This window comes from Akkermansia sp. N21169, from assembly GCF_029854675.1.
GTDB lineage: Bacteria > Verrucomicrobiota > Verrucomicrobiia > Verrucomicrobiales > Akkermansiaceae > Akkermansia.
The window spans coordinates 230,686-288,356 of sequence record NZ_JARWNC010000040.1; the positions used below are offsets into that span (position 1 = coordinate 230,686).

Annotated in this window: 48 protein-coding genes (2 of these 48 only partly in view); 22 read left to right on the top strand and 26 right to left on the bottom strand. The window is 52.8% G+C overall.

The genetic code is table 11. The annotated features are described in order from the left end of the window. The 4 genes from QET40_RS10145 to QET40_RS10160 form a co-directional block, all read left to right on the top strand. Window positions 1–192, top strand: partial view of a beta-ketoacyl-ACP synthase III gene (locus QET40_RS10145; protein WP_280127051.1) — the 3' end only. Its footprint begins 825 nt before the window's first position; only the last 192 of its 1,017 coding nucleotides appear in the window; its start codon lies beyond the left edge, outside the window; its stop codon occupies window positions 190–192. Window positions 193–246: 54 nt separating this feature from the next. After that, on the top strand, window positions 247–1,380 hold the full coding sequence (locus QET40_RS10150; protein WP_280127052.1) for a sulfite reductase subunit alpha: 1,134 nt from the start codon (window positions 247–249) through the stop codon (window positions 1,378–1,380). Window positions 1,381–1,701: 321 nt separating this feature from the next. Continuing rightward, the gene (locus QET40_RS10155; RefSeq protein ID WP_280127053.1) at window positions 1,702–2,664 is read left to right on the top strand and encodes a hypothetical protein; all 963 of its coding nucleotides are present in this window, start codon (window positions 1,702–1,704) and stop codon (window positions 2,662–2,664) included. Between the two features lie 99 nt (window positions 2,665–2,763). Continuing rightward, window positions 2,764–3,912 carry an acyltransferase gene (locus tag QET40_RS10160; protein ID WP_280127054.1) on the top strand — a complete coding sequence of 383 codons (1,149 nt, stop codon included), beginning with the start codon at window positions 2,764–2,766 and terminating at the stop codon, window positions 3,910–3,912. 122 nt (window positions 3,913–4,034) lie between these two features. Here QET40_RS10160 and rho read toward each other — a convergent pair whose 3' ends face one another. Both rho and QET40_RS10170 read right to left on the bottom strand, forming a co-directional pair. Then, window positions 4,035–5,918, bottom strand: a complete 1,884-nt coding sequence (rho, locus tag QET40_RS10165) for a transcription termination factor Rho (protein ID WP_280127055.1) — start codon at window positions 5,916–5,918, stop codon at window positions 4,035–4,037. Between the two features lie 35 nt (window positions 5,919–5,953). After that, window positions 5,954–6,712 carry a YebC/PmpR family DNA-binding transcriptional regulator gene (locus tag QET40_RS10170; protein WP_280127056.1) on the bottom strand — a complete coding sequence of 253 codons (759 nt, stop codon included), beginning with the start codon at window positions 6,710–6,712 and terminating at the stop codon, window positions 5,954–5,956. A gap of 317 nt (window positions 6,713–7,029) precedes the next feature. On the opposite strand from QET40_RS10170, the gene leuB reads away from it, so the two are divergent. Both leuB and QET40_RS10180 read left to right on the top strand, forming a co-directional pair. Further along, on the top strand, window positions 7,030–8,142 hold the full coding sequence (leuB, locus tag QET40_RS10175; RefSeq protein WP_280127057.1) for a 3-isopropylmalate dehydrogenase: 1,113 nt from the start codon (window positions 7,030–7,032) through the stop codon (window positions 8,140–8,142). A 28-nt stretch (window positions 8,143–8,170) separates the two neighbouring features. Then, window positions 8,171–9,211 (top strand): FAD-dependent oxidoreductase, encoded by a 1,041-nt coding sequence (locus tag QET40_RS10180; protein ID WP_280127058.1) that lies wholly within the window; start codon window positions 8,171–8,173, stop codon window positions 9,209–9,211. 98 nt (window positions 9,212–9,309) lie between these two features. Here the strand turns inward: QET40_RS10180 and QET40_RS10185 are convergent, their stop codons facing one another. Together QET40_RS10185 and hisF are read right to left on the bottom strand one after the other, a co-directional pair. Then, window positions 9,310–11,274, bottom strand: a complete 1,965-nt coding sequence (locus tag QET40_RS10185; protein ID WP_345783074.1) for a family 20 glycosylhydrolase — start codon at window positions 11,272–11,274, stop codon at window positions 9,310–9,312. Between the two features lie 175 nt (window positions 11,275–11,449). After that, complete coding sequence (gene hisF / locus QET40_RS10190) at window positions 11,450–12,214, bottom strand: imidazole glycerol phosphate synthase subunit HisF (RefSeq protein ID WP_280127060.1); 765 nt, start codon at window positions 12,212–12,214, stop codon at window positions 11,450–11,452. A 98-nt stretch (window positions 12,215–12,312) separates the two neighbouring features. Between hisF and QET40_RS10195 the strand changes: the two genes are divergently transcribed. The 3 genes from QET40_RS10195 to QET40_RS10205 all read left to right on the top strand — a co-directional run bounded on the left by QET40_RS10195 (window position 12,313) and on the right by QET40_RS10205 (window position 15,791). Further along, window positions 12,313–14,079, top strand: coding sequence for a potassium transporter TrkG (locus tag QET40_RS10195; RefSeq protein ID WP_280127061.1), 1,767 nt, complete (start codon window positions 12,313–12,315; stop codon window positions 14,077–14,079). Window positions 14,080–14,090: 11 nt separating this feature from the next. Then, complete coding sequence (locus tag QET40_RS10200) at window positions 14,091–14,795, top strand: TrkA family potassium uptake protein (RefSeq protein ID WP_280127062.1); 705 nt, start codon at window positions 14,091–14,093, stop codon at window positions 14,793–14,795. Between the two features lie 360 nt (window positions 14,796–15,155). Then, complete coding sequence (locus QET40_RS10205; protein ID WP_280127063.1) at window positions 15,156–15,791, top strand: RNA-binding protein; 636 nt, start codon at window positions 15,156–15,158, stop codon at window positions 15,789–15,791. A gap of 137 nt (window positions 15,792–15,928) precedes the next feature. Here QET40_RS10205 and QET40_RS10210 read toward each other — a convergent pair whose 3' ends face one another. The 6 genes from QET40_RS10210 to panC all read right to left on the bottom strand — a co-directional run bounded on the left by QET40_RS10210 (window position 15,929) and on the right by panC (window position 22,137). Beyond that, on the bottom strand, window positions 15,929–17,449 hold the full coding sequence (locus QET40_RS10210) for a beta-N-acetylhexosaminidase (protein ID WP_280127064.1): 1,521 nt from the start codon (window positions 17,447–17,449) through the stop codon (window positions 15,929–15,931). Next, window positions 17,449–18,477 (bottom strand): biotin/lipoyl-containing protein, encoded by a 1,029-nt coding sequence (locus QET40_RS10215; protein WP_280127065.1) that lies wholly within the window; start codon window positions 18,475–18,477, stop codon window positions 17,449–17,451. Before QET40_RS10215 ends, QET40_RS10210 begins: the two co-directional genes overlap by 1 nt. Before the next feature lie 192 nt (window positions 18,478–18,669). Continuing rightward, on the bottom strand, window positions 18,670–19,818 hold the full coding sequence (gene nagA, locus QET40_RS10220) for an N-acetylglucosamine-6-phosphate deacetylase (RefSeq protein WP_280127066.1): 1,149 nt from the start codon (window positions 19,816–19,818) through the stop codon (window positions 18,670–18,672). Window positions 19,819–19,865: 47 nt separating this feature from the next. Continuing rightward, complete coding sequence (locus QET40_RS10225; RefSeq protein ID WP_280127067.1) at window positions 19,866–20,483, bottom strand: peptidylprolyl isomerase; 618 nt, start codon at window positions 20,481–20,483, stop codon at window positions 19,866–19,868. A gap of 115 nt (window positions 20,484–20,598) precedes the next feature. Further along, a complete protein-coding gene (locus QET40_RS10230) occupies window positions 20,599–21,258 on the bottom strand; it encodes an ABC transporter ATP-binding protein (RefSeq protein ID WP_280127068.1) in 660 nt (219 codons plus the stop codon). A gap of 30 nt (window positions 21,259–21,288) precedes the next feature. Next, a complete protein-coding gene (panC, locus tag QET40_RS10235; RefSeq protein WP_280127069.1) occupies window positions 21,289–22,137 on the bottom strand; it encodes a pantoate--beta-alanine ligase in 849 nt (282 codons plus the stop codon). A 115-nt stretch (window positions 22,138–22,252) separates the two neighbouring features. Here panC and QET40_RS10240 point away from each other — a divergent pair, with 115 nt between their 5' ends. The 3 genes from QET40_RS10240 (at window position 22,253) to QET40_RS10250 (ending at window position 24,587) form a co-directional block, all read left to right on the top strand. Beyond that, entirely contained in the window at window positions 22,253–22,900 is a 648-nt protein-coding gene (locus tag QET40_RS10240; RefSeq protein WP_280127070.1) for an OmpH family outer membrane protein, read from the top strand. Between the two features lie 33 nt (window positions 22,901–22,933). After that, window positions 22,934–23,968: a UDP-3-O-(3-hydroxymyristoyl)glucosamine N-acyltransferase gene (gene lpxD / locus QET40_RS10245; protein ID WP_280127071.1), complete on the top strand. Its 1,035-nt coding sequence runs from the start codon at window positions 22,934–22,936 to the stop codon at window positions 23,966–23,968. 61 nt (window positions 23,969–24,029) lie between these two features. Then, a complete protein-coding gene (locus QET40_RS10250) occupies window positions 24,030–24,587 on the top strand; it encodes an NUDIX domain-containing protein (RefSeq protein ID WP_280127072.1) in 558 nt (185 codons plus the stop codon). A 186-nt stretch (window positions 24,588–24,773) separates the two neighbouring features. Here QET40_RS10250 and QET40_RS10255 read toward each other — a convergent pair whose 3' ends face one another. The 15 genes from QET40_RS10255 to QET40_RS10325 all read right to left on the bottom strand — a co-directional run bounded on the left by QET40_RS10255 (window position 24,774) and on the right by QET40_RS10325 (window position 45,306). Beyond that, complete coding sequence (locus QET40_RS10255; protein ID WP_280127073.1) at window positions 24,774–25,682, bottom strand: hypothetical protein; 909 nt, start codon at window positions 25,680–25,682, stop codon at window positions 24,774–24,776. 130 nt (window positions 25,683–25,812) lie between these two features. Next, window positions 25,813–26,946 carry a Rid family hydrolase gene (locus QET40_RS10260; protein WP_280127074.1) on the bottom strand — a complete coding sequence of 378 codons (1,134 nt, stop codon included), beginning with the start codon at window positions 26,944–26,946 and terminating at the stop codon, window positions 25,813–25,815. A 31-nt stretch (window positions 26,947–26,977) separates the two neighbouring features. Then, window positions 26,978–28,801, bottom strand: a complete 1,824-nt coding sequence (locus QET40_RS10265; protein ID WP_280127075.1) for a c-type cytochrome — start codon at window positions 28,799–28,801, stop codon at window positions 26,978–26,980. A gap of 9 nt (window positions 28,802–28,810) precedes the next feature. After that, complete coding sequence (locus QET40_RS10270; RefSeq protein WP_280127076.1) at window positions 28,811–29,740, bottom strand: hypothetical protein; 930 nt, start codon at window positions 29,738–29,740, stop codon at window positions 28,811–28,813. A 24-nt stretch (window positions 29,741–29,764) separates the two neighbouring features. Further along, entirely contained in the window at window positions 29,765–33,325 is a 3,561-nt protein-coding gene (locus tag QET40_RS10275; RefSeq protein WP_280127077.1) for an SUMF1/EgtB/PvdO family nonheme iron enzyme, read from the bottom strand. Between the two features lie 158 nt (window positions 33,326–33,483). Further along, the gene (locus tag QET40_RS10280) at window positions 33,484–34,938 is read right to left on the bottom strand and encodes a catalase (RefSeq protein WP_280127078.1); all 1,455 of its coding nucleotides are present in this window, start codon (window positions 34,936–34,938) and stop codon (window positions 33,484–33,486) included. Between the two features lie 163 nt (window positions 34,939–35,101). Next, window positions 35,102–35,911 carry a DUF4328 domain-containing protein gene (locus tag QET40_RS10285; protein ID WP_280127079.1) on the bottom strand — a complete coding sequence of 270 codons (810 nt, stop codon included), beginning with the start codon at window positions 35,909–35,911 and terminating at the stop codon, window positions 35,102–35,104. Between the two features lie 145 nt (window positions 35,912–36,056). Further along, the gene (locus QET40_RS10290; protein ID WP_280127080.1) at window positions 36,057–36,872 is read right to left on the bottom strand and encodes a class II aldolase/adducin family protein; all 816 of its coding nucleotides are present in this window, start codon (window positions 36,870–36,872) and stop codon (window positions 36,057–36,059) included. 261 nt (window positions 36,873–37,133) lie between these two features. Continuing rightward, on the bottom strand, window positions 37,134–38,018 hold the full coding sequence (lsrF, locus tag QET40_RS10295) for a 3-hydroxy-5-phosphonooxypentane-2,4-dione thiolase (RefSeq protein WP_280127081.1): 885 nt from the start codon (window positions 38,016–38,018) through the stop codon (window positions 37,134–37,136). 38 nt (window positions 38,019–38,056) lie between these two features. Then, on the bottom strand, window positions 38,057–38,674 hold the full coding sequence (locus QET40_RS10300) for a DAK2 domain-containing protein (protein WP_280127082.1): 618 nt from the start codon (window positions 38,672–38,674) through the stop codon (window positions 38,057–38,059). Window positions 38,675–38,740: 66 nt separating this feature from the next. Beyond that, a complete protein-coding gene (locus QET40_RS10305) occupies window positions 38,741–39,757 on the bottom strand; it encodes a dihydroxyacetone kinase subunit DhaK (RefSeq protein ID WP_345783069.1) in 1,017 nt (338 codons plus the stop codon). A gap of 26 nt (window positions 39,758–39,783) precedes the next feature. Continuing rightward, the gene (locus QET40_RS10310) at window positions 39,784–40,104 is read right to left on the bottom strand and encodes a hypothetical protein (protein WP_280127084.1); all 321 of its coding nucleotides are present in this window, start codon (window positions 40,102–40,104) and stop codon (window positions 39,784–39,786) included. A 33-nt stretch (window positions 40,105–40,137) separates the two neighbouring features. Next, window positions 40,138–40,848, bottom strand: coding sequence for a hypothetical protein (locus tag QET40_RS10315; protein WP_280127085.1), 711 nt, complete (start codon window positions 40,846–40,848; stop codon window positions 40,138–40,140). A 117-nt stretch (window positions 40,849–40,965) separates the two neighbouring features. Further along, window positions 40,966–43,518, bottom strand: coding sequence for an alpha-N-acetylglucosaminidase (locus QET40_RS10320; RefSeq protein ID WP_280127086.1), 2,553 nt, complete (start codon window positions 43,516–43,518; stop codon window positions 40,966–40,968). Window positions 43,519–43,608: 90 nt separating this feature from the next. After that, window positions 43,609–45,306, bottom strand: coding sequence for a cation:proton antiporter (locus QET40_RS10325; RefSeq protein ID WP_280127087.1), 1,698 nt, complete (start codon window positions 45,304–45,306; stop codon window positions 43,609–43,611). A 228-nt stretch (window positions 45,307–45,534) separates the two neighbouring features. Between QET40_RS10325 and QET40_RS10330 the strand changes: the two genes are divergently transcribed. From QET40_RS10330 to rdgB, 10 genes are all read left to right on the top strand, one after another. Then, window positions 45,535–47,094, top strand: a complete 1,560-nt coding sequence (locus tag QET40_RS10330) for an HD domain-containing protein (protein WP_280127088.1) — start codon at window positions 45,535–45,537, stop codon at window positions 47,092–47,094. A gap of 48 nt (window positions 47,095–47,142) precedes the next feature. Next, window positions 47,143–49,245, top strand: coding sequence for a polyphosphate kinase 1 (ppk1, locus tag QET40_RS10335; RefSeq protein ID WP_280127089.1), 2,103 nt, complete (start codon window positions 47,143–47,145; stop codon window positions 49,243–49,245). Window positions 49,246–49,475: 230 nt separating this feature from the next. Beyond that, window positions 49,476–50,165 carry a zinc metallopeptidase gene (locus tag QET40_RS10340; protein ID WP_345783075.1) on the top strand — a complete coding sequence of 230 codons (690 nt, stop codon included), beginning with the start codon at window positions 49,476–49,478 and terminating at the stop codon, window positions 50,163–50,165. A gap of 262 nt (window positions 50,166–50,427) precedes the next feature. Continuing rightward, entirely contained in the window at window positions 50,428–50,910 is a 483-nt protein-coding gene (locus QET40_RS10345) for a hypothetical protein (protein WP_280127091.1), read from the top strand. Window positions 50,911–51,135: 225 nt separating this feature from the next. Further along, window positions 51,136–52,137, top strand: coding sequence for a thiamine pyrophosphate-dependent dehydrogenase E1 component subunit alpha (locus QET40_RS10350; RefSeq protein WP_280127092.1), 1,002 nt, complete (start codon window positions 51,136–51,138; stop codon window positions 52,135–52,137). Between the two features lie 24 nt (window positions 52,138–52,161). Continuing rightward, window positions 52,162–53,133, top strand: coding sequence for a transketolase C-terminal domain-containing protein (locus QET40_RS10355; protein WP_280127093.1), 972 nt, complete (start codon window positions 52,162–52,164; stop codon window positions 53,131–53,133). A gap of 23 nt (window positions 53,134–53,156) precedes the next feature. Then, window positions 53,157–54,422 (top strand): dihydrolipoamide acetyltransferase family protein, encoded by a 1,266-nt coding sequence (locus QET40_RS10360; RefSeq protein ID WP_280127094.1) that lies wholly within the window; start codon window positions 53,157–53,159, stop codon window positions 54,420–54,422. A gap of 8 nt (window positions 54,423–54,430) precedes the next feature. Further along, complete coding sequence (gene lpxI / locus QET40_RS10365; protein ID WP_280127095.1) at window positions 54,431–55,261, top strand: UDP-2,3-diacylglucosamine diphosphatase LpxI; 831 nt, start codon at window positions 54,431–54,433, stop codon at window positions 55,259–55,261. 36 nt (window positions 55,262–55,297) lie between these two features. Further along, the gene (locus QET40_RS10370; RefSeq protein WP_280127096.1) at window positions 55,298–56,056 is read left to right on the top strand and encodes an exodeoxyribonuclease III; all 759 of its coding nucleotides are present in this window, start codon (window positions 55,298–55,300) and stop codon (window positions 56,054–56,056) included. A 27-nt stretch (window positions 56,057–56,083) separates the two neighbouring features. Further along, complete coding sequence (rdgB, locus tag QET40_RS10375; RefSeq protein WP_280127097.1) at window positions 56,084–56,686, top strand: RdgB/HAM1 family non-canonical purine NTP pyrophosphatase; 603 nt, start codon at window positions 56,084–56,086, stop codon at window positions 56,684–56,686. Window positions 56,687–56,737: 51 nt separating this feature from the next. Here rdgB and QET40_RS10380 read toward each other — a convergent pair whose 3' ends face one another. Continuing rightward, window positions 56,738–57,671 carry the 3' portion of an ArsB/NhaD family transporter gene (locus tag QET40_RS10380; RefSeq protein ID WP_280127098.1) on the bottom strand. The gene runs 353 nt beyond the window's last position, so 934 of the gene's 1,287 nt are visible here — the last part of the coding sequence; its start codon lies beyond the right edge, outside the window; its stop codon occupies window positions 56,738–56,740.

The following is a 57,671-nucleotide window of genomic DNA, read 5'->3' on the forward strand; positions in this document are numbered from 1 at the left end:
GCCCAAAGGCTCCGCATTCCTCAGGAAAGGGTGTTTGTCAACCTTCAGAAATACGGCAATACGTCTGCCGCCGCCTGTGCGATTGCCTTGGATGAGGCGCATCGCGAAGGACGTTTCAAGAAGGGGGATCACATTATTATCGTGACCTTTGGCGCGGGGTTGACTTGGGCTGCTGCGGCGATTCGCTGGTAATATATCTCTTTTTTTGTTTCTCTCTCTTTACAGTATCTATTATTGTTCCCACATATGACTACCGAACCTTACGGAAAGAAGAATCCGTTCCCGGCTCCCGTCCTTGCTGTCAAACATATCACGGGTGAAGGCAGCCCTAAGGAAACCATCCATATTGAATATGACTTGACCGGCTCCGGGCTGGAATACGTGACGGGCGATGCTTTGGGCGTGATCCCCACGAATGATCCCGAGTTGGTTGATGCCCTGATTGCCCGGCTTGGTCTTTGCCCCGGCTGCGAGGTGTCGATGCCCGACGGAGGGGCTGCTTCTCTCCGCGATGCTCTTGTTTCCGGCTACGACATTACGAATCTTAACAAATCTTTGCTTGGCAAATGGGCCGCAGTTGCCGGCAATGCCGATTTACAGGCGTTGGTCGACTCTGCTGACAAGGAGAAAATTGCCGACTATTGCTGGGGTCGTGACGTGTTGGATCTGGCATCCGATTACCCGGTTTCTTTTGAAGACGGATCAGCTCTGGTTGCCTGTCTGAAGAAGCTGATGCCCCGGTTGTATTCGATTGCTTCCAGTCCGAATGCTCATCCCGGCCAGGTGCATCTGTGCGTGGGCGCGGTGCGCTATACGACGCATGGTCGCAAGCGTGGCGGTGTGTGTTCTACTTTTATGGCGGATCGCGTGCATCCGGGCGATACGGCTCGCGTGTTTGTGCACAGCAACAAGAATTTCCGTCTGCCGGAGGATCTTTCCAAGCCGGTTGTTATGGTGGGGCCTGGAACGGGTATTGCGCCTTTCCGTGCCTTTTTGGAGGAACGGGTCGTATCCGGAGCAACGGGCGGCAACTGGTTTTTCTTCGGAAACCCGTATAAGGCGACGGATTTCTGCTATGAAGACGAATTGACGGCACTGGTGGAAGCCGGCAAGCTCAAGCTTTCGGTGGCATGGTCCCGCGACCAGGCTGAGAAGGTGTATGTCCAGCATTTGATGGAACGCGAAGGGGAAACCCTCTGGAAGTGGCTAGAAGACGGAGCCTGTTTCTACGTTTGCGGCGATGCTTCCCGCATGGCGAAGGATGTGGACGCCGCCCTTGTCAAGGTGGTGGAAGTATGGGGCCGAAAGTCTCCGGAGGAGGCTGTTGCCTATGTTGATGCCATGCGCAAGGAAAAGCGTTATCAGCGCGATGTGTATTAATCGTTAAGTCTGCGTTTTTTTGCAGGATTGACTATTGAATTTCAGGGTAGCCGATTGCATGGAGCGTCGGTTACCCTGTTTTTTGGGGGGAGGAGGGAGAAGAGGTGTGGTTGGTTTGCCGTAGTTTGGTAATTAATTGTCATATTCGGGGTATGGAGGCAATGATTTTCCGCTATGGATGAAAAGGTGATTGTTCTTCGGGGAGGAAAAGCCTATATACTGAGTAGAATGTATTTCCGTATAGTTTCATTTTTCCTTTTGGCTGCGGCCATTTTTTCAGGAATTTGTTTTTCGGATGAGCTCCCCGAGCGCATCCGTGGCATGGATGCCAAGTACCGGGAGCGGATACGGACTGTCTGTGCTCCGCTTATTGCTTCGCATGTGACTGAGATGAAGGGATTACAGATGAAATGCATAGAGATGTCCGACTTTGAGACTGCCAAGGCTATTCAGGCATATTGCGAGGCATTGAAGAACAATCCCGAACCAGCGGCGGGAGAGGAGGGCGGAGTTTCTCCCATGTCTTATTTTATGAAAGGGGCCTGGGTTTCTCCCAATCTCTGGTCACATTATATCCATCCTCAGTTGTATATGTATGCTCATGATTCCAAGAAACGTTGGACGAAGACGCTTGGCAAGGTGAATATGAACTTGTCCAATCCGGAGGTTCTTGTTCTGGAGGGCGGGGAGAGAGTTTGGGCTTTTGTCGATCCGACAACGCTTGTCCAATATACGGCGTCGAACAAGGCGGTGGATCTCATGCTTTTCAAGATGGCCGAGAGCACGCAGGGATCAACATTGGCGGATCAGTTCCAAAAAGCCCGAGCGATGTACAAAACCCGCTATGTCCGAGCATGCAATGCCGACACGGTCAAATATGTAAACTACTTGGGCAAGGTTCTTCGGGATGTTTTGGAGGCAGGAGAAATTGATACGGCCGAGAAGTTGAGACGGTACATTAATACTCTTTCCTCCGGAGGACTTGTTTCTGATGCACATTCTTCCGTTGGCGCCGATCTTGCCGGTGTCTGGCAGGAGGAAGGAGGCAAGCACTGGATGTATTCCTTGAAAAACAAGAAGCAGTTGGAAACATGGGATCCCGGTAATATCAGAGTCCGCAAGTTCCTTTCCTACCGTTCATCGTCTCCGAGTGGACATGTCCATACATTTGCAGGTGATGGGGACGAGTCGGTTTACATGGTACGTGTGGGAGAGCGGCTTTACGCCTTGTCACCTACCAATAAGTCCAGATATCCTATCCTGAAAAAAGTGGCGGTGCCATAAAGTTTTGTTCCCGTCTGTGGATGAATATTGATAGATTGGCACAGGAGATTTCGTATAGAGAAAGAAGTCTCCTGTGGTTCTATATACCTTTGACCATTTATGAATAATACCCCTCTCCCGCAATCCCATGGCTCTCACGTGGCATGGGTTGATGTTCTGCGTATCTTTGCCTGTTTCCTTGTTGTGCTGGCTCATTGCTGTGATCCTTTTGTCGGCAATGCCTCCAATGATATGTTTGATTTTCAATGTGGAGCCTTTTGGGGCAGCATGGTTAGACCGTGCGTTCCTCTTTTTGCGATGATCTCGGGGGTTCTCCTGTTCCCGATAACCGGCGATACGGCGACGTTCTACTCCAAACGCTTGAAGAGGATACTGATTCCGCTGGTGGTCTGGTCATTGGCTCTGCCGCTGATGTACTATGGCTATTTTTCCACCGGTATTCAGACGAGCAATCCCAATATCGACATGTCCACTTACACCTGGCAAGCGACGTTATCGAAGTTGTACACGTTCATCTTTAACTTCAATTATGATACAACGCCTCTGTGGTACCTTTACATGCTTGCGGGCATCTACCTGTTTATGCCGATTATCGGAGGTTGGTTGAACCAAGCGAGCCGCAAGGACATTCAATTGTTCCTGAAGCTTTGGGTGTGTAGCATGTGCCTTCCCTATGTTCAGATGCTGGCTCCGTTCCTGGGCTATGAGGGAAACTTCGGCAACATGGGAATTTTGGGGGTGTGTGACTGGAACCCATACGGTACATTCTATTACTTCTCCGGTTTCATGGGCTACATGGTTCTTGCCCATTATTTGGTCAAATATCCTTTGAAATGGAGTTGGACGAAGACTTTGTCCGTAGCCGGATCTTTGTTTCTGGCAGGCTATGCCATTACGCTTTTCGGTTTTTTGGAAATCCAGAAGAATTTCCCCGGAGATGCTGCGAAATTGGAGATCTGCTGGTACTTTTCAGGCATCAATGTTTTCATGATGACTTACGCTATGTTTATCGTCGTGCAAAAGATCAGGATATCTCCCAATCCGTTCCTGACTAAAGTGGCGGCTCTGACATTCGGTATTTATTTGTGCCACTTCGTGCTGGTACAGTGTTCCTATGACCTGCTGATCGGGATTCCCCTGGCTGCCTATGTGAAGATTCCGCTGATTGCCGGTGTGGCTTTTGCTATCTCTCTGGCGTTGGTCTGGGTGTTGAGCCTGACTCGTTTGACTCGCAAGAGTATTATGTGAGAGAGACTTTGGCGTCGTCCGCCGGGTGATCTTGCTGGATCTTTACCGGAGGTTCTTTTTAACGAAAATCGCCATCCCGACACGGTGGTCGAGATGGCGATAAAGAACTTGAGTAAGTTTTTTTAAGCCCTTTGCTTGAGATCGATGAGCATCTGTGTGTTGCTGGGGTACTTCCTCAGGAAAAAGAGGAAACGCTCCATTGCTTCAACCGGCTTGTGTCCAGCCAGGGCACGACGGATCAGATGGATTTTGTACAACCAGTTTTCCGGCAGGATGAGTTCCTCCCGGCGCGTGCCGGACTTTAGTATATCTACAGCGGGATAGATGTACTGCTCCGCGATGCGGCGGTTGAGAACGAGTTCCATGTTGCCCGTCCCTTTGAATTCCTGAAAGATCAGATCGTCCATACGACTGTTCGTTTCGATCAGGGCAGTGGCGATTATTGTTAGAGAACCTGCCTGCCGCGTATTGCGAGCGGCAGCGAAAAGGCGGCGCGGCATTTCAAGGGCACGGGCATCGATCCCGCCGGACATCGTCCGACCACTGCCTTTATCGGCATTATTGTAGGCTCGTGCCAAGCGGGTGATGGAATCCATCAGGAGGAAGACATGTTCTCCGGCTTCGACGAGGCGTTTGGCTCGTTCGATACAAAGTTCGGCCAGACGACAGTGATCGCGGACTTTGCCGTCGTTCGAGGATGCATAGACTTCGGCTCCCTGGATGTTGCGCTGGAATTCGGTGACTTCTTCCGGTCTTTCGTCAACCAGAAGGATCATTAAATGCATCGAGTCCCGGTAATTCTCGCGGATAGCTTCCGCCATATGTTGGAGGAAAGTCGTTTTCCCGGTGCGGGGCGGGGCGACGATCAGTCCGCGCTGGCCGCGACCGACTGGGGCCATCAGGTCGAGTGTCCGGGTGGTATAGCGCTCGGGCGTCGTTTCAAAGATGATGCGTTTGTTGGGATTGACTGCTTTGAGTTCGTCAAAATGGGGCAGGAGGCGGGCTTCTTCCCAGTTTTTACCGTTGACAGAGGTGATTTCCGTGAGTTGGATGCCTTTGGGATGGCGACGGGCAATCCCGTGAAGCCAGACGGCATGGCGGAGGCCATGGGTGCGTATAATTTCGTTGGAGACATACACGGCATCCCTTGCCTGCTCGAACCCCGTTTCCTGAGTACGGAGGAACCCAAATCCTTTGGGCGTGATTTCCAGCAAACCGTCGACTTCTTCCGGAGGGCCGTATTCGATGGGCTGACGGGGGGATAACTGTTCGCGGTTGTCGTCGTTGTTGTTGTTCTTGCGGGTACGGGCGTCACGCAGATTTTCACGGACGGAGGGGCGATCACCCTGCTGGTAATTGCGGTTGTTGTCGCGGCGTCCTCTTTTGTTGTTATTGTTGTTCCGGAATTTGTTATTGCGGTTGAAGCCCTGCCCCTGCTGTTTAGGAAAGCCATCTCGATCCTGGCGGCTGTTTTCCTGCGATTCTTCTTGTTCCCGGGCTACGGTTGCGTCCTTCGTTTGTTCGTTGGATGGCTGTTTAGGTTCCGGGGATGCATCTTCGGACACGGATGAGGCAGTTTGATCCGGTTGTTCGGGGATTTCTACCGTTACGGTTTTTTTCCGGACGACGCGTTTCCGGACGGATTTGACCGGGACTTCTCCTTCTCCCGCCGGAATTTCATGAACCGGGGCAGGGAGAAGATCCGCAGTTGTTTGAGCCTGATCTCCTTCCTTGGAGGCTTTAACGGTACGTTTGCGGCGGTCGACTGCCTTGGGTTTGGGGGGAACAGTTGGCTCTTCGGCGGCTGAAGCTGTTTCCAAGGCAAGGGAATCCGTAGCCTTTACTGTTGTTGCAGAGGCCTGTTTTTCCGTATCGGCCGTTTTTTTACGACCGGTTGTTTTGCGCGGGACGGATGCCGGAGTTGCCGATTTGCGGACAACCCTCTTTTTAGGGGCGGGAATGGGTTCGGAACCTTCAGCCGTCCCTTCAGGGAGAGTATCAGACATGAAAAAATGTGGGGGGAAATGGGGAAGTCCCCGTTTTAAGCGTCGAGTTGCTCAAGGAGTTCTTCAGCAATGTCAAAATTGGAGAAGACATTAAGCGTATCGTCATAATCGTCCAGAAGTTCGAAAAGTCTGGTTGCTTTTTTGGCGACTTCCAGATCCGTGATGACTGTGACGTTCTGAGGAACGTAGATGAGCTTCATGGATGTCAACATGTGACCGGCAGCGCGCAGGGCTGAGGCCACATTGCCAAGTTCCGTGGGAGGAGTGGTGAAAACCCATTCGTTGTCGTTCTCGCCGGGTTCCACATCATCGGCACCTGCGTCCATGGCAAGTTCCATTGAAGAATCTTCGTCCAAAGTTTCGGAGAGGAGACGGACTTCTCCCTTGCGGTCGAACTGGTAGGCGACCGAGCCGGGAGTGGCGATGGAACCGCCGTTTTTGGTGAAGATCGTGCGGATTTCCGAATTGGAACGGTTGGTGTTGTCCGTGGCAATTTCAATGAGAAGAGCTGTGCCGTTCGGGCCATAGCCTTCGTAGGTGATTTCCTGGATTGCGGCTCCCCCCATATCTCCGGCACCTTTTTTAATGGCGCGCTCGATGTTTTCCTTGGGAGTGGATACCGACTTGGCTCCGTCGATTGCGGCCCGCAAACGCGGGTTCATATCCGGGTCGCTGCCTCCCTGTTTAACGGCAAGCGTAATTTCATGGGCGTAGCGAGCGAAGATTTTCCCCTTTTTAGCGTCGGCGGCAGCCTTCGTATATTTGATCTTGGACCATTTATTATGTCCGGACATAGTATTGAATAGGTTTGTTTGAGAACGGGCGGGATACGTGAAGGGCCGAAAGGCTCGTTTCCGTTGCATGGGGTCGTGAACAATGGCTCGTGCCCCAGAAGCTGCGCCGGTCATCCTACATCGAACATGTGCCGAAGAGTAAGCATTCGCAAGATAACCGTAAAACCTCTTCCGTTCCCGCCGGAACATGGTTCAGCATAGACATTTGCGCTAAGATGGCAACATTTTTTCCAGTCTGTGACAAAGTGAACATTATTTCCAGGATTATGATTCACGGACTTGACCTTCTGTCCTGCTGCTAGCAATCTGGTCGGCGTATGAACGATCACAAGCACCATATTGCCGTGCTGGCTGGCGATGGCATTGGCCCGGAAGTCATGGCTGAAGCTCTGAAAGTCCTTGCGGCGGCGAGTTCCCGTTACGGTTTTTCCGTGAGTTATGAAGAACATTTTGTCGGAGGTGCCGGCATCGACAATTGCGGTAAGGCCCTTCCGGATGAAACGGTGGCAGCCTGTGAACAAGCGGATGCCATCCTGTTTGGTTCCGTCGGTGGCCCTAAATGGGAACATCTTCCCCCCAACGAGCAACCGGAACGCGGCGCTTTGCTTCCTCTCCGCAAGCATTTCGGCTTGTACGCCAACTTGCGTCCCGGTGTATGCCTGCCGGAATTGACGCATGCCTCTCCGATTAAGAACGAGATTATTCCCCATGGATTCGATATACTCTGCGTCCGCGAACTGACTGGCGGCCTCTATTTCGGCACTCCTCGTTTTCGTGAAGCGGAAGGCGACGATGAAGTGGCTGTGGATACGCTCCGGTACCGCAAAAGCGAAGTGATTCGTATTGCCAAAGTCGCCTTTGAAGCTGCCCGTGGTCGTTCGAAAAAAGTGACGAGTGTGGACAAGGCGAATGTGTTGACCAGCTCCCTGTTGTGGCGTGATGCAATTCTTGAAGTGGCAAAAGACTACCCTGATATTGTCCTGAACCACATGTATGTAGACAATGCGGCCATGCAACTGGTGAAGAACCCATCCCAGTTCGATGTGTTGGTTACGGAAAACATGTTCGGAGACATTCTCTCCGATGAAATGGCTATCATCTGCGGTTCCCTCGGTATGTTGCCGAGTGCCAGCCTTTGCCAGGGACGTGGAGAAGAAGGACGGTTCTTCGGCCTCTACGAGCCTTCCGGAGGTTCTGCTCCCGACATTGCTGGTCAGGGCATTGCCAACCCGATCGCCCAGATTCTTTCCCTGTCCATGTTGCTGCGTTATTCTTTGGGTGAGACCGAAGCAGCCGATGCCATCGACAAAGCCGTGCGTTCGGTGATTTCCGCCGGATATCGTACGGGCGATCTCGCGACAGGAGCTCCGGGGGAAATCCGCGTCAATACGTCCGGCATGGGCGATGCCGTCGTTGCGGCTCTTGCCTGATCCTTTCATGATGATTCCGTCTACTTCCATGAATGTTCTAATTATCGGTCAAGGCATTGCCGGCACCTGTCTTGCATGGGAATTGCAGAGACGAGGCGTGAACTTCATGGTAGTAGACAAGCCCTTGGGCGAGACGGCCTCCCGCGTGGCTGCCGGTCTTGTCAATCCGATGACGGGTAGAGCTTTTCGTCCGGGCTGGAGGCAGGCTGAGTGTTTGTCTGCCGCTGCCGGATTTTATCCTGAAACGGAACGAGAACTTCACGGATCATGGTGGCAGAAGACCCCTATTTTCCGGGAATTGGAAACGGAGGATCAGCTTGAAATCTGGAAAGAACGCCAGATGGACGAAGCTTCATCCGCTTATGCCGGTCCCTTGTTTCCGTGGCCGGAAGGTTGGAATGGCAAGGGTAGCGCGGCTTATACGCGCGGCGCTGCTGTTCTCCATGTGGAAGGATTTGTGAATGCAGCTCGTGCCTTGTGGGTTTCCGAAGGCAGATTGAAGGAAGGTGTGGTAACGCCAGAATCTGTCGTGTCGGATGGCGATGCGTGGCTGTGGGATGGAGGCAGATATACCCATGTCGTCTGGTGTACGGGCTGGGAGGCCGGACTTCACCCAGCCATGGCTCCGTTGAAGGGCAGACCGTCCAAGGGGACGATTCTCGATTTGGCACTGCCTGAACTGGAGTGGAAATCGGGTATTCTGCATTTTGGTCATTGGCTGGTACACAGGGACGGTATCTGGCGTTTCGGTGCCACCTATGCGTGGTCTTGGGATGATCCGGGCGTTCCGGAGGCTCCAGCCATACAAGAGCTAATGCTCAGTATCGTTCGCAGATACAAAGGCAGCGATCTTGGCTATTTGAGGGCTCGGGCCGCCGTCCGTCCGATTATCCGCCGCAGCCAGCCGGTTGCCGGCCCTATCCCGGGATTGGCCGGGCAATACGTGTTCTCGGGGCTGGGCAGCAAGGGTGTGACGACTGCGCCGTGGACAGCTGCGGCACTGGCCGCTTTTTTGCACGAAGGGACGGAAATTCCCTCGGATTTATCTCCTTCCTCATTTTGGAAGTAAGGTTCCCTCTGTTCCTCCTCTTCTAGGAAAGTTTTCCCGGAAACCGGCGTAGCTGGACTAATCGACGGCTCCCGGGACAAGCGGAAATCCTGAATGATTCACGGAACGGTAACTGTAAGATTTTTGATCTCGCCCTTGAAGTTTCCTGTTTTCTCAAGCGGGAAGACGAGGGTGCGAACACAGGCGATCGCCTTGTCTTTGCCTCCGCGTGGAACACGGATGATGTCGAGAGATTCCTTCAATTGTCCGTTTACATACAATTTGGTGCTCCGGCTATCTCCTTCGATACCCAGTTGGACCTCCTTGTCCAGAGGTACCGTATAGTCAAAGGTGTACAGATAACCGTCGCGCTCGAAACCGAGTTTTCCTTCCTTCGGGTCACTGAGGTAAACCATGGCATTCGGGGACTGGAAGAGGATGGTTCCCTTGGGATTGTCTGCCGCTTTCAATGTGAAGTCTACGCGATATCCATAACCGATTTCCTTCATCCCGGTGCTTTCCCCGGAAGCGAGGGTTTCTTTTTGCAGGATGATACCCTTGCCGTTTCTGACTCGGCCCATGATATTGACACCGGGGGCTTCGCTGAGATTTTGGCGGAGTGATTCGAATTGTTCAAAGGGTCGCAGTCCTCTTCCTCCCGTCCACATCTTGACGGCAAGCGTTTGCATGGCGGGGAAGACGCGGTGGTGGACATCCTTTTCGGAAATGCCGTTGCCGACGTGGTCGTTCCACACGGCGAACATGCCGCCTTTGATTTTCGGATCGCCTTCTTCGAATTTCGCGTTTCCGATTTGATTGGGTTCCCAGGAATTATACAGATGCTTCGTATTGAGATAATTGTAATAGTATCCTGCTTCCGGGACAATGTAGAGCAGGCCATCCGGGATGCTGACAAGGTCGTATCCCTGTTTTACCATGTTTTTAGGCTGGGCATAGTTGTTGTGCCATGCGTACATGAGAACATTGTCCGCTTTGACCGGAGTATCTCCTTTGGCATGGGTCAGAGCACCCCAGATTGCTGCCTGTTTGCCGTAGCTTTCCACGAGGCGAATGTAGTGGTCGGTGAAAGAACGGAACTTTTCAACGACTTCCTTTTTGGCGTTGGAGTATTCATCCGTGCCGATATGAACCTGTTTGCCGCGGAAGACGGGGTTGGGGCCGGAGAGATACTCTTTGAATAATCCGTCCATAAACGTGTAAGTCTCCGGGTTGAAAAGATCCAGGTGATCCATGCCATATTCCTTGCTGCCTATTTCGGGTTTGTAGTGCGAAAAGGCCAGAGAATGGGCGGGAACGTCGATTTCGGGAATGATGTTGACGCCTCTGCTTTCCGCTTGCTTCTGGAGATTGATGAATTCCGCCTTGGTGTAAGAACCGTCCTTGGCCGTCAGGCCTGGATAGGTATCGCATTCCAGCCGGAAAGCGGCATAGGTCTTATCCCAGTCTTCGTCGAAAAAAACCTTGAATCCATTGTCATTCAGATGAATATGGAATGTATTCATCTTGTAGTAAGCCATGAACTTGACGTAGTCTTGAAGGAAGTTGATCGTGAAGAATTTGCGCCCGCAGTCCAACATGAATCCCCGGATCGGGTATTGCGGGTAGTCCAGAGTTCTGCCCTTGGGCAATTGAAGTTCGGGGGATTGTTCAAGAAGCTGGAGCATGGTGCGCGTTGCCCAGTATACTCCCTTCGGATCATTGCCGATGACGTTGACGGTTTCATCGATATCAAGAGAATACGCTTCTTCGTTTTTGTTCGGCAGTTCCCCTAGGGAGAGAATGATATCTCCGGGATTCGGCTGGCCGATGCGCACGGGGATCTCCCGTCCGAACATGGTTTTGATATCCGCAGCAAATTCATGAGCAACAGGCATGAGCTTATCCTTAACGACACTGGGGATGACAATTGCCGTTCCTCCGGTGAATTGCCATATGCCCTCGTCTCCGACCCACTCTCTGAGTTCGGGAATGACAAACGGTTTCTCATTCGGCTGGGCAAATGCCAGAACGGGCCCCAGCAGGGACAGAGAGGATAAAATGAAGAGTTTCTTGATCACGGACAGGAATACGTACTCTCTGCGATGAATCTTTCTCCATTGTAACGGGAAGACGTGCTTGAAAGAAAAGATTGGAAAAAACCAACGTATCCGATGCCTTTGGAGGAAACAAACAGGAAGCTCTCGGCGGCGGTGTAATTCATCCGGACCGAAACCTGTTTGCCCGGATGTTTCCGTTGGCTTAGCAGAGGGGACGTACGGGGATGCCCTTCGTTGTGAAATAGGCCTTGGCTTCCGGTACCGTATGTTCGCCGAAATGGAAGATTGAGGCTGCCAGGACAGCATCGGCCTTGCCTTCCGTGAGGACATCGACCATGTGATCCAGGTTGCCGGCACCTCCGCTGGCGATGACCGGTATGCCGACAGCTTCGCTGACGGCTCGCGTCAGGGCAATATCGTAACCCGCTTTGGCTCCATCGGCATCCATGCTGGTCAGCAGGATTTCCCCGGCGCCCCGACGTTCTGCTTCGAGTGCCCATTCCACGGCATCCAGGCCGACGAAGTTGCGCCCGCCGTGGGTGTACACTCCCCATTTGCCGGAGGCCAGGCGTTTGGCGTCAATAGCGACGACGATACACTGGTTGCCGAACGCCGTAGCCCCTTCATTGATGAGATCTGGACGATTAATGGCTGCCGTATTCAGAGAAACTTTGTCGGCTCCGGCCAAAAGCATTTCTCGCATGTCCTCAACCTTCCGAATGCCGCCGCCGACAGTCAGGGGCATGAAACAGCAGTCCGCCGTTCTGCGAACAACATCGACCATCGTTGCTCGTCCGTCGGATGAGGCTGTGATGTCGAGAAAGACGAGTTCATCCGCTTCCTGCCTGTCATAGGCCATAGCACATTCGACAGGATCACCGGCGTCGCGGAGATTGATGAAATTGGTACCTTTGACGACACGACCGTTCGTGACGTCCAGACAGGGAATGATACGTTTTGCCAGCACGAAGACCATGTAGCCACTATTTTGCCGTGAGGGGAAGCTCAAATTGCGCTTGTTAGCGCCGAAACAAAGGGTAAACTGTGCATCTGCCTCCTTTCGTCATGGACACAGCACGGAAACGATACAACCTGTTCAGCCGAACCTCCCTCGTCGGGCTGGCATTGATGGTTGCCTGCGTTTTGTGGGAATTGGGCTGGCCTTTGGAGACGGCTCAGTACGAGAACATCGTCATGGCCCTGAATCTGGCGACAATCGCCCACTTGGTGGGAATTATCGGGGCTTACGTTTATTGCGAGGAAAAAAGAAGACCTCCGCTGCGCCTCCTCATTTTTCAAATCATCGGTTGTTTGGTGATCTTCGGTCTTTTGGTGAGAGAGGATACTCTTTCTCCTGAAAAAATTAAACAGGGAGAAGTTATCCGTCTGGTCGCGACGATTGGCTTGGTGCTCATCCCCTCCCTCGTTTCTCTGACGCATGTCTTTCAATGGCTGATCAAGCGACAGGGCAAGCCGGTGATGCCTCCGGCTCTGCAATTCGTCGTCTCTCTCATTTGTGCGGTCCTTGCCGGGAGTGGCCTGTTGATGTTGCCTAATGCCACTCATGGAGATATCCCCTATCTGGACGCTTTGTTTACCAGTGCCAGTGCCGTATGCGTGACGGGGCTTTCATCTGTGAATTTTGCCGAACAATTTACACTGACGGGCCAAATTTTCGTCCTGTGTCTCATTCAGATTGGCGGTCTGGGCGTCATGACGTTCGCCTATTTTATTGCCATGATCGCCGGGCAGGGTGTTTCTCTCAGGGATCGCGTTCTCCTGCGAAATATCTTTGACGAAAGCAATTTGAATGCTGCTGTCCTATCTGTCCGTCACATTGTTATCAGTACTCTGTTCCTGGAAACGACCGGAGCTCTCTTTCTCTATTTCACATGGAAAACCCAGGGGGTGGATCCGGGATCAAGCCCTCTTTGGTGGCATGCCATGTTCCATGCGGTTTCCGCTTTCTGCAACGCCGGATTTTCAACTTTCCCGGGAGGACTCGGTGCTCCCGGACTTGTCGCGTGCCGCTTGGGCCAGTTGGTGATCCTGTGCCTGATCACCATGGGGGGACTCGGCTTTCCCTTGTACCAGGAGGCTTGGTATCATTTCAAACGATGGTTGCAGGAACGCAAGAGTACGGCTCGCATGCGTAAAATCCCATGGTCTCCGTACAGCAAACTTGTTCTTTGTACCACCTCGATCATCGTTTTTATCGGTACTTTATCCCTGTTTCTGGTCAATACGGATTTGGGAAGGGAAATGACATGGACGGAGCGTCTTTGGGTTTGCCTGTTCGATAGCATTTCATCCCGTACCGCAGGTTTTGCCATTACCAACATGGAGTTCTACATGCCGGCGGGTTGCCTGATTATTTGCGCACTCATGATTATCGGCGGTAGCCCTGGAGGGACCGCCGGGGGAATCAGGACAACGACGGTTGCCGTAGTTGCCGGGGAAGTGTTTCGCGTCGTCAAAGGGCGTAAGTACGTTCAGTTTTTCCGGAGGCGAATCGACCAGTCCGTGATCGAACGATGCCTGTGTACCATTGCCGTGTGCGGTGCATGGGTCGGCGCTTCGACCGTTCTGGCATGCTCGTTCCAACCGGAGGGAGTTGCTCCTCTGGATATGTTCTTCGAAGTATGCAGCGCATTTTCTACATCGGGTTTGTCGATGGGGGCGACATCGTCCTTGTATGACATTCCCAAATGTATCGTTATTATTAACATGATCGTTGGCAGGGCAGGATTATTCCTGTTTCTTGTGGCTCTGGCCGGCACTCCCGAACCCAAGCATTTCCACTATCCCGCCGTTAAAATACCTCTTACCTGAATTAATCCCCTATGAAATACACTGTTATCGGACTTGGCCAGTTTGGCCGGAATCTCTGCCTCGAACTTGCTGCCCGAAAAATGGATGTTGTAGCTGTAGGCAATACGGAAGAATGTCTGGAAGATGTCCAGGACCAAGTGACCTATGCCATTATTTCGGACTATACAAACCCCAATTCTCTCAAGGAATTGGAGTTTGACGACGATTCCGTGGCTATTGTTTCCATTGGAGACAGCTTCGAGGAGAATCTTTTGGTTGTTTCTTACCTTCAGCAAATGGGTGTCAAGCAGATCTATGCCCGCGCCCTCAGCGATGTTCACGAGCACATCCTCAAACAGATGAACGCCAAATTCATCAATCTGGCGCAAGTGACAGCCCGGCAGTTCGCAAGTCAGCTTCAGTCCCCTCAATTCCTCAGTGCAACGCCTCTGGACGAGTCTCATGCCATCGTCGAAATGGCTGTTCCTGAAAATTGGATCGGCCGCAAGTTGCGCGATGTCGAACTCAGAACCCGCTTCAAACTGAACTTGTTGACTATTCGTCGCGGTGATGTGCCGGAGGATCGTGAAGGAGTCATGGCCATGCCGCGCAACCCCGTTATCGGAACGCCCGATCCCGACCTCGAGTTCAAGCCCGATGACATCCTGATTCTCTTCGGGCGCGAAGATAGCCTGACCCGTTTTGCCGAGTATATTACCGAAGAACAGGAAAAATAGTATCGGTAGCGCATCTTTCTGGGGGAGATCTGTTTTCTTGAGTAGGAACGAAATCCCCTGAAATGCTACACCGGGAGGGAAGGGAGCTAGCACGAAATGGTGGTTCGCGCACCAATGACGATATGTCGGCTTGCCCTTGGCGGCAAAACGTGAGAAAGAAAATTGTCCTTATACCAGACTGCCTGTTGACACAACTCTCACTCTTCCTTCGGGAAGGCTCTGCCGCAGGGATTTCGCGCGGCTGGGCGTTTTTGGGTTGAATGCATTCGGAAATGGGCAAGGACGCAGCTCTGCATCCGTGGATGGAATCGATAAGCCCGGATGCCAGTTACCGCATCATACATATAATAACAGTACCATATGTCTCAACATTATACATCAGGACGCCAGGGTCATGGGCCCCAGCGCCGCAACAACAGACAGGGTAGATACCATGGAGGCGGGGACCGCAAAGGCGGATTCAGGCCCAACCGCAGCAATGCTCCCAAACCGGTCAAACTTACCTTCTGGCAGAAAATTCTGAAATTTGTCGGTCTTTACAAACCGCCGTTCCAGAAGAAAAAAGACACACCTTCCAGATTCGTCGAAGGTAAAACCGGAAGGACGAATATTCGCATTGCCCGTTCCCGCGAAAGCAGGACTCCCATCTCCCGCCAGCCCGTTAGCGTACCCCGCCTCTACGTTGGCAACCTCTCCTATGAAGCTACGGAATCCGATTTGGAGGATCTTTTCAAGGGGATTGGCGCCGTTCGCAGCGTGGAAGTGATTTACAATCCCCGGACGCATAAGTCCAAAGGTTACGCATTCGTGGAGATGCAGTTCATGGACGATGCCGTTCGTGCCGTTACCGTTCTGCATGACCAGCCTTTCATGGGGCGCCTCCTTACGGTAAGCGCTGCCAATGAACGTCAGGAACAGGCCAGGGATGACCAACAAACCGGCCAACCTGACTTGCAGGAAACCGGCGTAGGCGAATCCCGCCAGGATGAGGCCTGATTTTCCAATTTCCACCTGGAAGATTGCAGGAAAGCCGCCCGTAACAAGGCGGCTTTCTTATTGCTGTTGAATACTGAAAAAATGTCCTGGAACAAATCCGGAATCGACGAATTGAGAGAAGGGCTGGGGGAAATGGATTATTTTTTGGCAGGGCGCTCCAAGGAGATGTTCCACTTCTTTTGCATGATATTCCGATGTTGGTCCAGCTTGCCTTGGAAACGTTCCCACGAACGAACGTCGGCTGGTGACCATCCGGCTTCGCTTAGTGCCAATGCACGGGGGTAAGCCATGTAAAACGCCTTGTTGATATCGGGGATGCACTCTCCCCACATGGTAGCTTCTACGCCGACGATATGTGCAGCGTCTTCCTCCGTAAGCCCGCGTCCCGGATCCAGCTTGTAGGTTTGTTCCAGGGTTGTGGTAGGCATCCATCCTCCGGCTGGTTCTTTTTTGGGCCAGTCTCCGGGGAGTTGGGGATAGTCGAGATAGCAGTGTTCTCCAGGAGAAAAGATGAGCTTTAAGCCTTCCTTTCGCGTCCGGGCAACCGTGTCGGGCGTCAATCCCAATCTCCAAGTGTAAACCGTCGATCCTTTCGGATAAGAGGCGATAGGTTGCTCGTACCAGAAAAGAGGTTCCTTGCCGGCTTTGTTCACGATATCCGTCAGCCGGGAAAAAAACTGGATCATTTCCTGACGGGCTGCTGTTTTCATCGCGTTGTTATCTCCGTCTTTTGGCTCAGCAATCCCGGCAGCCTTGCGCCATGCAGCGCATTTCGGACACTTCATCCAGTTGTCCTCCGGAGCTTCGTCACCACCCAGATGAATGTAGCGGGAGGGGAAAATATCCTTGAGTTCCTTGATGACGGCTGTGTAGAATCTCCAAATATCGGGATTGCCGGGACAAACCAGTTCCTTCGTTACTCCATTCGAGGTAAACACCTTCAAATTCGGATTCGGAAAACAGATGAATTCCGGGTATGCGGCGGCAAGGGCTACATTGTGCCCCGGAGCATCTACTTCGGGGATGATCTCCACATTCTTTGCTGCGGCGTACCTGACCAAATCCTTGAGTTCCTGCTTTGTGTACATGCCCCCATGCGGCTTGCCGTCGCCATTGGTCTCCTCGCGGTGCGAGGCAATAGTTTTCAACCTGGGATACCCGGGTACGGGCAATCTCCAGCCTTGGTCGTCCGTAAGGTGCAGATGCAGCCTATTGAACTTGTAATAGGCCATGACATCAATGAACTTTCTGATGTCGGATACGGGGATGAAATGGCGGGCGGGATCCAGCATTAGGCCGCGCCAGGGATAGCGGGGACTGTCCTTGATCGTACCGCAGGGGATTCCTTTGTCTCCGAATTGGGAGATCAACTGATCCAGCGTACTGTGTCCATACAGTCTTCCGGCGGGAGTGCTTGATTTGACAAAGGCTTCCCGGGGAGTGATGATGAGTTCGTATGCTTCGGGATCAAGGCTTTTGTCGATAACGTTCTTGATTGGGAACGGTTTTTTGAGGAGGCCGTCGTCTGTGATGATTTCCCTGGGCTCCGGAATAATATATGCGGGACGTTCCGTAAAATCGGGAGCAGCCGATGCTGTAATTCCCTGCCCGAAAGCGAGAGAGAACAAGGCGGTAAGGGCAGGGAAGAAGGGACTCATCAGAAGAGCAGAAGTACAGGATTTTCCATGAGAGTCTTGAATTCCGAAGCAATACCTGCGGCTTCACTCTGGTCGAGCAGAGTTGAATTGATGTATAACGTTACCGGGAGAAGTAACTTGTTGACTGGCTTGCCCGCTTCAAATCCGGTCTTGGGCCGTGTTCCTCCCAATGCAATGAAAGCTTCCGGATGGGATGCCAGTTTTTCCCGCAAATTCGGCACGGGCAGGCCGGCATCGGCCAGGATGATGGACGGAGTTGTCGATGAAGCAGGAGAAGGTTCCCCGGCTTCCGCTCCGATGCGGGCACGGGCGATGTGGTAAATGGTCTTGTTTGCTGCCTCGGATACGGGGATCTCGCGGTTTCCCTTGTCCATAACCATGACCAGATCAATTGCTCCATCCGGGCGGCTTTGACGTGACAGGCAAGCTCGCACGGATGCACGGGCAACGTAGTCGAACAGGGAATAGCGGCATCCCATCAGTTTTTCACACTGGACGGCGATGGGCATACTGATGGCAGCCAGCTGTGACATGTCCGCCGGGAAGGAATAGGCATAATAACCGTCCATACGGACGACGACAGAGGAAACGCGCATTTTGACGGAGGCCTTTTTCATGATAGGCATGGTGTCCTTTTTGCTGGCCTCTGCCGCATCGTGAAGGTCGCAAGACATGATTTTGCCGTGGGGACCGGATCCTATTATTCCGGAACAGTCGAGATTGAGTTTACGGACTATGGCTGTCGCCAGCGGGCTCATCCTGGGAGTAATGGAGGGGGGAGATACCAAGTCATCCTCTTCAAGCATGGCCAGTTGCTGACCGTCAGTGACCTTGCTCCCTTCTTCGACACTCAGCTGGGTCAGGACGCCACTGTCGGATACGAGAAGTTCCATATCGGCGTATTCTGTCTGCAAGTCGGCGATGTGGTCTCCGGCTGCGACACTGTCTCCGACACGTTTCAGCCACCGCGATACGGTAGCTTCCATAATCGTGTCGGATAAACGAGGCATTTCAATTTTGATCGACATAACGTGAATCCTTACGGTTTTATACTGCCACAAACCTCCTCCGATATTCAACGCTTCTTCTCCGAAAAGTTTATTTCGTTCTCGGAACTTTTGCCTGATATTTCCTCAAATTCAGAAAAAATCCCGGAGCAAGAGAGTCCTCCTGCTCCGGGATCAAGACGATTGCCGGCGATTCCGGTCATCGTGTGTTTTTTAGGCACTGAATTTTTCTTCGCCATCGATGAAGACTTTGGCTGTGCTGAAATCGTCGTTCAGCAACACCATGTCTGCGTGGAATCCGGGAGCAATTTTGCCGAGACCTTCCAGGCCGAGGGATTGGGCCTGGTTCCAAGAGGTCGCTTTGACCAGTTCGCTTAGGGGCAGTCCTGTCAATTCATGCACATTACGCAGGCCGTAGGCGTATTTCAACGTACTGCCGGCGAGATTGCCGGATTCCTGAAGGCGGGCGACTCCGTCCTTGACGATGATAGGAAGACCTCCGAGATCTCCGGGGCCGTCGGGCATCCATGAACAGGCGAGGGAATCGGTAATCATGAGCATTTGATCCGGCTTCTTGTTGGAGAACACGGTCGACAACATATCCCCGCAGAGATGGATTTTGTCACAAATGATTTCGATTTTGATTTCTTCATCCAGAAAACCGGAGCCGACCAGGCCGATTTCCCGGTGGTGCATCGGCGACATTTGGTTGCAGAAGTGAGTCAAGTGCACCAGTCCCGCAGATTTGGCAGCTTTAAAATCAGCATGGGTTGCCGCGCTGTGACCAGCGGAACAGCGAATGCCCTTGGCCGTGGCCTTGGCGATGAACTCAACGCCGCCGGGCATTTCAGGAGCTAGAGAGATAAGAAGCACGGGGGCGATGGAATTCAGATGTTCCACTTCTTCGATGCTTGCCTGGCGCACATAAGCCGGATTTTGAGCGCCACAGCACTTCGGGTTGATGAACGGACCTTCGAGATGAACTCCGGGCGTTTTGGCGAACTCCTGCGTTTTCCGGTATTCCGCTACTGTTTTGCATACATCTTCCAACACCTTCGGCGGCAATGTCAGCGTTGTCGGCAGCCAACTGGTGACGCCTTCTTTCATCTTGCACTCGGCAATGACTTTCAGACCGTCCAAGTCGGCGTCGCACGTATCGTGACCGCCTGCGCCGTGGCTGTGGATATCAATGAAGCCGGGAAGAAGCATTTTGCCTTCGGCATCAATGACCTTGTCGGCTACGGGAAGTTCCGTTCCGGGTTGCAGAATACGGACGATTCGACCGTTTTCCGTTTCAACCGAGGCACCGGCAATGTCGATACCCGGAGAAATGATGCGGGCGTTTTTGATCAATGTTTTCATAATATGTTTGTTGTACGGTTGAGTATGTTACGTTTTGTTGAAAATTCTTATGGTTTCTGTTGTACCGGTGAGTCAAGGGCTTTGTTCCAAGCGCGAACCCGTTCGGCTTCTTTTTTCAGAACAGGTTCCGGAGAATCGACAATGGTGACGGACTTGATTTTATCGCCTTTCCGGATGGCATTGACGACATCCTGTCCGGCCAATACCCGGCCGAAGACCGTATGTTTGCCGTCCAGATGAGGCGTGGCGCGGTGAGTGATGAAAAATTGAGAACCGTTGCTGTTTGGTTGTCCGGTATTGGCCATCGATAGAATGCCGGGCCCATTGTGAGTCAGTCCTTCTACAATTTCGTTCTCGAATGAATAGTTGGGTGTGCCGTATCCTGTTCCCGACGGATCCCCCGTCTGGATCATAAAGTTGGGAATCACACGGTGGAACGTTACTCCATTATAGTATCCGCGTTTCGCAAGATTAAGGAAATTGGCGGCGGTGACCGGCGTCTTCGAGGCATACACCACGAGGTGGATCTGACCCTGCGTCGTATTGAGGATAACCCGGACGTCCTTGAGTTCCTGGGTATCTGTACCGTTTCCTTCTGTTGAGGCAAACGACAGACAGATCATCAAGGCGGCTAGAGCCGTCATTATGGCGATGAACTTTTTCATAGTCATACTCTGTTAGCATGGAATTCCCCGGGGAGCCAGAGTAAATCTTCACATGAAGACAGATCGGTGCGGGCTTATGACGCGATGGTCGAACAAGAGGGGAATTGCTGGATTTTTATTCGGAGAGGATTTGCCCGTCAGTGATGGTAATAATGCGGTCTCCCCGTTGGGCGATGTGGTGGTCGTGGGTGACGATGACCAGGGTTTTGCCGTCTTCGGAAGCAAGATTGAAGAGGAGGTTTAGGACTTCGTCGCCATTACGGGAATCGAGATTACCCGTTGGTTCATCCGCAAAGATGATGGATGGATTGTTGGCGAGGGCGCGGGCGATAGCCACACGTTGTTGTTCTCCGCCGCTGAGTTCTCCGGGCAGGTGATCAAGCCGGTCTCCGAGGCCGACGCGTTCCATCAGGGATTCGACATAGGCGGCATTTTGTTTTCCGCTGATGGAGGACGAGAGACAGGCGTTCTCCATGGCGGTCAGCTCCGGCATCAGCAGATAGTTTTGGAAGATGAACCCCATGTGCTTGTTGCGGAACCTTGAACGGGCCGTAGTGGGAAGCGCGTAGATATCCTGTCCGGCAATGACAACCTGTCCGGCCTGGGGTGTTTCCAGTCCGGCCAGGGTGTACATGAGGGTTGTTTTTCCTGCGCCGCTTGGACCGCAGAGGAAGACTTTTTCCCCTTGGGAGATGTCGATGTCCAGTCCATGGAGGACTTCAATCGTCTTTTTGCCGATTGTATAGCTACGGTGAAGGTTCCTGGCGGTGATCACGTCGGGAGAATAGCGGGGAGAAGATGAGAATTAAAGCTCAATGTTGTCAATGAGGCGGACATCTCCGAAGAAAACGGCCAATGCCATGAGGGCGGGAGAGCTATGGTCGTTATTGTCGAGGGATTGCATGGTTTCTGCGTGGACGATTTCGATGTAGTCCACTTGAGTGTTGGGAACGGATGCAATTGTTTCCAAGGCATTGCGGCGGATGGTATCGAGGGATTCCCCTGCGGAGTATTCGTTACGGGCCTGGAGGAGGAGCTTGCGGAGAACCGGTGCTGCCTTTTTCTGATCGGGCGTTAGGCGGGCATTGCGGGAAGAGAATGCTAGTCCGTTGTCGGCACGGACGATTTCCACACCGTGGATAGTAACCGGAATATCGAGGTCGCGTACCATGCGGCGGATGATAGCCAGTTGCTGGAAGTCCTTTTTACCGAAGATGGCATCCGTTGGTTGGACAATATTGAAGAGTTTGGCGACGACGGTACAGACCCCGGTGAAGTGGCCGGGGCGGGAAGCTCCGCAGAGTTTAGTGGAGAGACTGTTTTCTTCAATGGCGATACTGCGGTCCGGGGAGTACATGATTTCCGGAGTTGGCGTGAAAACGTAATCGACTCCGGCATTTTGGCAAATGGCGAGATCACTGTCGAGAGTACGGGGATAGGTAGCCAGGTCGTTCGTATTGTCGAACTGGATTGGGTTGACGAAAATGCTGGCGACGACGATGCCTGTTTCTCCCGCCATTTTTCTGGCTTCCACGAGGAGATTCTTGTGCCCTTCATGGAGGGCGCCCATCGTAGGAACGAGAACGATTCTTTTTCCCTGTCGAACAGAGTTGAGCTGTTCACGCAATTCTTCCTTACTCGAATAGCTTTGCATGGGCTCAGGTTGCTTCCGTGATGACAAAAGTTCAATCACGAAATACGCCTGACTTGTATTGACGAATGTCCATGTACGTGTAAAATGCCCGACACGTCAAGATATACGAAAGATTATGAAATTTTTTAATACTACTCTGATTGCCGCCGCTGCCTTGGGAATGGTAAGTGCCGCCCACGCTGAATTGAAAGTTGCCACTGTTGATGTTCAGCAGGTCTTCAAAGATTACTATAAGACGCATGAAGCTCAGAAGGAAGTGAACAATGTCCGTAAGGAAATCGAAGCCGAAAACGCCACCCGCATGGAAAAGGTGAAGGCTATTGAAAAGGAACTGCAGGACATCAAAAAGCGAGGAGAAGATCCTTCCCTGAGTGATAAGGCCAAACAGAGTTTGGGCGAGCAATTTCAGTTGAAGCAGAACGAAGGTATTGCTCTGGAGAAAGCCCGTCGTGAATTCGTGGAACGCAAGAGTCGTTCCCTCAACGAAACCGTACAACTCAAAATGTCGGCTATTATTGAAGAAATCAACAAGGTTGCTACCGACAAGGCAACGTCCGGCAAGTTCGATCTTGTGCTCGACAAGAGTGCTGTGAGCGCAGCTCAGACGAAGGTTTTCCTTTACACCAATCCTTCCATGGACATTACCGCCGAGGTGAAAAAGGAACTCAACGCTTCTGCTCCTGCCGGCTTTGATCCGGAAAAGGACTCTGTGGACATTCAGGTGCCCGCTGCTGCCGCTCCAGCTCCGGCTCCCGCCAAGTAAAAAGTATTTGTTTAGCCCCCGGCTACGTGAATCATGAAACTTGATCTTGACTCATTGGTGACATTAACGGGGGGAACTGTCCTTTCAGGCGATCCCGGTGTTCTGATTACCGGGGTCGCTTCTTTGAAGGAAGCCTGCCGTGAGGAGGCTTCCTTCCTTGGAAACGAGAAATACTTTCACGATTTTCTGGAGACGAAGGCCGGACTTGTACTCGTGCCGCCGTCCCTGCCGAAGTATCCGGAAGGGGTTGTCCTCGTCGAAGTGGAAAACCCCTCCCTGGCTTTCAACTCGCTTGTTAATTACTTTCAGGCGAGTTCCTACCGTTTTACCCCGGGTATTCATCCGACGGCCGTGGTGGATTCCTCCGCTCAGTTGGATCCCGATATGGTGAGAATCGGTCCTCATGTCACCATTGGTGCGCATGTCGTGATTGGCAAAGGCTCTGATATCGGTCCGGGATGTGTGATTGGAGATGGTGCTGTTTTAGGTGAAAATTGCCGATTGCATTCCAATGTGACTATTCGTGAACGCTGCCGTCTTGGTAACCGTGTTGTGATTCAGCCCGGAGCTGTGATCGGCTCGGACGGATTCGGTTTCCTGATGGGAGAGGATGGCCGTTACGTAGGCATTGACCAGGTTGGTATTGTGGAACTTGGAGACGATGTGGATGTCGGTGCCAATACGACAATAGATCGTGCCAGGTTTGGTCGTACGGTAATCGGGGAAGGAACCAAGATCGACAATCTTGTCCAGATCGGACATAATGTCCAGATTGGCAAACATTGCGTGATCGTGTCCCAATCCGGCATAGCGGGCAGCACGGTCTTCGGTGACTATTGTACGGTCGCCGCACAGGTAGGTATTACCGGACATTTAAAGATTGGCAACAAAGTTACGCTGGCTGCCAGGTCTGGTGTCATGAACGACCTTGAGGACAACAGTATTTATTGGGGAACTCCTGCCGTTCCCTTCAAGGATGCCAGCCGCCAGTATGCTGCTATCCGTAAATTGCCGGGGATGCTCAAGGAACTGAAGGCCTTGAAGAAAACATTCTTGAGCGAGGATTGATTCTCCTCTTCCCCAAGATGGAAATCCTTTTTATTCCGCATGAGACGGACTTCAGGAAACTATGGACACAGCTCATTTGTCATCTCTCCTGACGGGGTATTCATCGCCTTTCCCCGAAGAAAGTATTGCACGGTTGCGTATGCTCTCTCTTTTGGAAAAAGGGAAGGATGCCTGGAATCGTGCTCATTACGAACCGGGGCATTTTACGGCTAGTGCGTATGTGTTGAATCCGGTTGACTGGCGTGTGGCAATGGTGTTTCACAGGCATTTGAAGCGTTGGTTGCAACCGGGGGGGCATGCGGAGGATTCCGATGCAACGATTGAGGCTTCCGCCCGCCGGGAATTGCTGGAGGAGACTGGTTTGGATCCCCGCGGGAAGTGGGAACTGCTGGATTTGGATATTCACGTGATCCCTGCAAGACCCGGACAGCCGGCTCATGAGCATTTCGACTTGCGCTTCCTGTGCCTTCCTTCACAGGAAATCCTTCCTGAACTCTGTGCGGCGGATGATGCCGAGGCCGCTTGTTGGCAGCCGATGGAATTGTTGCGGAAAAGCGACGAAGTCGGAATGCGGCGCATTTACGTCAAATTGGCTGAGTTCATCGGATCTATCCATTAATGAGAGAAGAGTCATTTGAACTCCGGCCTATCTGTGATAGGGATGACTCATTTGCCTGACCAACATTGGACGGTCTTCATCGGAAATTATCGGAGGACTCTGAAAAGCCTTTAAGATAAATCAGCGAGGGCGCGACCAGGAAGGGCTGCCTTCGTTTCTGTTCCCGGAGGAAGATAGGGTATGTTTTTATTTGGCAATTCTGAGAATGCGTTTGTCAACCATGGAGGGAAGCCAGATGACAGCGTCTTTGATGATGAAGTCGGCTGGTCCGTTGGCTGGAACCGACGTGGCGTTTTGTAGGGTGCCTGGGTCAGTCATTGAAACTTTTTTGACGGCGCCGGGTTTGTTGTTGGCTTCCCAGTCGCTGAAGTAAAGGACACCGTCTTCTTTGGCAAGACCGTCATATTGTCCTGGTTGAGAGACGATAGTAGAGACATCACCTGTTTGCAGATTGACGGCTTTGATTTGTCCCTGGGGTTTCCCGTCGGCAGTAGCATATTCGGCGACATAGAGGATATCCCTGTCGCAGACGAGGCCATTGGGGCTGGAGAGGGGGCGTTTGGTCCTGAATTCGATATATTTGCCGGAGGCCGGGTCAACGGTAAAGAGTTTGTTGATATCGGTGGCCGAGGCATAGAGGATGCCGTTTTCTTCTGCCAAATCATTGAGAAAGACCATTTTTTCCCGGGATAAGTCAATGTTTTTAACCTGTTTGCCGGTTTTGATGTCGATGCCGACGATACGATCAATGTCAGTGACGTAGAGAATGTCTCCTTCAATGACAGCTCCCTTGGGGGCATCCAGTTTCACGTCGGGGAAAGCATTGGGAGAGATGATTTGGCCGGACTTATCGATCGTTGCAATGAATCCGTCGCCATCCTTGACCGTGGGAGTCATTTCCTTGCCGATGCATGCCGTATAGAAAATGCCATCTTTTTCAGCGACGCTTTCCGGGTGCCCTGGCAGTTCTGTTTGGCTTAAAATGCTTCCGGATCCCTGAGGGAGGGCAGGTGTCTCGGAGTATGAGGCTACCGGCACCATAAGCCCTAGGATCAGGCTCCATTTGGCTATAAAGGTCGGAGAATCTATCTTCATCGGTCTCAATGTTGCCTTACCTACATAAGGCCTTGGTAAAAATCCGTCAAGAAGTAAAAGAACCCATCTGGGCAGACTGCCTTGATGGGAACTTGTCCGTCCAGCTTTCGTAAGGTGACGACTTTTTACTTTAAATGAGAGGGTGAAAGGCGGAGGAACCTGCTGAGTTGACGGCGATGGCGTCGATTTCCACCAGCCATCCGGGACGGCAGACAGGGGCTTTGACTATGATGTGTGGGATTTGTCCGAGGGGAGACTTGTCCAGGATTTTACTGACGATTCCGGCGTCCGCCCAGTCGCGAAGGTAGACGGTTGCCTGTTTGAGATCTTCCAGTCTTCCTTGGTGGTTTGTCATGAGGGCTTGAATGTTTTCCAGTGTCCGGATGGTTTGGAGATTCACATCGCCGGGATGAACGATTTCGCCGGCGGCATCGATACTGGCAGTGCCCGAGATGAAGTAGCGGGAGCGGTCTCCGTAGATTATTCTGGTGCCGCGTTCGAAGGCGACATTGTACAAATGGGTAGGGGAAAGGTGATCCAACGCTTCCATGTATTCGACTTGCGTGGGAACATGACCGATTTGTCCCCAGCTGTCCATGTGAATGAGACGGGCCGGATGTTCGCTTTGACCTTCGATGCCGGTGCTGGCGATAAAATGGGTGTCTTTGGTCAACCCGTAGCGGGAGAATGTTTCGTTACGTCCGTTGACGAGTCCGGCGTAGTTGTTGTCCACATCGCGGCAGTAGATCCACGTACGGTGGATGAGGTCGGATACGGGGGTATGGAAGCGGGCGGCTACGGAGTCGAGCCAGGCGAATTCTTCATGGGTTTGGTCATGGCTTCCCTGGGAACGGAGAGAGGTTTTGCCTGTGAGCAACATAGTATAGTGCTGCCATTTGACCATGAGAAGCGAGCCTTGTTCATCCCGATAGATTTGTTTGTCGGAAGATCCATCGATATGCCATGCTTCCAAGGCTATTTTGGCTCCGTTGGCGGGCGCTTGTCCGATGCAAGTGACGTAGGACCGACGATTGCCGAGGAGTTGCTTGAGGAGGCTTGTTTGCCGGGTGGCATCACTCAAGTGGAAGCGGAGAAGGAGCTCGTTCTTATCGCCGCCGCAACGTTCATCGTATTCGGCAAGCAACCGTGCAGCTTCTTCTTCGAAACTCTCGCCGGGAGTGGCTGTCATGCAATAGAATCGTTCGTCCGTCGAAGCCGTACTTGTCCATGCTGAGGCAGAAGGCGCTGTGGATAGCGTACTCATGTTAGGAGAGGAAAGATGGCGGATAGATGATTCAGAGAGAACGAACATAATCGACGAGATCGTTAATTTGTTGTTCCGTCAGGTTGCTTGTCGTGCCGCGTATGTCTCCCTTGTTGTACTTGGTAATGACTTCCTTGATGGATGTGGTGCGACCGTCGTGCATGTAGGGGGCGGTGCGCCAGACTTCGACCAGGGAGGGGACGAGTACTTTTTTACCTTCGTCCAATCCTTTGGTGGTACCTGTTGCAACAAGTTGCTTGGTGGTGAAATACGGGTGGGGGTGGCACTGGATACATCCGGCGGATTTGAAGACGTCTTTGCCGCGCCTGGCGGAATCGGACAGAGAGCCTCTTTCAACGCCCGGCGCATGGCATTGGGCGCAGTTCTCCTTTTTAGTCTGTGCTTTGGAGGGCTTGTCTGCCAGCAGAAGAGGACTGGGTTGTTCCTTCATGTTGAGGAGGTATTCGTTGACACATTCCACATGGTCTTTGTCCGGGTTGATGAACTGGATGTGGATGAATCCGGAATTGACGGCTACTTCGGCGGATGCCCGGACCCCCAGGGACATGACGGGGCTTGTCCTGTGGGAAATGAACATACTACGCGTATTCTTCGGGTTGCCCATGCCATCGTTGAGCAAGTCCCAGTCGAGGCCGTCTACACAGGCGTCCGGGTGGCATGATGCACAGCTCTGCCATTCCTGGAAGCAAAGAGTGGCATCGTTGAAGTATTGTTCGCCGAGGCGTTCCCGGGATGTGTCTCCGGCATCGGGGAGTTTGACTTCGCGGGGTTCGGCGTATTCCTTCAAAGGCAGAGTGACGACATTGTCGGAGAAGTAACCGGCGGAGTAGAGATTGGTACCGTCCGTTGCCAGGGATCTGGGGCCGTTGAGGGGGAGACGGTGGCGGGTACGGATGCCGTTGAGGAAGCCGAGGCTTTCCGATGTTTTTTCTCCTTCTTTCAAACCGGCGATTTTTGAAACCAGGCCGGGGAAGTCGATGATACTGGCTTCATGGGTACCGGCGTGTGTGGTGATGAGTTTTTTCCCATCCGGGGTGAATTGAACTCCCCATGGATTGGCGGCTCCCTGGTTGGTGTCGTCCAGCAGGATGGCGTGGTGGTGTTCCGGCCGGGAGGTATCGAAAATGGTGACGGCATTGGTATTCATCCATCCGCGGTCCAGCTGGGTGGTGGGTACTTGGTAACGGCTGAGAATATGGGTGATGGCCAGGTATTTTCCATCGGGGCTCATTGCCATGCCGCGGACGCCCTGAGAACCGTTATCGAGGGGGAAATGGGTAACTTTATTACCTTCAAACCGGGTGAGCTCCGCTGCGGTGAAATCTCCGTCTGCCGGGCCTGCGGGAAGGTGGTTGGCGGCCCAGAGGGTTTTCCCGTCCGGTGAGATGGCAAGAGCTACTGGTTCGCGGGGGACGGTCAGGGTTTTGACGACTTCTTTTTTGTCGAGGTCGATAACGGAAATCGTACTGCTGAAGCGGTTGGGAACATACAAGGTTTTTTCGTGCTTGACCGGGGACATGGGGGTGTGACCGACGGCTATGTCCCCCAGAATTTTACCTTCTTTCAAATCAATGATGGCAACTTTGCCGGCCGGTCCTCCCATGGAGATATAGGCCGTGTCTCCATCCAGGCAGAATCCGTTGGGGGGAGCGGAGAGGGTAATCCCTTGCCGGATGGTGTTGGTGGAGGGATCAAGGAAGACCAGATTTTTAGAATCCCTGTTGGCGATGGCAATACCGCCCTTGTAGGGTTGCAGGGCGACAGGGGTGGCGGAACCGGCTCCGAAAGCTTGACTGATCAGAATGCCGGCGAGAAGAAGTGAAGACAGTTTCATGGTATGCTCCTATCGTACGGGTTGCTGGGTGAGAATGTTTTTATCCAATACTTGGACAGAGGAAATACGGGCGGCGATGGAAGGAGTACTTTTCCAGATAATTTTTTTGTCCGGGGTTACTTCCAAGACTGCCGGCCCTTTGGCTCCTCCGTGTCCCCCCCAGTTGGTGATGACAGTGTTGCCGTTGGGGAGACGTTGGAGTCCGGTGGCGAGGCCGATGGTTACGTCCGGAAGATCGTTTTTCCCGATTTCCCAGACGATATCGTTGGCAGGGTTGACTTCGATAATGCGGTGGGCGCTTCCTCCTGCAATGAGAGTGTTGCCGTTGGGGAGTCTGACGGCGGTAAATCCCCCTTCCGGGAATGTACGGATGACTTTGCCGGTGGCATCTACCTCCATGACTTTACCGTCCTGGATCTGCCTGGTGATGAGGTAGGTTCCAGTGGGCGTTTTACGGATCTGACGGAAGGTAGAATGTTTTCCGCCAAGATTTTTTAATTCGACGGATTTGACGATGTCGCCTGTCTTGCGGTCGATTTCCCGGATGAAGGAAATGCCGTCATGGCTTTCCCCGACCAGGATTTTTCCTCCGGGCAGGGGCTGGCAGGTGTGGATTTCTCCCTTTTTGCCATTGAGAAGGGGCGGTGACCATTCCCAGATAATTTTACCTCCTTTGCCTGAAGCAAAATCGGGTTGAATTTCCCGGATGAATCCCGCCTTGCTGGAATGGAGGATGTTGCCATTTTCCAGCATGACGGAGTCGGATACTTCATCCGGAATGGGCCAGTTCCATTTTTCGCGGCATTGATCGTCGACGATAGCGATTTTTCCGAATCCGCATCCGGACAGCAGGAATTGCCTGGCCGTTTCTTCCGCCCGGCAACTCCATGAGGAGAAACCGGCCAGTAGAAGAAGGATGCTGATGGTGCTACGTTTCACGGACTGGAACGGGTAGAATATTCCTTAGTCTTCGATGATAATGCGGAACCCGACGTTGTATACGGGACGCCAGCCGGGATAACCCCAGCGCCAGGATGATGTGGCGCGGCGCGGGCGTTCGTACCAGGAGCCTCCGCGGACGGCCCGGGGGGCGTGGATATCCTTGGTATCGTTGCGGCCATCTGCTTCGTTCCACGGGTACGGGCGGTATTCGGAGCGTGTCCATTCGGCGACGTTACCGATCATGTCGTAAAGTTTGAAGGCATTCGGCTTGTACGAGGCGACGGGAGCCAGGTGGAGGTTGCCGTCGTTGTATTTTTCATCTCGAGGTACAAAGTCCCAGAATCGATTTGGATTGCGAATGGGTTTCGGGTCTACGCCCTGGACGGCGAGTTGTTTAAGCGAGATGTCGCCCAGGTTGGCGTAGGAGGAGAAGTCCGCATCTTTGGAACCGAAATAGAATGGCGTTTGGGTTCCTCCGCGGGCGGCGTATTCCCACTGGGCTTCCGTCGGCAGGGTTACTTTTTTCCCGGTTTTCTGGGAGAGCCATTTGCAGAACTCCATGGCTTTTTCCCATGAGACGCGGATGACGGGGAACTTCTGGTTGGTGTCCATGTTGTATCCTGGGCGCACCTGGTCCTTGTAGTGCATATCGTACCATCCGTTTTCATAAGACGGGTCGAATTGGCGGTATTGCTCCAGGGTGATTTCCGTTTCCGCCATCCAGAATGGCTTGGAGATGGTGACCGGACCGGCGGGTTTTTCCGACGGAGTTTCGGTATCGCATCCCATGGTGAAGCTACCGGCCGGGATGCGGCGCAGTTTAATGGAGACGGAGTCCCCGAGGCTGATTGAAGTGGATTCCGGTTCGGCGATGGCTTGTGCCGGCGCTGCTTCGGCGGCAGGTGTAGCCTGGGGCATGTCCGGGATGATCGCAGGAGGATTGACTTCGCGCTTATACATGCTGTCTACCATGGTAACATAGTCTCGGACGGCCCCGGAGTAGAGCTTGTGAAGATCGTACCGGCGCTGCAGTAATTGTTCGTTGCGCTTGCCGGGCCAATCGCCACGGTAAGGGGTATTCATGTCCATCCAGGTGATCAGATGATCCCAGTCAGACTTGGTGAGGTTGACGCCGTGATGACCTTTCTTGAGTATCTGGTAGAGTTCCGACGTGTCGGCGAAGAATTCCGTGGCTTTCAGGCCGAGGTAATTGCCTTCCGGTCCGTTGCGTCGCACGTATGGGTGCAGTGACCAGTAGGAAACATTGCCCGGGGCCGGAGCTCCCTTGACGGGATCCAGCGTAGCAAAGTCGGGGATGCTGAGCTTATCGTGGGATTCCTTGTTGTGGCAGGAAATGCAGTTGCGATCCAGGATAGGCTGTATTTCGTTAAGGAAGGTAAACGTGCGCGTCGGCCCATACCATGGCGTGAGCGCTGCAGGTGCTTGTCGGGATGCCATAACCATGCCGCGCGGCGGAGCTTCGTTCTGCGTTTCATGGCATCCGATGCAACTGAGGGTTTCTCCGGGCATGGCCGAGAACCAGCTGCGCATCAATGCCAAGGCCCGCCCTTGTCCGTCCAGCACCTGCAATGTGACCGGCTGGTTGGCCGGAACGGTGAATAGGGCGGAACCGTCCGGGTTGACCGGGGCCGTACCGTACAGAACTTTGACGTCCCAGTTGCTTTCCATGCCCATGGCATAGTGGCTGCCGGTATTGCGCGGGCTGTATTCCGATGTGAAGACGCGGATGGTTTTACCTTCTCCTTTGGGAACTCCCTCCATGGCCCTCCCGCGATGAACGTCCGTGATATACACGTTGGCGGTTGTTTTAGTGGGATCTACACGGTCATGGATGATGGGAGGTTTTCTACGGGGCTTCAGAGGCGTCGGATCGGCATAGATGAAGTAGTCCGTAGCGGTCAAGGGGATGATGTTGTCATAAATATCACACCAGACGACATTCGTGACGGGATCTCCGTGCCCATTGGCGGCGACTGCGAGGTAGGAGGTACGGCTCAAGGGGTAGGGTTCGGCGAAGTAAGGGGTCTTGATATCGTTGACGAGCTGGTCTTTGATGACGTCTTTCACTTTTTTCCCGAAGCCGGGGATCTTCTGGATAGCCCCTTCGACTTCCGTGCGTCCCTGATTGACGTCGAAGACGACCATTTCACCCAGTTTTTTCACGCCGTGGTGTCCGCTGACGATACCAACGAACATGCCGGGATTGTCCGGGAGGGGGCGGGCATTGAACAAGCTGTTGGGCCAATAGGAGTTGGAACCGTAGTATTCCTTCTGGTCGCTGCCGTCCGGATTCATGTGCATCAGGACCCGGCTGAAGTAGTGAGCGCTTTCCGTATATTCCCATCGGAGGAACATGACTCGTCCGTCTGCCAGTACGCTGGGATACCAGTTGTTGTCCTGGTCGAAGGTGAGGCGTCGCGTCGAGTTGTTTTTTCTGTCCAGAAGGTGAAGGTTGCCGACATAGTCGCTGCCGGAGACACAGGGAACACCCTGCATGCCGGAAGTGTTGACGAAAAGGACACGTCCGTCCGGCAGGTAACAGGAGTTGTAACTGTCCGTATCATCCGGCATATGAGAGGTCAGGGATGTCGCTTCCCTGGACTTCAAATCCAGTTCGTAGACATCCCAGGGGCGTTTGTTGTCCTGCTTGTCGAAACGGTTTCCCGTGAACATGAGTTTGGAACCTGTGAAATCCAGTTCAAGATGCCCCATCCAGCGATCGTCCTTACGCAAGGTTGCCGCAGGACTGGGTGAGCCGGTTCCTTGGAAACCGACGATTTCGCTCATGTAGGTTTTGCCCGAATGAGGCATGCTGGTATCTCCCTGCCAGTTGGCGGGCCGGTCATCATTCCTGTTGCTGCGGCCTCCGTGCGGATTGTAGCGGCGGACGGTAAGCCAGTTTTTGATGAATTGGCTGTCGGGATTGGCTTCGATCAAGGCCTTACGGCGTAAGTCAACCAGCTGTTGCAGGGTTTTGGAATCGGCAAAACGGGCTTTTTTGACCCATTCGTCGATGTTGCCAAGCTTTTCCTGAAGGGCTTTCAACTCTGCCAGGAATTGTGGACCGTTCTTGTATGTGTCCGGGAAACGTTCCGAAAGCTGGTTGATAGCGCGTTCGATTGCGACCGTATCATAATTGGACGCGAGTTTTTGCAACCGGCGGAGTTGGATTGCCTGCGAAATGGCTTCCTCATGCTTCATCAGGTCGTCCCAAGAGGCGACGACACCGATTTCCTGTTCGGGCAATTGAAGGATTTGTGCAAGTTTCTTGCCGGCGGCTTGTCCATCGGGCCAGCATTTCCAGACGGGTTCCAGCATGACCATGGCATTGCCACAATCGTCGGAAACTGACGGATTTTGTGAGGCGTTGATGAATTGGGCCGTTTTTTTCCAGAGTTCCTGTACCCACGGGGATTTATTGTCTTGGGCTTCCTTGGGGGGCTGGATGGACGAGAGATCCGCGATCCACGGTTGGAGGTTTCCGGCATGAGCAATGCCTGTGATCGCAAGTATGGAACAACACCAAATGCTGAATGGGGGAAAATGATTGGAAAGATTCATGATCACAATGTTTTTCGTACAATATACGTTTGGCATGTTACATTTCATACACGGAAAGGGAATTTTTTTGTAGGAGAACAAAAAAAGCCGCAGATTTCTGCGGCTTGGTAGAGATACCTCTCGTGAAGGCGGAGGAATATTTATCGAATTTTTTGAGATCAGACCTTGGGAATAGGACGCCCCAGAGCCTGGGCTACGCCGGTTCCGTACTCAGGATCGCAGAGCATGCAATGAGCAATATGGCGATCTTTGATGAAGTCCGGTACTCCGTCCATGGCACGAGCCGTATTGCCGAACAGAGCTTCTCTTTGTTCGGGAGTCATGAGTCGGAACAGATCGCGTGGTTGGGCATAATAATCGGCGTTGTCGTTCTGGTATTCCCAATGGTCGGCAGCTCCCTGAAGTTCAAGCGGCGGTTCGCGGAACTCCGGTTGATCCTGCCACTGTCCGAAGCTGTTGGGTTCATAGGCGATGGTGCTGCCTGCGTTGTCGTCCACGCGCATTTGTCCGTCGCGGTGGTAACTGTGGTACGGGCATTTCGGAGCATTGACGGGGATGAGGTGGTGATTGACTCCCAGCCGGTACCTCTGGGCATCGCCATAAGAGAAGAGACGACCTTGAAGCATCTTGTCCGGGGAGAATCCGATACCTGGCACGATATTGGCCGGATTGAATGCCGCTTGCTCAATCTGGGCGAAGTAGTTGTCCGGGTTACGGTTGAGTTCCAGTTCGCCGACTTCGATCAACGGATAGTCCTTGTGCGGCCACACTTTTGTCAGGTCAAACGGGTTGAAGGGGAAGTTGTGCGCTTCTTCCTCCGTCATGACCTGAATGTACAGAGTCCACTTCGGAAAATCTCCCCGTTCGATACTTTCATAGAGGTCGCGCTGGTTACTTTCGCGATCTTTGGCGATGATAGCTTCCGCTTCGGCATCTGTTAGATTCTTGATGCCTTGCTGGGTTTTCAGATGGAATTTGACCCATATTCGCTTGTTGTCCGCATTAACCATGCTGAACGTATGACTTCCGAAGCCGTGCATGTGGCGGTATGAAGCGGGAATCCCACGGTCGCTCATGACGATAGTCACCTGGTGGAAGGCTTCTGGGAGGGATGTCCAGAAGTCCCAGTTGTTTTTTGCGCTCCGCATATTTGTGCGAGGGTCCCGCTTGACGGCATGGTTGAGATCCGGGAATTTGAGAGGATCTCGCAGAAAGAAGACAGGCGTGTTGTTGCCGACGAGATCCCAATTGCCTTGTTCCGTGTAAAATTTGATGGCAAATCCGCGGATATCACGTTCGGCATCGGCTGCTCCGCGTTCTCCGGCGACGGTTGAGAAACGGATGAGCAAATCCGTTTTCTTGCCGATTTCCGAAAACAGGGCGGCACGCGTGTATTTCGTAATGTCATGGGTTACAGTAAAGGTGCCAAATGCTCCGGAACCTTTGGCGTGCATGCGGCGTTCCGGAATGACCTCGCGGTCAAAATGTCCAAGTTTTTCAAGGAACCAGATATCCTGAAGCAGCATTGGACCGCGAGGCCCGGCTGTGAGCGAGTTTTCATTGTCGGTTACGGGAACTCCGGCAGCCGTCGTCAATTTTTTTTCTTCATCCATGGATGATAGTATGGCTGTTTCTCGAGATTAATCAATAATTATTCTAATTAAAAATTAGAATATCCTTGGTGAAGCCGATTTTCCCGCGAATTCAAGGAAACTACACTGTACACAGGTTATTTCGACTGCTCCGATGGTTAGACAGGGGAAAAACTGTCTTTGTTCACGATTCTTTCTTGTCGTTGGAGAGAAGATAGAGGCGTTTCTCTTCATGCAATCTGAAAGCGGACCTTCCACTCATGATCCATTTTTTCTGGGAGGAATAGATGCCATAAATCAGGCCCAAGGTGAACAAAATAGAGGTAATCAGGAGGAGATCGCTGATATACATGTTCATATAATAATTTTTAATGATATGGATGGAAGGATCAGCCATGCTGTTGATTTTCAATGCAAACTGGAAATCTCTTATACTGGCTGTTTGACTGGCGATCTCGGCAGCCCACCAGGCCAGGATGAACAATGACCCTGTTTTCATCCTGGATATTTCGGAATTTTTACTGAGATTCCAGATACGTTTGACGCACATGTAGGGTTTCCACAAGTTAATGAAAGGAATGAAGAAGTAGTAAACACTCTGAGCTCTCGTGAAGTCGACTTTTCCGGAGGCATGGCGGATAGCGTTGGAGGCACTTCTCCAAATCCAGATGAAGAAAACGAGACGGTAAACAAGGAGGATTCCGGTTTGTATCAATCCTGAAATCTCGGGTTCATCCAAGTGCTGCAGAATGTCAATAGATTGCATCAAGGTATCTTCTACAATTTCCTGGGTTGATTGACCATTGATGAAGTTATTTTGCTGCTGGACGATATCAAGAGCGTCTATGACTTTGCTTTCGCTTATGATGTCCGGGGTGTAAAGGGCGATCACAATGGCTGATAAAATCACGAGAAGGAGTGATAGCGTTCCGATTGGTTTGTGGGAGTTGTCATTCGAGTGAATGGTCGGGGAGTCAGGAGAAGAGACGGACATGATGAAGAAAGGATAGGGTACTATGAGACAATGCATTGGATGCCGTATCAATAAAAAAATGTGGTTTTTAGGCAATTGTCGGCTCGGAAAACAAAAAACCGCCTCTCTCGATAAGAGAGGCGGTTGTGAGAGGATTGCTGATGGATTAGTTGCCCGATTTGCCGAGTTTGTATCCGGCGAAGGTATCCGTATTGTAAAGCGGCTGGTTTTCATCGACTTTGTAGCCGATGTTTTTACGGATTTCGATGAGGCCTTTCATACCTTCTTCCCCGATTTGCTTGAGGGGTTCTTTATGACCTGCTGCCAAAAGAATGATGCGGCAGTAGGCATCCGCATTTTCCATAAACCAGTGGGCTTCTTCGGCATGGCGGGCGCCTGTGATCACGCCGTGATTTTCCATGAAGACAACATCGGATTTTCTAGCTGCCTTGGCAACTGCCGCCGCCGTCGCTGGCGAACCGGGTGTACCGTAGGGAGCCAAGGCAATGTGACCGAGGAAAATGTCTGCTTCGGAATTGATGCCGGACGGGGGAACGATCCCGGCGATCAGGAAGGCATTGCAATGTGGCGGATGGGCGTGGATACAGGAATTACAGCCGATTTCCTTCATCATGGCGAGGTGGGTTTTTACTTCGCTGGTAGCAGGGCGAATACCTGCTTTTTGCCTTCCTTCCATGTCAACCAGGCAAATGTCTTCCGGCTTCATGAAGCCTTTGGAGCACAATGTCGGAGTGCAGAGAACGAGGTTGTGGGCGACGCGTACGGAAATATTGCCTCCGTTGCCGTCGACGTATTCCCGAGCCCACATGCGGCGTCCGATGTCGCACATGCGTTCTTTGATGACTTCGATTTCCGGGCTGTGGAAGAAAGCTTCTACTTCTTCCCTAGTGACAGGATTGTATTGTTCCCAAGGGAAAACCTTATTGGGAAGAGGGGGGGATATGGACCAATCTTCAGACATAATCTTGGTGGAATAAGTGAAAATAGATATTTTGACCGAATGGCGCGATAGCTTTTTTCAGAAGCGATGGCGGATGGCGGGTCATTCACATGACAAGGCCTTTAACAATGCGCGATTGCCGGGGCTGATCTTGTAAACAGGACAGAGTCTAGGCCATGCCGAGGAAAATTCAATAGCCAATTCAAAAGCCTGGAATTTCATGACATTAAAGAGGGGAAGCGGATTGATGCCGCTTCCCCTCTTTAATTGTTTTTTGTTTTTTTATTGATCGCTGTTGCTGAGATCGTTGTATATCTCCATGGCCTCGTCGACGCTAAGGTTTTGGTGGAGAAGGGCACTGACGGCCTGGATCATGGCTACCGGGCATTCGCTTTGGAAGACATTGCGTCCCATGTCGACGCCGGCGGCACCGTCATTGATGGCCTTGTAGCAAAGTTCGAGGGCTTCCCGTTCCGGGAGTTTCTTGCCTCCGGCAATGACGATAGGAACTGGAGTAGCGGCCACGACATTGGCGAAGCCGTCACAATAGTAGGTTTTGACGATGTTGGCTCCGTTTTCGGCACAAATGCGGGACGCAAGACCGAAGTAGCGGGAGTCACGGGCCATGTCCTTGCCGACAGCCGTCACCCCCATGACGGGAATGCCATATTTACTGCCGAGATCAGCCATGCGGTACAGGTTTGATATGGTTTTGGCTTCTGTGGAAGGATCTCCCATGGAGACCATGACCGCCATGGCGGAGACATCCATGCGGATGGCATCTTCAATATCGATGATGACATTGTCGTTAAGTTGAGTCAGGATGCTGGACCCCGCATCGGATCGGAGGCAGATAGGTTTGTCAAGGCTTGGAGGGACGCTGGATTGGAGGATTCCCCGTGAACACATGAGGCAGTCGGCATACTGCATCAGAGGGGCTATATTGAGGTCGATCCGTTCTACTCCGGAAGTAGGCCCCATGATGAATCCGTGGTCAAATGCCAGCATGACGGCTCTGCCGGATTGCGGGTTGAAGATGCGGCTCATTCTGTGCTTCATCCCCCAGGAGAGATTTTCCGCGCCTTTGACATAAAAGGGGGCTTGTTTTGCAGTAGGGACGCCGATTCCGAAGCGGCTCCCTTCTCTAAGGTCGTCTAAGTCAGCCATAATGTTTGGTGTAAGTAGGATTTGGTGGTGTGTGAAAATTATTGAAGCGCCTGTGCGAAGGCATTGAACATGCAGGACCAGGAAGAAGCTCCGGAGTCCATGAAGCCGATGGATTTTTCCCCATAGTTTCTGGCTCGTCCAAAGTTGGCCTTCATGTTGATTGTGGCTTTTGCCCCCTGAATGGCTGCCGCCGCGCCCTCTTGCATGATTTCGGCAATGTTGCCGGAAGTTGAGGCTGCGATAGCATTGACGGCAGGCTGGAGGGCATCCATCATCGTTTTGTCTCCGACAGTTGCCTTGGTCTGTTTTTTGACGCCGTCAAGAGCGCCCATAAATGCCTGTTTGACTTGATCCGCCGTCATGGATTCTCCTGAAGAATGATCGGCAAGCCCTAGGAAGAACCCACCGAGGAGAGTACTGGTGGAACCGCTCGTTTGCAGCATGATGTTGAAACTAATGTCATTGAACATTTGCTTGAATTCCTGAGCCGGGCCTGCGGCTTCCACCACGGATGTCATGGCTTGTACGATGGCTGTTCCATGGTCGCCGTCTCCTGTGACGGCATCGAGTTCGGAGAATTCCTGTTCCCGCGCCCTGACTGCCTCAAGAGCAGCCTGGAGCATTTTTTTGAAGTCTTGAATCGTAAGCGTATCCATAAGAAAAACCGCCTTTGTCCGGGAGGTCGGCAGACGTTTCGGACAAAGGACGGCAAGGGTTACATGTTATTTGCCGATGACAGTCCAATAGGGAGCATGGGAGGCTTTGTTTTTGAGTAGATCTGCGTGATCGTCATCCAATTTGGCGAGGATCATTTGGAAGCCTGCCTGTTCCTGGACGGTAAGGATTTCCGCGATGCGGGAATCCGCGATAATCATGCCCCGCTCTTTGAGGATTTGTGAGGCTTTGCGGAACACGATGCTCAATTCCATGTGGGTCGTGGCTCCTACTCCGTTAATATAGAGAGCGACTTTGTCACCGGCTTGCGGTTTGATTTTCTTGATCAGAAGCTCGATCATTTGGGTGGCGACATTGTCGGCACTGGAGAATTGCTGGCGACCGCCTCCTCCTTCGCCGTGCTGCCCCATGCCGATTTCGATTTCCCCTTCAGGGAGTTCGGCAATGACGGCTCCGTTCTGGGGATGCGTACAACTACGCATGGCAACGGCAATCGTTGCGATACCTTGGTTGAAACGTTCTCCGATTTCCAGAATTTCCTCCAGGGATTTACCATCTTCGGCAGCTGCGCCAACGACTTTGTAGAGCGGTACGCACCCGGCGAGGCCCCGGCGATCGTCGTCGGGGGCGTCCAGACCTGCGCTGATATCGTCGTGGGTAAGGATTGTTTTTACTTTGATCCCGGCTCTTTCCGCCAGTTGGACAGCCATATTGGCGCTCATGACGTCTCCGGAATGGTTGAGAACAACCAATAAAATCCCCGCATCGCGCTTGAACAATTGAAGCGCTTTGAAGAGACGCTGAGCACCGGGAGCGGCAAAGATATCCCCGACGACGGAACAGTCCAGCATGCCTTCTCCGACGAAGCCGCTCAGGGCAGGTTCGTGACCGGAACCGCCGAGGGTGACGATAGCGACTTTGTCCTGGCTTTTGGGGGTGGCTCGGACGACGATGTTTTCTTCGGCCAGAGCTACCTGGTCGGGATAGGCTGCAATGTAGCCTTCGAGGACTTCCCGGGTGATATCTTCCGGGGCATTGATAAATTTGTAAACCATAGGATTCAATAAGGAAAGAGTTTGGTATTAGTGTATTAGTGTTTGGCGAATTCCATCAGTTCCAACGGGATGCCTTCTTCTTCGATAAAGGCGATGGTGAGGGTATCGCTGCAGGCTGTCGGGGGGAATAAAACGGTAGCTCCCTTGAGTTCTTCTTCCAGGGAATCTACCTCATAGGCGATGTGCGGTACTGTCTGAATCAGCTCGCACATGCAACTGCCGGGTTCAAAACGAAGGTATTCGATTTTATTCGGGCTTTGCGTGGGATCCGTGAGGTGGACGCTTAATCCTTCGTTGTAAACTTCTCCCGGCTGGGGGGTGGTGGTCGGAACTCCGAAATGGTTGATAGTTCTCATGGTATGGAGACGTTTTCCGGTTATACTTTTGGGTTACAGGCTGGCTTTTTTGTTGGAGAAACGCAACCCGTCATTGTCGTGGTAGCAGGCGTATTCGGAAACGACAGCACCATGAGGTCCGGCATACAGGAAATGCCATGTTTCGATTTTCTTCAAATGAACCAATTCACCTGCCTTTTGGTGGATGAAATTCTTGGAAATAGTGGTTGCACGCTGAGATTCGGGGATAGCCGGGGCATCTGGTGTCGGTTCTCCGACTTCGGAGAAGTTGTAGCAGTCTCCCTTTTGTACCATCCATGATTCGAATTTGGCAGGCATGGATGTCTTGACATGCTTGTGTTCGGGGATCATTTGTCCCGGCAGCAGATAGATTTCGTGGGCGAAATAGCTGTGTTCCTTGTCGTTAACCCAGAAAATACCGCCCATACCGACGTTTTCAAAGTCACCGAGACCGAAGTCGGTAAACCAGATATCCTTTTCCATCAGTGGTGTGACGGGGATTCCGTAATGTTCGAACATTTCGTAGAAAGCCTTGCGGGCTACATCCTGTTTGAAGTTGCCCTGTTCGTCATAGAAATCCTTATTGGTATATTTCTTTTGGAACGGAGCCTTGTTTTCTGTAGTTTGGGTTGAGTTATTCATGGTTGAAGTGGAAGCTGCCTGATTGTTATTGGCCAGAGCAATGGAGGAAATGGCCACGCCAAGAATGCAGACGATACTTTTGATCATAAAAGATAAATGCATAGTGTTATTGATACAATAAAGAGTTGTCGGGGGCAAGGAGAAATTTCGTTTTTCGGGAAAATCTTCGAGAATATACTTCGCGAATTGGTATTTGGGTTGTATAATCTATCTTCCCGGTTATTGGGAAATAGGTATAAGTTCAACATTACCGCGAGAATCTGCTTGTCCGTCGGAGCGGACACGGGCAATGATGCGGCATGAGTTGTTGCCCTGGGCATCCTGCGGGATACGGAACCGATAGACATTATTGATATTTTCAATTCCCGTTGTTCCATTTTGTTGGATGTCAGCGACGGTGTTGCCGTCCATTTCTATCCTTACATGGCTGATTTCGAGTTTATTGGTGCCTTTCGTGTATGAAAAGCGAAGGGCTTTGGCTTGCTTCAGCGCGGATGGAGAGACAGACCATGACAATTCCTTCCACTCCGTACCGACGGTTTCGGGATTCCAGGTTCCGATCAGGATTCCTTCCGGCTGTTTGATGATATCGGGAGAGACTTTGGCGGCTCGTGCGATCAATTCCCGGGCTGCGGCGACAGGGTCTTCAAAGGGGGAAACCGGCGATACCCCTCGGTTTTTTTCTACCCAGTCGCGTTCCCAGGCCGGAAGGTCGATTTTGACGGATGGATCGAATTTCGCTTTCAGATATTCTTTGCGGCGGGGTAGATAATAGTCCCGGATCAAACCGGACCATATTTTAGCTGCATAATCATCAATGGGAGGTCCCCAGATTGTGACCAGACGGCGGGCGTTTTTTTCGTAGTAGTCCTTAAGCTCCTGGGATGAGCCGTGCTTCCGGGCATAATTGAGCCAGACATCAAGGCGATGGATGGGATGGGAGGCGAGCAGGCGGTCCATGCCGCTCATGAGGGCTTCGATTTCCTGTTCATACCGTTTGGCTTGATCCATGTTGTCGTCTTGCATGGCCATTTCGCTAGCCTGGATCAGGAGTTCGATTTTCCCTCCAAGATAGGCAGCTGTAAGCTCGGTCAGGTCGGATACGTACAGATCGCTGTCTCTGAAATCGTTGGCGCAGGAGGCGAAACGTTCGATGGCCTGGTAGAATTCCGGATTGGTATTGATGGAACCTTTGCCGATGCGTCCGGGGCGGAACTGCCAATTGAAACGCGGATGGTCGGTAAAAGAGCCGTAGACGGATTGGCGGATGATTTTCCAGTAATCGTCCAGGGCTTTGTCTGTATCGCCGTATCGGCAGATGTCGTAGTTTTTAAGCCAGGCATCAAGGTCGATGGGCTTGTCCGACCACCCTGCATCAGCCATGAGTTCGTAGATGACTTCATTGTTTTCGAAGCCTTCCGGAGCCATGCCGATACCTGCAAGATGGCCTCGGTTGGGTGAATTGAGAGCTTCCAGGTGTCCATTGGCGTAAAAGTCGAGGACTCCGGTCATGCCTGTTTTACCTCCCATATTGGGGATGACGCTGTAGATCCAGTCCTTATTGAAGAATCCTTTGTAGAAATCCCAGTTGGTTCCGTTGTTCCAGAAGTTTTTATTGTAATCGACGGCGAGGTCGAGCAGCAGCATCTTATCGTCCGGCACTTTGCTGACGAGTGCTTCAAGCGACTTGGGATCCCAAATGTTACGCTGGTAGCCGAACATCCAGCCTTGCATGACCCATACGGCTCTGGGGGAACCCTCCTTGATGGACTGGTAAACTTTATCTCCGTAATCGGCGAGAAGCTTGTAACGTTCCGGTGTCCCGTGCGGGGGGAAGGGGACATCCATTTCATTGAAGCTGTCGACGAGATAATGGGAGCAGGGACCGAATTCCTTTTCCCATTCCATGACGAACATCTTGCCGATTTTAGTAAACAGTTTTTGGTCGGGGGACAGCATCCAATTTTTGAATGAACCGGCCCAATGGGTTTCGACGAGCTTGATGTCCGGATACAGGCGTTTGATAGCAGGCGGGACAAATCCGGAAAAACCGGGGCAGATAGGAGTCATACCCAGGGAGCGCATGCGTTCAAGGATCTTATGCTGAAGGGCGACCTGATCCTTATGCCATTCTTCCGGCAGAGGCCCGTCGATACCGCTGATGTTTCCCATGCGCATCCAGGGAAGATGGGCCGGACCGACAAAATATTCGGAAATTTCCTTGTCGCTCAGCCCCAGTTTTTTGAACACCCGGGCGGTGATGGCTTCGTGGGCGACGAGAGCCAGTGGCATATCGATACCGTGCAAGGCCATCCAGTCGATTTCCTTTTCCCACCGGGGCCAGTCCCAATAGGGCATGGTATAACCGTAGGTGACGACATTGAAATAGTAGTGGTATTTTACAGGAGAAACCACTTTGGTTTCTTTGCCGGTGAGTTCCGGCAGGATGGGGAGTTCGAATCTTTTACCCGTCCAACTGGAAATGCCGGCTCCCTGGGATTTGACGTAGTCGTAGAATCCTTTGCAGATGGCGACACCGCTGCTGCCTGAGATGGTAAGGCCTTCCTCGGTTGCCTTTGTCGCATAGACGGGATTTCCGTTTTCAGAGTCGATCCCGCCGATCCGGAGCCTGGGCCCTTCCGAATCAGTGAATCGTTTAATAACTTCGCTGGCTGCCGTAATTTCTCTTTGGGTAATGGCGGAAGCCGCAAGGAGAGACGATGCCGCCAGAAGAGGAATTAATAAAAGGGAGGGTAAACGGGACGATTTCATTCTACTACTACAGTAATACGGTATTCCTGTAGGTGATCTTGCAAAATAATCCCTGTTTTTCAGTTCGAAGGACTGAATGAGGATGGGGCGCTAGGAAAGAGTTTCGTGGATCCTCCGCTGCTCGTTGTCGATCTGTTCTTCTGTTGCCCCCAGGGTTCTCATGAGATGGGAAGCCATGGCGATGGCCGCCGATTCCTCTCCCGAGATGACGGTGGTGTTCTTTTTCCCCCTGAGTATTTTGACATCGCGTAGATAGAAGGAGTAGATGGTAACGGGGATATCGGGATTGATGGAGCGGGCCGCCTCCACGACTTCCCGGGAAGGAATGGCCGAGGAGGAAATGATGATGCCTTGCGCCTTGTTGACTCCGGCGTGGTTCAAAACTTCCGGGAGGGTGGCGTCTCCGTGGACGACGAGCTTGTTTTCTTTCCTCAGTTTTTTGACAGTATCGATATTCATCTCAATGATGACCGGTTCGATGTTGTTTCGTTCCAGGATTCGGACAAGCGTTCTGCCGACCGGGCCGAATCCGACGACGATGAGGCGCTGCGTATCTTCGGTGACGGGAGGCAGGGAGTTTTCATGATCCCGGCGCATGATCCATGCGTGAAGCCTGGTTTGTTCCAGTTTTCGGAACATGGGGTTGATGCGCGAGTAGATGATTGGGTTCAGTGTAATGGAGATAACGGCGGCCACAATGATGGCTCCCGAAGCTTCGGGGGGCAGGATATCGTATTTCTTGCCCATGGCTGCCAGGATGAAGGAAAATTCTCCTATTTGCGCGAGGGCGACGGATACGATTAGGGCCAGTTTCAATGGCTTGCGAAGAAACAGGACGACAATCAGGGAAGCCAGCGGTTTACCAAGCATGACAATGGCAAGGGTGACGAGGATCAGCTGCCAGTGCTCGACGAGGTCGGCGGGGTTGAACAACATCCCGACGGAAACGAAAAACAGTACCGCGAAGGCGTCGCGCATGGGCAGAGCCTCCGAAGCGGCACGCGCACTGAACTCGGATTGCCCGACAACCATACCGGCCAGAAATGCCCCCAATGCCATGGAGGCCCCGAAAAAGTAGGCGGAACCCACGGCGATGCCGAGTGCCAGCACAAGGACGGCCAGGGTGAAAAGATCCCGAGTTCCGGTACGGGCTACATAGGTGAGGAGGAGCGGAATGAGTTTTTGCCCGACAATCAAGGTGAAGAGGATTAGTCCGGCGATTTTTAGCGTCGTCACACCCAGAGTGGCCCACACGTTTCCTCCGTCCGGTTGCAAAATGACAGGGAGGATCACCAGAACTAGAATGGTGAAAAGATCTTCTACGATCAGCCATCCCAGGGCTACGTGGCCGCCTGGTGTATGCAGAACCCGGTTGTCGCTTAGAACTCGGGTCAGGACAACCGTACTGGCCACTGAAATGGAAATCCCGAAGACGGCTCCGCTGAGCCAGCTCCAACCGAAGAAATGCGTCGCTACGCTGCCGAGAATGGTAGCTGCCGTAATTTGGACGATAGCTCCGGGAACGGCGATTTTCTGGACGGAGATTAAATCCTTGAGGTGAAAGTGAAGGCCGACTCCGAACATAAGCAGGATGATGCCTATTTCCGAACATTCCTCCGCCGTTGCCGCATCTGCGACGAATCCCGGGGAATACGGACCGACGATGACGCCGGCCAGCAGATAGCCGACAATGGGGGAAAGTTTCAGCTTTTGGCTGATGAAGCCGAGAATCAGTGCTGCCGTCAATGCTCCGACGAGAGTGGGTATCAATGTGATGTTATGAAGCATGAGAATATGTTTTCCTGATTCAGGAAATCCTCTGAAGACTATTCCTGTCAAGGTATTTGAAATGGATGACGCCGTAAGACGTTCTCCCTGGCTCCAGAATGGGGATCGGGCTTGCAATCGGGAACGCTTGACCTACACTTCGGATACTTGGGGCGTTGGAAATGTGATGAAATCGTCACTTTTTCCCATGCGTCCGAAGTCAATATCAGCATTTATCCTTCACCCGACATGAATTCCGGAGAGACAGTCAAGAATACGCAGATTCAGACACAGGCTTTCATTTACCTCGGCCCCAGTTCCATGAGTCTGATTGTTACTGAAATCCACGATGGTGATGTCCGGGTGATTGACTTTCTGACTCAGCCGGTGCCCTTGGCCCGCGATGTTTTCCGCAATGGGAGGATTTCCCGTTCGACTATGGACCGGTGCGCCCAGGTTATGGGGGATTACATGGCCATTCTTCGCGAATATGGGAGCGGTACGGATCTGTCTACGCACTTCGTCATGTCCAACATTATCTCGGAGGCTGGGAACGTGGATGTGTTCATCAACCGAATGCACGTGGCTCACGGACTTCGTGGTCGTTTGATTGACGACGGCAAAATGACCCGTCTGATTTACGTTAAAGTTCAGGAAACGTTGCTCCATTATCCTAATTTCCAGAAAAAGAACACGATGATCGTTCATGTCGGTCCCGGAAATACGCGTATTCTCCTGTTCGAGAAAGGGCGTATTACCCGGTATTCCAGTCATCGGCTGGGTGTTCATCGGACGGGAGAAGCGATCGGAGAGGAGGATTTCGGCGACGATCCGGCGGAACTGGCCGTGATGCGGGAGCATATACGGGGACAGATTGACCAAATCCGGGTGGATTATGCTTTTGTCAAGGATCTGGCCTCCATCATCCTGATTGGAGAGGAAGTGCAACGGTTGCGCAATCTTTTCAAACCCGGTCGGGAAGGTCGTGTCAATGTCGAGATGTTTACGAAAGTAGCCGAGAAGATGGTGCGGATGACGACGGAACAGCGCATGCTGGCCTATGACGCCGATTTTGCTACGGTTGATGCCCTTCTCCCGGCTTTGATCATCAACCAGTCCATTGTGCGGGCCCTGGCTCCCAGGGAAGTGATCGTACCGACTTCATCCTACGACCAGGAATTCATCTTGAGTCTGATCCGTGCGGAACAGAATCCCGGGGATCTGGAGGGGGAGGTCCTGCATTTTGCCGGAATTCTGGCGGACCGCTATATGGCGGACAAAGACCACCGGATGCATGTCGCCCGGTTGTGTGACAGCCTGTTCGTCGATTTGCAGGATCTTCATCGCCTGACGGAGCATGACCGCCTGCTGCTGCAAGTGGCCGCCATTCTGCATGAAGTCGGCACCTACATCAGCCCGCGTCATCATAACAAGCATTCCCAGTACATCATTCTCAATAGCGAAATTTTCGGACTTTCCCGTGATGACGTCGAAATTGTCGCCCTGCTCGCACGCTATCACAGACGCGAGACCCCGTCCAAGTCCGAGGTGTTGTACGCCGATCTCGACCAGACCGACCGCATGCGCGTCTCCAAAATGGCGGCTATCCTCCGTGTGGCGGATGCCCTGGAACGCGGACATGCCCTGCGCGTCAAAGGCGTCGAGGCCAGGCTTCGCGGACGTAACCTGGAGCTTTTGCTGAAAGATGTGCGAGATACGACAGTCGAAGAAATGGCCCTGCGTATCAAAGGAGACCTCTTTTCGGATATTTTCGGCTGCGACATCGTTCTGGTACCGGACCGCCGATAAATTGTCACTCCCGTATTTTTATATTCCAACATTTCACCCGTACCGATCATGGCTGACCAATACATCAACAGAGAACTATCCTGGCTGGAGTTCAACCAGCGCGTCCTCGACCAGGCGGCAAGGAACGACCTCCCCTTGCTGGAACGCGTCAAATTCCTGGCCATCACGGCATCCAACCTGGATGAATTTTTCATGGTGCGCGTTGGCGGTCTGCAGATGATGCGCCGTACCGGTGCGCGAGTCAAAGACATGTGCGGTCTGACGCCGACTCGCCAGCTCCAATTGATCCACAAACGTGTCCGTCAGATGATCGATATGCAATATTCCCTATGGCAGGAGGAAGTTCTCCCTCTGATGGAGATTGAAAAGGTCTGTCCCGTGCCGATGGATGATTTGACGCCTGCCCAGCGTGTTTCGCTGGAGCAATACTACCTCAACCAGGTGTTCCCCCTGCTGACACCTCTGGCGATGGATGAGGAATTGCCCGAGGGTGGCATCCCCTTGCCGTCCCTCAAACTGTTGATGGCAGTCAGCTTGCAGGACAACGACAAGAAAACGAAACGCCTTTGTGTCGTAGCCGTGCCGGACAGCTTGCCGCGACGCATCTTTATCCCCGACTCCGAGCACGAGCGCTATGTGATGTCGGAAGAACTCATCCGCATGTTCATCGGGGGCATGTTCCCGGGGGAAACCCTGTTGAACACGGCCGTTTTCCGTGTCACGCGCAATGGAGATATCGCCGTGCAGGAGAACGACGCGTTCGACTTTGCGGACGAAATGGAGGAAGTCCTCGTTGCCCGCCAGTATTCGGAATGTGTCCGGCTTGAAATTGAAGATTCCGCCGATCCTCAGTTGGCGGAACGCATCCAGGGAATTGTCCGTGTGGGCAAATCGGATATTTACGCTTTGAGCGGCCCGTTGATGCTGAGTGATTTTATGGAAATGGCCTTTGCGCCCGGCAACGACCAGTTGAAAGTGGATCAATGGCTGCCCCAGTCTTCCGCATCCATGGATCCGGCGTTGTCGATCTTTGACAATATCGCTAACGGGGACATTTTGTTGAACCACCCTTATGAGAGTTTTGAACCCGTCTTGCGGCTGGTGGAAGAAGCTGCCGTCGATCCCGACGTGATTGCCATCAAGCAGGTTTTGTACCGGACGGCGAAAGGTTCCCGCATCGTCTCTGCACTGACGCGTGCCGCGGAAAACGGCAAGCAGGTGACTGCTCTTGTCGAACTGAAGGCCCGTTTCGACGAAGCCCGCAATCTGGAAAAGGCGGAGGAATTGCAGAGGGCCGGAGTCCAGGTCGTCTATGGCGTCAAAGGTCTCAAGACACATGCGAAAATCTGTCTTGTCGTCCGCCGGGAATCCGGCTATCTGCGCCGTTATTGCCACTATGGCACGGGCAACTACAATGAAAACACCGCCCGCATCTACACGGATATTTCCTATTTGACTTGCAATGATGCCCTGGGAGCGGACGCTTCCCAATTCTTCAACTCCGTAACTGGGCGTACCAAAATGATGCGCTTCCGGGAACTCTATCCCTCGCCCCGCATGATGAAGGATCGCCTTTTGGAATTGATCGCCAGCGAGGCGGAACGCGCCCGGCAGGGGGAACCGGCTAAAATCCGGGCCAAAATGAACAGCCTCCAGGATAAGCAGATCATCGACGCTCTTTACCGCGCTGCCGATGCCGGCGTGGAAATCCTGCTCAATATCCGTGGTATCTGTTGCCTGAAGACGGGGAGTCGCGGCAAAGGCAAGCCGATTCAGGTTGTCAGCATTGTCGACAGATATCTGGAACACGCCCGCATTTTCCAGTTCCACCACGGCGGCAATACCCTTCTGTTCATTGCCAGCGCCGACTGGATGACCCGCAATCTTGACAAACGCGTCGAATTGATGGTGCCTGTCCAGTCCCCCCGGCTCAAACGCCGCTTGCGCGGAATCCTCGATGCCTGCTTCAAGGATAACGTCCAGGCGTACGAGATTCAACCGGATGGCACGGGTAAGCCCGTGAGCAGGGCCAAAGGCGTCAAACCGTTCCGGATGCAGCTGGCTCTGACCAAGGAAGCCCGCCGCCTCTCCAGGGATAAAGAACGCGAGCGCCTTCAGATGCTGGAACCTCACAAGCCGCATGCCGAATAAGCGAGGTAGATGAACTTCTTCGGAGAAGAAAAGGAGCTCCTTGTCCCTCTTCCTTTCCCGGGAGATATGCTGACACGGGAGAGGCAGGGGACAGTCATACTTCCCTGTTGAACGAAGTGTCGTTGTGCCTATTCTAAAAGACAATGACTGCTATATCAGATTGTTTATCATCCTTGTTGCCCCTGGCATATTATGTGTCCCCGGATGCGGGGGCTCACCAGGGCTTTTCGATGAATGGCATCTATTGGTTTATTATCATCGGTTCCATGCTTTTGAGCTGGCTGGTGAGTTCCACGATGAAGAGCCGCTTTCACGAATACTCCAACATTCCCATTAGCATGACGGGACGGCAAGTTGCGGAGAAAATGCTGCGCGACAACAACATTACCGACGTTTCCGTCGTGAGTACGCCCGGCATGTTGACGGATCATTACAATCCCTCCAACAAAACGGTGAACCTCAGTGAAGGCGTGTACATGAGCAATAGCGTGGCCGCAGCGGCTGTGGCTGCCCATGAAGTCGGCCATGCCGTCCAGCATGCCCGCGCCTACCATTGGTTGGGTCTGAGATCGGCTCTTGTCCCGATCGTCCAGCTTTCCTCCAACCTGGTTCAGTGGGTTTTACTGGCCGGAATTATCCTGTTGGCGATGGGGAGCGGTCCTCTGGTGCTTGGCATTGGCGTTGTCCTTTTTGCGATGACGACTCTCTTCGCCTTCGTGACTCTGCCCGTCGAATTCGATGCTTCGGCCCGTGCTCTGAAATGGCTGGAAGGTTCCGGCATCATCGGTAGCATGGAACAGGGGCGTGCGAAAAATGCCTTGTTTTGGGCGGCCATGACCTACGTCGTCGGTGCCCTTTCTTCTCTTGCCATGTTGCTCTATTACGCCATGATGTTTCTGAATGCGAGAGACAGGGAATAAGTGTGTTACTAGGAAAATAAGGTAATCCTGGCGCATGAAATTCCCTTGACTGGGATTGGAATTTCATGCGTCAGGATTTGACATGCTTCCGGATGAGCTGCAAGTGATTGCCAGTCATTGATTAGGAATCTACTGTAAGTAAGGCTTGCGATGGTGCTTCCCTTTTTGTTTTTTCGTTGATTTCAGGATTATTCTCGTGTATATCTGTTTTTAAAATGTGTCGAATGTGCTTGTGTGTCACAACCGTAAATATAAATAAATTATGAAAACGAAAAAAATTGCTATACTTCTGTTAGGTATTTTATTTTCTTGTTCATGTATAGGTCGAGCTGCTGATCCTTCAGGTAATATTTGCAATCAACTGCCTGTACTTGTCTTGCATTCTGAAACGCCTCTTAAATTAAAAAATAACGAATTCAAAAATCCTCAATCTCTAGATGATATCCGTAATGTGCTTTTTGATTATGCTGGAACGTTGTATAAAGATTACAAGCTTGTTGGAGGATTTTCTGGTTATCTTGGTGGGTGTACTACTTATAGCGTCGTGCTTCAGCGAAGTGATGGGACATCGGTTGTGGTCCCATTTGATATAACTGATATAATAAAAATAGTAAAAACTAAAAGTAAAAAATCAAAAGAAGAAATTACTGGATTAGAGAATGATGTGCGTAAACTGAAAGATTCGCTGAATATAACGGATTCTAAAGAAAATGTTTCTTCTCGTTTGGCTCCGGAAAACGAATAATATTATAAGAGTTAAGACTAAACACCTTCAGGTGTTTTATGAGATAGGGATGGATTTTGGCGGAGTCCGGTGGGAAACGCTGTGGCTTCTGTTGTGGAGGGGTGAAGAGAAGGAAGGCTCCCAACACGCCTCCGATGTCCGGGATACGGGCTTTTACCGGATTTCATGCCCGATCTTTTTGAGGGAAACAATTGATTTCCCGAAGCAGACGTATAATATAGCTCCGTGCCTGACTCAGGAATCAATGTATCGGAATTGAAGGAGCCCGCCGTCCGTGCCTATAGGGCCATGTTGATGGCGAGGGCGTTCGATAGTAAAATTTCAAGCCTTTACAAGGCGGGGAAGATCACGGGCGGTGTGTTTCTTGGCCGTGGACATGAGGCTATTGCGGCATCCGGCGGCGTGTTTGCCCGCATGGGTGAAGATGTGTTTGCTCCTTTTATTCGCGAGCAGGCGGGACGTCTGGCATACGGCGAACCGATTATTGAGGCGGCACGGTCCTATCTGGGATCGGTGCTCGGTTATACGAAAGGTCGCGACGGCGACGTCCATCGCGCCAAGCCGGAAATCGGCTATGTGATTCCTATTTCCCATTTGGGAGCGACGGTAGCCGTGGCTTTGGGCGAGTTGTTTGCCTACAAACTGGACGGCAAGCTGGACGGACGCATCGCCATGGTGTTCTGCGGGGATGGAACGACATCCACCGGTGCTTTCAATGAGGCATGCAACCTGGCGTCCGTGGAAAAACTTCCCCTTGTGCTGGTGGTCTCCAACAATCAGTTTGCCTATTCGACTCCCAATACACGCGAATTCGGCTGCAAGAGCCTGACGGACAGGGGACGCGGCTTCGGGATGGAAACCTACGAAGTCGACGGGACGGATCTTCTGGCAACGCTCCGGGTGTTTAAAACGGCTGTGGAGCGTGCGCGGACCGGAAACGGTCCCCAATGGATTCTGGCGAATACGCTCCGCATGTGCGGGCACGGGGAGCATGACGATGCCTCGTATATTCCGGCGGAACTGAAGGAAAAGTACGCCGAACGCGATCCTTTGGCGGTTGCCGGAAGGCAGCTTGTGGCATGCGGATGGATTTCGGAAGAAGACATTGCCGCGTGGAAGGATGAAGCGACGAACGATGTGCAGGCCGCTGTCGCCCAGGCCCAACGGGAACCGGAACCGGATCCTTTCCGCGAGGATTGGAGCGCAACGGTGTGGAGACCTTATTAACTTTATTGAACGGAACGGCGAAACATGAGCATTACATACATTGACGCCATCAGGGATGCCCAGGAGGACCTGCTGAGGGAAGATCCCGATGTGTTTATCTACGGCCAGGACATCGGCGTCTTCGGCGGCGCTTTCAAGGCGACGAAGTACTTGAAGGAACGGTTTCCCGGCCGTGTGATCGATGCCCCGATCAGCGAAGATGCGATGACTGGATTGGCTATCGGCGCCGCTATTGCGGGGAAGAAGCCTATTCTCGAGGTTCAGTTTGCCGATTTCAGTACGATTGCCCTGAACCAGATTGCCAATATGGCATCCACCCATTACTACCGGACGGGCGTCCCCGTTAACATGACGGTGCGTCTGCCCAGCGGGGGGACGCCAGGCGGCGGTCCCTTCCACAGCCAGTGCGTCGAAGCCCTGTTTGCCCATTTCCCGGGCTTGCACGTGATGACGCCTGCAACCGTAGCCGATGCCTACTGGATGCTCCGCCAAGCGGTCGAGTTGCCGGATCCGGTCATTTTCATGGAGCACAAGTTCCTGTACCGCTGGCTGAAGGCCGAGTCATACCGCGATGAACCGGTTCTGCCTTTTGGGCAGGCCCGCGTCGCCCGCCCGGGCAAGCATGCGACGGTGGTAGCGTACAGCGCGATGGTGCACGAGGCAGTGCGTGCTGCCGATTTGCTGGAAGAGGAAGGTGGGTACGAGGTGGAAGTTGTCGATTTGAGGACGGTCAAGCCGCTTGATATTGATACGATTATTGCTTCCGTGGCTCGCACGGGACGCGTTCTCGTCGTAGGCGAGGATTTCCCGTGGGGAGGCGTTACGGCCGAGGTCGTTTCACGCATTGTCGCGGAAGGATTCCACTTGTTGGATGCACCTCCGATGAGGCTCAATGCCAAGGACTGCCCGATTCCCAAACATCCGAACCTGTGGAAGGTTCACCGCCCGACGCTGGAATCCATTGCTTCCGCTATCCGCCATCTTCTTGCTATTTAATATTTTATTTCCCTCATACCATCATGCCGAAAGTACCCATTCTCATGCCGCAGCTCGGTGAGTCGATCGCCGAGGCAACCGTATTGCGCCTGCTTGTTTCCACGGGTGAAAAGGTTGAAGCCGATCAGGAAATCTTCGAGGTGGAAACCAACAAGGCCACCATGGGGGTGACGACGGTTTGCAGCGGTGTCCTGACGGACATTCTAATCAAGGAAGGCGATTCCGTCGTTGTCGGTTCCTGCATGGCCATGGTGGAAGCGAGCGAGGAAGAAATCGAACGCTCGGGAGCCCGGCCGCTGGGCGATGACGAAGCTCCGTCCCTGCCTGGCAGTCCGGAATCCGTCCCGACACTGCCTTCTACCGACGGAGGCGCGGGAAATGATACCGGAGTCCACTTCCAGGTGACCGGTGAATTCCGGGAACAATCCAATCCTGTCGTCCAGCCGAGCGTCCGCGGTCTGCCTGTCCCTGTAGGGATGAAGGGCGCCCACTATCTGTCTCCCCGCATGAAGGCCCGGATGGATGAATTGGGGATGCGCGCTTCCGATATTGCGTTTATTACCGGTTCCGGTTCCGGAGGCCGCGTAACGATTGACGACTTGGAAGACTTTCTGGATTACGTGAAGGAGTGGCCGAAGAAGCGCGCTTCTTCCATGCGTCTGGCCGTGGCCGATTCCATGCGCCGGAGTTGGACTCGTCCGCTGGCTTCCGCCGGAAGGCCGGTGTATATGGATCCGGTGCTGAAGCACCGTTCGAACCATCCGCGCCGTCCCGGCGTGACTTTATATTTCGTCCGTGCCTTTGCCTTGGCTTTGGCGGAACATCCGGAATGCGCCGGTTACCTCGTCGGTGAGAATATTCTGATGCCCAGGTCGATCGATATCGGTATCGCCGCCCAGGTGGCTGATGGCGTCATGGTGCCCGTGTTGCGCCGTGTGAACGAATTTACCCTGGACGAGTTGCTCGACGAATACAATCGCCTGATTGCCTTGTCCCGCAGCCGCCGTTTGTCGATGGAAGAGCAGACGGGAGGAATCGCTACTGTGACCAACTTCGGCGGATTCGGTTTGACGATGGCGTCTCCGATGCCGATGCCGAGCGAGTCCCTGATTCTGGGGGTGGGCGCCGTGACGAAGGCTCCCGTGTGGAGTGATGAAGTCGAAGCTTTCATTCCGGTATCCAAAGCCAATATCGTCGGTACATTCGATCACCGCGTTATTGACGGCGGCGATGCCGGGAGATTGCTCCGCCGAGTTGCCGAGCTTTTGCAACGTCCTGAATATCTGTAAAACTCAAAATGATGATGGGAACGGAGGGAGAACTGTCGACATTAGGCGTTGTTGCCGGGAACGGATTGTATCCCCGCATGATCATCGAAGGAGCCCGCAGGCGCGTTCCGGGTATTCGAATTGTTGCCGTGGCGTTCCAAGGCGAGACAAAACCGGACATTGATGAACTGGCGGACAAGGTGGAATGGTTCCGCGTGGGCCAGATTAGCAAGCCATTCAAGTTTCTGAAAAAGAACGGTGTTGAAAAGGTTGCGATGGTGGGGCAGCTTGCTCCGAAGAACCTGTTTAACCTGCGGCCCGACTTGCGGGCGCTCATGCTTCTTGCTCGCCTCCCCCGGAGGAATGCGGAAACGATTTTCGGAGCGATTGCCGATGAAGCTGCCGAGTTTGGATTGGAGGTGATTTCTTCCACGACATTTATGGACGACTATATTCCTGTGGCCGGTCATATTGCCGGTCCGCTTCCTTCTCCCCGGCAGATGGAGGATGCCAGGTACGGCATGGATATTGCCAAAGAAGTCAGCAGGCTGGATATCGGGCAGTCCGTGGTTGTCCGCCATGGAACGGTGCTGGCGGTGGAAGGATTTGAAGGCACCAATGAGTGCATCAAGCGTGGAGGAGCCTTGGGCAATGGACGTGACGTGACGTTGGCCAAGGTTGCCAAGCCTAATCACGATATGCGTTTCGATGTCCCGGTTGTGGGTGTGCAAACGCTGGAAAACTGCCGTGATGCGGGTATTTCCCAGATTGTCATGGAAGCGGGTCGGACGATTCTTCTCCAGCAGGAGGAAGTCGCCGAACTGTGCAAGAAATATAAGATTTCACTGCATGCCCTGTAAAATCGGGGGAAAGAAACAATCAACTACATCGCTCATATGAAACTGGTATCCTGGAATGTCAATGGACTCCGAGCCACGCTGGGGAAGGGACTTCCCGAAGCTGTGGATTCCCTGCAACCCGACATCGTCTGTTTCCAGGAGATCAAGGCGCGACCGGAACAGGTCGCCGACTTGTGGCTGGCTGCATGGCCTCACCAGCTCTGGAATCCGGCGGAGAAACCCGGATATTCCGGCGTGTTGACCTTGAGCCGAATTGCTCCTTTGGCTGTGACGACGGGAATCGGCTGGCCCGACCATGACCGGGAGGGGCGTGTTTGCACGATGGAGTTCGAGCGCTTCTACCTCGTCAATTGCTATACTCCCAATTCGCAGAATGAACTGGCCCGCCTTCCGTATCGGCAGGAATGGGATGAAGCGTTCAGGAAATACGTTGTCGCTCTGGCGGGTAAAAAGCCGGTTGTCTTTTGTGGCGATTTGAATGTCGCTCATGAGGAAATCGACATTGCCCGTCCGGATACGAATCATTTTTCCGCCGGTTTTTCCGATGAGGAGCGTGCCGATTTTACGGAACTTCTCCAATCCGGTTTTGTTGATACCTTCCGGGCCTTGCATCCCGATGCCCGTGACGAGTACTCCTGGTGGTCGTATCGTGGCGGAGCCCGCGCCCGCAATGTGGGATGGCGCATCGATTATTTCTGTGTGTCGCAGGCGTTGATGCCGTGTGTCAAGGCGGCCTCCATCCATCAGGATGTGATGGGATCGGACCATTGTCCCGTATCGTTGGAACTCGATTGACGGATTGCTGCCCCCTTTTCTTCGCTTATGAAACCTCTTCTCGTGATTGCAACACGCAATGCCCACAAGACGGATGAAATCCGTGCCATGCTGGCGGATTCCTACGAAGTCCGTGATTTGTCCTCCTTTCCGGAGGCGCCTTCCGTCGAAGAAACGGGGACGACGTTTTTGGAAAATGCTACGTTGAAGGCGGTTTCCGCTTCCAAATGCATCCCCGGGATCATTCTGGCGGATGATTCCGGCATTGAGGTGGACGCCTTGGGTGGCAAACCCGGCGTATGGTCGTCAAGTTTTGGCGGAGAGGAAGGAAATCATGACAAGAACAATGCTTTCATGATCAGCGAACTGAAACGTGTCGGAGCCGACTCTTCGGAGAAAGCGGCGGCACGGTTCCGCTGTGTGATGGTTCTGGCAAAGGACGGATGTGTCATTGCCGAATTTTCCGGCAGTGTGGAAGGCCGCATGGTGGCGGAGAAGCGCGGGGAGGGCGGTTTTGGTTATGACCCGTTATTTATACCGGAGGGTTACGACAAGACTTTTGCCGAGTTGCCCGGTGACGTCAAAAACTCAATGTCCCACCGGGCTCGCGCCTTGGAAAAAGCCGTGGCCTGGCTCGCTTCACGGTCATAATTTCTTGTTGTCGGGGATTTCCCCTGAAGCGTTTTTCCTGTCCGGTTTACTTTACAGATACCGGACGTAGATGTAGACGGCCGAGATACAGACGGAAAGCATCATCAGAGGAAAGGCCACCTTCATGAATTGGAGGAAGGAGATGCTGCAACCGCGCTTGGAGGCGATGCTGATTGCAACGACATTGGCGCTTGCTCCGACAATCGTGCCGTTGCCTCCCAGGCAGGCGCCCAGGGACAGTGCCCACCAGAGAGGTTCCAGATTTGTCATTCCCATGGCCCCCATGTCCTTGATCAGGGGGATCATGGTGGCAACAAACGGAATATTATCGACGAAAGCGGACATGATCGCACTGAGGAAGAGGATGGCCATCGTCGTGACGGTATGGTCGCCCTTGGTGGCGTGCATCGTGAATTGAGCCAGTTCGTTGATGATTCCGGTTTGGACGAGAGCACCAACCAGAATGAAAAGCCCGACGAAGAAGAAGATGGCCGTCCATTCGACCCGGCTGAAGACGTTTTCCAGAATCCGGGTATTGCTGGAGAGTGTCAGAAGCATGAGGAAGGAAGCTCCGGCCAGGGCAACGGTACCGGATTCCATGCCAATTTGTCCGTGAAAGATGAACATGAGGACGGTCATGGCCAGGACGGTAAGGCATTTCTTGAGCAGGATTGGTTTTTTTATCAGGCTGCGTTCGTTCATGTTCATGATCTTTCGGCGCAGTTCCGGAGTTGTCTTCAAGTCCTTTCTGTAGATGAGGACGATGATGGCGATCGTGACGGCCAGGATGACCAGGCAAATATCTCCCAGGTTGCTTAAGAATGATATGAAGTCCAGTTCTTTGACGGCGCTGCCGATCATAATGTTGGGCGGATCGCCGATGAGGGTAGCGGTACCGCCGATGTTAGAGGCCATGATCTGGGCAATGATGAAAGGCCGAGCAGGGACTTTGATGTCTGCCGTGATGCTGAATGTGACCGGAATC

Excerpts from the sequence above, each read along its gene's own strand:
- QET40_RS10150 (WP_280127052.1), top strand. The coding sequence starts at position 247 with ATGACTACCGAACCTTACGGAAAGAAGAATCCGTTCCCGGCTCCCGTC.
- QET40_RS10155 (WP_280127053.1), top strand. The coding sequence starts at position 1,702 with ATGGATGCCAAGTACCGGGAGCGGATACGGACTGTCTGTGCTCCGCTT.
- QET40_RS10160 (WP_280127054.1), top strand. The coding sequence starts at position 2,764 with ATGAATAATACCCCTCTCCCGCAATCCCATGGCTCTCACGTGGCATGG.
- rho (WP_280127055.1), bottom strand. The coding sequence starts at position 5,918 with ATGTCTGATACTCTCCCTGAAGGGACGGCTGAAGGTTCCGAACCCATT.
- QET40_RS10170 (WP_280127056.1), bottom strand. The coding sequence starts at position 6,712 with ATGTCCGGACATAATAAATGGTCCAAGATCAAATATACGAAGGCTGCC.
- leuB (WP_280127057.1), top strand. The coding sequence starts at position 7,030 with ATGAACGATCACAAGCACCATATTGCCGTGCTGGCTGGCGATGGCATT.
- QET40_RS10180 (WP_280127058.1), top strand. The coding sequence starts at position 8,171 with ATGAATGTTCTAATTATCGGTCAAGGCATTGCCGGCACCTGTCTTGCA.
- QET40_RS10195 (WP_280127061.1), top strand. The coding sequence starts at position 12,313 with ATGGACACAGCACGGAAACGATACAACCTGTTCAGCCGAACCTCCCTC.
- QET40_RS10200 (WP_280127062.1), top strand. The coding sequence starts at position 14,091 with ATGAAATACACTGTTATCGGACTTGGCCAGTTTGGCCGGAATCTCTGC.
- QET40_RS10205 (WP_280127063.1), top strand. The coding sequence starts at position 15,156 with ATGTCTCAACATTATACATCAGGACGCCAGGGTCATGGGCCCCAGCGC.
- QET40_RS10210 (WP_280127064.1), bottom strand. The coding sequence starts at position 17,449 with ATGAGTCCCTTCTTCCCTGCCCTTACCGCCTTGTTCTCTCTCGCTTTC.
- QET40_RS10215 (WP_280127065.1), bottom strand. The coding sequence starts at position 18,477 with ATGTCGATCAAAATTGAAATGCCTCGTTTATCCGACACGATTATGGAA.
- nagA (WP_280127066.1), bottom strand. The coding sequence starts at position 19,818 with ATGAAAACATTGATCAAAAACGCCCGCATCATTTCTCCGGGTATCGAC.
- QET40_RS10225 (WP_280127067.1), bottom strand. The coding sequence starts at position 20,483 with ATGAAAAAGTTCATCGCCATAATGACGGCTCTAGCCGCCTTGATGATC.
- panC (WP_280127069.1), bottom strand. The coding sequence starts at position 22,137 with ATGCAAAGCTATTCGAGTAAGGAAGAATTGCGTGAACAGCTCAACTCT.
- QET40_RS10240 (WP_280127070.1), top strand. The coding sequence starts at position 22,253 with ATGAAATTTTTTAATACTACTCTGATTGCCGCCGCTGCCTTGGGAATG.
- lpxD (WP_280127071.1), top strand. The coding sequence starts at position 22,934 with ATGAAACTTGATCTTGACTCATTGGTGACATTAACGGGGGGAACTGTC.
- QET40_RS10250 (WP_280127072.1), top strand. The coding sequence starts at position 24,030 with ATGGACACAGCTCATTTGTCATCTCTCCTGACGGGGTATTCATCGCCT.
- QET40_RS10255 (WP_280127073.1), bottom strand. The coding sequence starts at position 25,682 with ATGAAGATAGATTCTCCGACCTTTATAGCCAAATGGAGCCTGATCCTA.
- QET40_RS10260 (WP_280127074.1), bottom strand. The coding sequence starts at position 26,946 with ATGAGTACGCTATCCACAGCGCCTTCTGCCTCAGCATGGACAAGTACG.
- QET40_RS10265 (WP_280127075.1), bottom strand. The coding sequence starts at position 28,801 with ATGAAACTGTCTTCACTTCTTCTCGCCGGCATTCTGATCAGTCAAGCT.
- QET40_RS10275 (WP_280127077.1), bottom strand. The coding sequence starts at position 33,325 with ATGAATCTTTCCAATCATTTTCCCCCATTCAGCATTTGGTGTTGTTCC.
- QET40_RS10280 (WP_280127078.1), bottom strand. The coding sequence starts at position 34,938 with ATGGATGAAGAAAAAAAATTGACGACGGCTGCCGGAGTTCCCGTAACC.
- QET40_RS10285 (WP_280127079.1), bottom strand. The coding sequence starts at position 35,911 with ATGTCCGTCTCTTCTCCTGACTCCCCGACCATTCACTCGAATGACAAC.
- QET40_RS10290 (WP_280127080.1), bottom strand. The coding sequence starts at position 36,872 with ATGTCTGAAGATTGGTCCATATCCCCCCCTCTTCCCAATAAGGTTTTC.
- lsrF (WP_280127081.1), bottom strand. The coding sequence starts at position 38,018 with ATGGCTGACTTAGACGACCTTAGAGAAGGGAGCCGCTTCGGAATCGGC.
- QET40_RS10300 (WP_280127082.1), bottom strand. The coding sequence starts at position 38,674 with ATGGATACGCTTACGATTCAAGACTTCAAAAAAATGCTCCAGGCTGCT.
- QET40_RS10310 (WP_280127084.1), bottom strand. The coding sequence starts at position 40,104 with ATGAGAACTATCAACCATTTCGGAGTTCCGACCACCACCCCCCAGCCG.
- QET40_RS10315 (WP_280127085.1), bottom strand. The coding sequence starts at position 40,848 with ATGCATTTATCTTTTATGATCAAAAGTATCGTCTGCATTCTTGGCGTG.
- QET40_RS10320 (WP_280127086.1), bottom strand. The coding sequence starts at position 43,518 with ATGAAATCGTCCCGTTTACCCTCCCTTTTATTAATTCCTCTTCTGGCG.
- QET40_RS10325 (WP_280127087.1), bottom strand. The coding sequence starts at position 45,306 with ATGCTTCATAACATCACATTGATACCCACTCTCGTCGGAGCATTGACG.
- QET40_RS10330 (WP_280127088.1), top strand. The coding sequence starts at position 45,535 with ATGAATTCCGGAGAGACAGTCAAGAATACGCAGATTCAGACACAGGCT.
- ppk1 (WP_280127089.1), top strand. The coding sequence starts at position 47,143 with ATGGCTGACCAATACATCAACAGAGAACTATCCTGGCTGGAGTTCAAC.
- QET40_RS10340 (WP_345783075.1), top strand. The coding sequence starts at position 49,476 with ATGAATGGCATCTATTGGTTTATTATCATCGGTTCCATGCTTTTGAGC.
- QET40_RS10345 (WP_280127091.1), top strand. The coding sequence starts at position 50,428 with ATGAAAACGAAAAAAATTGCTATACTTCTGTTAGGTATTTTATTTTCT.
- QET40_RS10355 (WP_280127093.1), top strand. The coding sequence starts at position 52,162 with ATGAGCATTACATACATTGACGCCATCAGGGATGCCCAGGAGGACCTG.
- QET40_RS10360 (WP_280127094.1), top strand. The coding sequence starts at position 53,157 with ATGCCGAAAGTACCCATTCTCATGCCGCAGCTCGGTGAGTCGATCGCC.
- lpxI (WP_280127095.1), top strand. The coding sequence starts at position 54,431 with ATGATGATGGGAACGGAGGGAGAACTGTCGACATTAGGCGTTGTTGCC.
- QET40_RS10370 (WP_280127096.1), top strand. The coding sequence starts at position 55,298 with ATGAAACTGGTATCCTGGAATGTCAATGGACTCCGAGCCACGCTGGGG.
- rdgB (WP_280127097.1), top strand. The coding sequence starts at position 56,084 with ATGAAACCTCTTCTCGTGATTGCAACACGCAATGCCCACAAGACGGAT.